General features: G+C 33.5%; 51 protein-coding genes (1 of these 51 running past the window's edge). 31 read left to right on the forward strand and 20 right to left on the reverse strand.

Annotation, left to right across the window (positions count from 1 at the left end):
• The 4 genes from GWR14_RS23765 to GWR14_RS22510 all read left to right on the forward strand — a co-directional run.
• Positions 1-630 (forward strand): phage baseplate assembly protein V (locus GWR14_RS23765; protein WP_223150995.1); only part of this gene is annotated, 630 nt, incomplete at its 5' end.
• Positions 631-640: 10 nt separating this feature from the next.
• On the forward strand, positions 641-811 hold the full coding sequence (locus tag GWR14_RS22500; protein ID WP_163411393.1) for a hypothetical protein: 171 nt from the start codon (positions 641-643) through the stop codon (positions 809-811).
• Between the two features lie 4 nt (positions 812-815).
• Positions 816-2,213 (forward strand): T6SS phospholipase effector Tle1-like catalytic domain-containing protein, encoded by a 1,398-nt coding sequence (locus tag GWR14_RS22505; protein WP_163411394.1) that lies wholly within the window; start codon positions 816-818, stop codon positions 2,211-2,213.
• A 76-nt stretch (positions 2,214-2,289) separates the two neighbouring features.
• Positions 2,290-3,309 (forward strand): DUF2931 family protein, encoded by a 1,020-nt coding sequence (locus tag GWR14_RS22510; protein WP_223150996.1) that lies wholly within the window; start codon positions 2,290-2,292, stop codon positions 3,307-3,309.
• Positions 3,310-3,446: 137 nt separating this feature from the next.
• Here GWR14_RS22510 and GWR14_RS22515 read toward each other — a convergent pair whose 3' ends face one another.
• From GWR14_RS22515 to GWR14_RS22530, 4 genes are all read right to left on the reverse strand, one after another.
• Positions 3,447-5,846: a glycoside hydrolase family 31 protein gene (locus GWR14_RS22515; RefSeq protein ID WP_163411396.1), complete on the reverse strand. Its 2,400-nt coding sequence runs from the start codon at positions 5,844-5,846 to the stop codon at positions 3,447-3,449.
• 196 nt (positions 5,847-6,042) lie between these two features.
• Positions 6,043-7,947, reverse strand: coding sequence for a 1,4-alpha-glucan branching protein GlgB (glgB, locus tag GWR14_RS22520; protein ID WP_163411397.1), 1,905 nt, complete (start codon positions 7,945-7,947; stop codon positions 6,043-6,045).
• Between the two features lie 175 nt (positions 7,948-8,122).
• Positions 8,123-9,403, reverse strand: coding sequence for a glucose-1-phosphate adenylyltransferase (locus GWR14_RS22525; RefSeq protein ID WP_163411398.1), 1,281 nt, complete (start codon positions 9,401-9,403; stop codon positions 8,123-8,125).
• Complete coding sequence (locus GWR14_RS22530) at positions 9,393-10,820, reverse strand: glycogen synthase (protein ID WP_163411399.1); 1,428 nt, start codon at positions 10,818-10,820, stop codon at positions 9,393-9,395. Before GWR14_RS22530 ends, GWR14_RS22525 begins: the two co-directional genes overlap by 11 nt.
• 133 nt (positions 10,821-10,953) lie before the next feature.
• Here GWR14_RS22530 and GWR14_RS22535 point away from each other — a divergent pair, with 133 nt between their 5' ends.
• The 6 genes from GWR14_RS22535 (at position 10,954) to GWR14_RS22560 (ending at position 18,502) form a co-directional block, all read left to right on the forward strand.
• The gene (locus GWR14_RS22535; RefSeq protein WP_163411400.1) at positions 10,954-11,823 is read left to right on the forward strand and encodes an alpha/beta hydrolase; all 870 of its coding nucleotides are present in this window, start codon (positions 10,954-10,956) and stop codon (positions 11,821-11,823) included.
• Between the two features lie 11 nt (positions 11,824-11,834).
• A complete protein-coding gene (locus tag GWR14_RS22540) occupies positions 11,835-12,482 on the forward strand; it encodes an endonuclease III domain-containing protein (protein ID WP_163411401.1) in 648 nt (215 codons plus the stop codon).
• A 404-nt stretch (positions 12,483-12,886) separates the two neighbouring features.
• The gene (locus GWR14_RS22545; RefSeq protein ID WP_163411402.1) at positions 12,887-15,412 is read left to right on the forward strand and encodes a PIG-L family deacetylase; all 2,526 of its coding nucleotides are present in this window, start codon (positions 12,887-12,889) and stop codon (positions 15,410-15,412) included.
• A 121-nt stretch (positions 15,413-15,533) separates the two neighbouring features.
• Positions 15,534-17,264, forward strand: a complete 1,731-nt coding sequence (locus GWR14_RS22550) for a sodium:solute symporter (RefSeq protein WP_163411403.1) — start codon at positions 15,534-15,536, stop codon at positions 17,262-17,264.
• 11 nt (positions 17,265-17,275) lie between these two features.
• Positions 17,276-17,824: a GNAT family N-acetyltransferase gene (locus GWR14_RS22555; protein ID WP_163411404.1), complete on the forward strand. Its 549-nt coding sequence runs from the start codon at positions 17,276-17,278 to the stop codon at positions 17,822-17,824.
• 114 nt (positions 17,825-17,938) lie between these two features.
• The gene (locus GWR14_RS22560; RefSeq protein WP_163411405.1) at positions 17,939-18,502 is read left to right on the forward strand and encodes a DUF3575 domain-containing protein; all 564 of its coding nucleotides are present in this window, start codon (positions 17,939-17,941) and stop codon (positions 18,500-18,502) included.
• Here the strand turns inward: GWR14_RS22560 and GWR14_RS22565 are convergent.
• Together GWR14_RS22565 and GWR14_RS22570 are read right to left on the reverse strand one after the other, a co-directional pair.
• Positions 18,499-18,729: a VF530 family protein gene (locus tag GWR14_RS22565; RefSeq protein ID WP_163411406.1), complete on the reverse strand. Its 231-nt coding sequence runs from the start codon at positions 18,727-18,729 to the stop codon at positions 18,499-18,501. The genes GWR14_RS22560 and GWR14_RS22565 overlap by 4 nt on opposite strands.
• Positions 18,730-18,829: 100 nt before the next feature.
• Positions 18,830-19,468, reverse strand: a complete 639-nt coding sequence (locus GWR14_RS22570; RefSeq protein WP_163411407.1) for an outer membrane beta-barrel protein — start codon at positions 19,466-19,468, stop codon at positions 18,830-18,832.
• Positions 19,469-19,605: 137 nt separating this feature from the next.
• Between GWR14_RS22570 and smpB the strand changes: the two genes are divergently transcribed.
• From smpB to GWR14_RS23960, 4 genes are all read left to right on the forward strand, one after another.
• Positions 19,606-20,064, forward strand: coding sequence for an SsrA-binding protein SmpB (smpB, locus tag GWR14_RS22575; protein WP_163411408.1), 459 nt, complete (start codon positions 19,606-19,608; stop codon positions 20,062-20,064).
• 73 nt (positions 20,065-20,137) lie between these two features.
• On the forward strand, positions 20,138-20,779 hold the full coding sequence (locus GWR14_RS22580; protein WP_163411409.1) for a hypothetical protein: 642 nt from the start codon (positions 20,138-20,140) through the stop codon (positions 20,777-20,779).
• An 88-nt stretch (positions 20,780-20,867) separates the two neighbouring features.
• Entirely contained in the window at positions 20,868-21,524 is a 657-nt protein-coding gene (locus tag GWR14_RS22585; RefSeq protein WP_246236372.1) for a helix-turn-helix domain-containing protein, read from the forward strand.
• Between the two features lie 17 nt (positions 21,525-21,541).
• Positions 21,542-21,877: a Fic family protein gene (locus tag GWR14_RS23960; RefSeq protein WP_246236376.1), complete on the forward strand. Its 336-nt coding sequence runs from the start codon at positions 21,542-21,544 to the stop codon at positions 21,875-21,877.
• A gap of 1 nt (position 21,878) precedes the next feature.
• On the opposite strand, the gene GWR14_RS22590 is transcribed toward GWR14_RS23960, so the two are convergent.
• Positions 21,879-22,727 (reverse strand): NAD(P)H-hydrate dehydratase, encoded by an 849-nt coding sequence (locus tag GWR14_RS22590; protein WP_163411410.1) that lies wholly within the window; start codon positions 22,725-22,727, stop codon positions 21,879-21,881.
• Between the two features lie 235 nt (positions 22,728-22,962).
• Here GWR14_RS22590 and gcvT point away from each other — a divergent pair, with 235 nt between their 5' ends.
• The 6 genes from gcvT (at position 22,963) to GWR14_RS22620 (ending at position 29,378) form a co-directional block, all read left to right on the forward strand.
• Positions 22,963-24,045 carry a glycine cleavage system aminomethyltransferase GcvT gene (gcvT, locus tag GWR14_RS22595; protein WP_163411411.1) on the forward strand — a complete coding sequence of 361 codons (1,083 nt, stop codon included), beginning with the start codon at positions 22,963-22,965 and terminating at the stop codon, positions 24,043-24,045.
• Between the two features lie 229 nt (positions 24,046-24,274).
• On the forward strand, positions 24,275-26,311 hold the full coding sequence (locus GWR14_RS22600) for a S41 family peptidase (RefSeq protein WP_246236373.1): 2,037 nt from the start codon (positions 24,275-24,277) through the stop codon (positions 26,309-26,311).
• A 129-nt stretch (positions 26,312-26,440) separates the two neighbouring features.
• Entirely contained in the window at positions 26,441-27,154 is a 714-nt protein-coding gene (locus tag GWR14_RS22605) for a YebC/PmpR family DNA-binding transcriptional regulator (protein WP_026729302.1), read from the forward strand.
• 133 nt (positions 27,155-27,287) lie between these two features.
• Complete coding sequence (locus GWR14_RS22610) at positions 27,288-27,485, forward strand: hypothetical protein (RefSeq protein ID WP_163411412.1); 198 nt, start codon at positions 27,288-27,290, stop codon at positions 27,483-27,485.
• Between the two features lie 190 nt (positions 27,486-27,675).
• Positions 27,676-28,494: a 3-deoxy-8-phosphooctulonate synthase gene (gene kdsA / locus GWR14_RS22615; protein WP_163411413.1), complete on the forward strand. Its 819-nt coding sequence runs from the start codon at positions 27,676-27,678 to the stop codon at positions 28,492-28,494.
• 56 nt (positions 28,495-28,550) lie between these two features.
• Positions 28,551-29,378, forward strand: coding sequence for a hypothetical protein (locus tag GWR14_RS22620; protein WP_163411478.1), 828 nt, complete (start codon positions 28,551-28,553; stop codon positions 29,376-29,378).
• A gap of 61 nt (positions 29,379-29,439) precedes the next feature.
• On the opposite strand, the gene GWR14_RS22625 is transcribed toward GWR14_RS22620, so the two are convergent.
• From GWR14_RS22625 to GWR14_RS22635, 3 genes are all read right to left on the reverse strand, one after another.
• A complete protein-coding gene (locus GWR14_RS22625) occupies positions 29,440-29,982 on the reverse strand; it encodes a DUF1697 domain-containing protein (RefSeq protein ID WP_163411414.1) in 543 nt (180 codons plus the stop codon).
• A gap of 30 nt (positions 29,983-30,012) precedes the next feature.
• Positions 30,013-31,776, reverse strand: coding sequence for a hypothetical protein (locus GWR14_RS22630; RefSeq protein WP_246236374.1), 1,764 nt, complete (start codon positions 31,774-31,776; stop codon positions 30,013-30,015).
• A gap of 132 nt (positions 31,777-31,908) precedes the next feature.
• Positions 31,909-32,325 carry a hypothetical protein gene (locus tag GWR14_RS22635; protein WP_163411415.1) on the reverse strand — a complete coding sequence of 139 codons (417 nt, stop codon included), beginning with the start codon at positions 32,323-32,325 and terminating at the stop codon, positions 31,909-31,911.
• A 193-nt stretch (positions 32,326-32,518) separates the two neighbouring features.
• On the opposite strand from GWR14_RS22635, the gene recG reads away from it, so the two are divergent.
• The 4 genes from recG to GWR14_RS22655 all read left to right on the forward strand — a co-directional run bounded on the left by recG (position 32,519) and on the right by GWR14_RS22655 (position 36,507).
• Complete coding sequence (gene recG / locus GWR14_RS22640; protein WP_163411416.1) at positions 32,519-34,627, forward strand: ATP-dependent DNA helicase RecG; 2,109 nt, start codon at positions 32,519-32,521, stop codon at positions 34,625-34,627.
• Positions 34,628-34,762: 135 nt separating this feature from the next.
• Positions 34,763-35,596 (forward strand): 50S ribosomal protein L11 methyltransferase, encoded by an 834-nt coding sequence (prmA, locus tag GWR14_RS22645; RefSeq protein WP_163411417.1) that lies wholly within the window; start codon positions 34,763-34,765, stop codon positions 35,594-35,596.
• A 33-nt stretch (positions 35,597-35,629) separates the two neighbouring features.
• Positions 35,630-35,905, forward strand: a complete 276-nt coding sequence (locus GWR14_RS22650) for an ATP-dependent Clp protease adaptor ClpS (protein WP_163411418.1) — start codon at positions 35,630-35,632, stop codon at positions 35,903-35,905.
• Between the two features lie 149 nt (positions 35,906-36,054).
• The gene (locus GWR14_RS22655; protein WP_163411419.1) at positions 36,055-36,507 is read left to right on the forward strand and encodes a 2-dehydro-3-deoxyphosphooctonate aldolase; all 453 of its coding nucleotides are present in this window, start codon (positions 36,055-36,057) and stop codon (positions 36,505-36,507) included.
• Positions 36,508-36,576: 69 nt separating this feature from the next.
• On the opposite strand, the gene acs is transcribed toward GWR14_RS22655, so the two are convergent.
• From acs to GWR14_RS22690, 7 genes are all read right to left on the reverse strand, one after another.
• Positions 36,577-38,487: an acetate--CoA ligase gene (gene acs / locus GWR14_RS22660; protein ID WP_163411420.1), complete on the reverse strand. Its 1,911-nt coding sequence runs from the start codon at positions 38,485-38,487 to the stop codon at positions 36,577-36,579.
• A 499-nt stretch (positions 38,488-38,986) separates the two neighbouring features.
• Positions 38,987-40,456 (reverse strand): ketol-acid reductoisomerase, encoded by a 1,470-nt coding sequence (gene ilvC, locus GWR14_RS22665; protein ID WP_163411421.1) that lies wholly within the window; start codon positions 40,454-40,456, stop codon positions 38,987-38,989.
• A gap of 44 nt (positions 40,457-40,500) precedes the next feature.
• Positions 40,501-41,025: an acetolactate synthase small subunit gene (gene ilvN, locus GWR14_RS22670; RefSeq protein ID WP_163411422.1), complete on the reverse strand. Its 525-nt coding sequence runs from the start codon at positions 41,023-41,025 to the stop codon at positions 40,501-40,503.
• A 6-nt stretch (positions 41,026-41,031) separates the two neighbouring features.
• Positions 41,032-42,720, reverse strand: coding sequence for a biosynthetic-type acetolactate synthase large subunit (gene ilvB, locus GWR14_RS22675; protein WP_163411423.1), 1,689 nt, complete (start codon positions 42,718-42,720; stop codon positions 41,032-41,034).
• 61 nt (positions 42,721-42,781) lie between these two features.
• On the reverse strand, positions 42,782-44,455 hold the full coding sequence (ilvD, locus tag GWR14_RS22680) for a dihydroxy-acid dehydratase (protein ID WP_163411424.1): 1,674 nt from the start codon (positions 44,453-44,455) through the stop codon (positions 42,782-42,784).
• Between the two features lie 270 nt (positions 44,456-44,725).
• A complete protein-coding gene (leuB, locus tag GWR14_RS22685) occupies positions 44,726-45,844 on the reverse strand; it encodes a 3-isopropylmalate dehydrogenase (RefSeq protein WP_163411425.1) in 1,119 nt (372 codons plus the stop codon).
• Between the two features lie 45 nt (positions 45,845-45,889).
• Positions 45,890-47,065, reverse strand: a complete 1,176-nt coding sequence (locus GWR14_RS22690; RefSeq protein WP_163411426.1) for a 2-isopropylmalate synthase — start codon at positions 47,063-47,065, stop codon at positions 45,890-45,892.
• A gap of 154 nt (positions 47,066-47,219) precedes the next feature.
• On the opposite strand from GWR14_RS22690, the gene GWR14_RS22695 reads away from it, so the two are divergent.
• Positions 47,220-48,764, forward strand: coding sequence for a hypothetical protein (locus GWR14_RS22695; protein WP_163411427.1), 1,545 nt, complete (start codon positions 47,220-47,222; stop codon positions 48,762-48,764).
• Between the two features lie 261 nt (positions 48,765-49,025).
• Here the strand turns inward: GWR14_RS22695 and GWR14_RS22700 are convergent, their stop codons facing one another.
• The 3 genes from GWR14_RS22700 to GWR14_RS22710 form a co-directional block, all read right to left on the reverse strand.
• Positions 49,026-49,826, reverse strand: coding sequence for an ABC transporter substrate-binding protein (locus tag GWR14_RS22700; RefSeq protein ID WP_163411428.1), 801 nt, complete (start codon positions 49,824-49,826; stop codon positions 49,026-49,028).
• 79 nt (positions 49,827-49,905) lie between these two features.
• Positions 49,906-50,760 carry an orotidine-5'-phosphate decarboxylase gene (gene pyrF / locus GWR14_RS22705; RefSeq protein ID WP_163411429.1) on the reverse strand — a complete coding sequence of 285 codons (855 nt, stop codon included), beginning with the start codon at positions 50,758-50,760 and terminating at the stop codon, positions 49,906-49,908.
• 114 nt (positions 50,761-50,874) lie between these two features.
• On the reverse strand, positions 50,875-53,058 hold the full coding sequence (locus tag GWR14_RS22710; protein ID WP_163411430.1) for a DUF5723 family protein: 2,184 nt from the start codon (positions 53,056-53,058) through the stop codon (positions 50,875-50,877).
• Between the two features lie 267 nt (positions 53,059-53,325).
• Here GWR14_RS22710 and GWR14_RS22715 point away from each other — a divergent pair, with 267 nt between their 5' ends.
• The 6 genes from GWR14_RS22715 to GWR14_RS22740 form a co-directional block, all read left to right on the forward strand.
• A complete protein-coding gene (locus GWR14_RS22715; protein WP_163411431.1) occupies positions 53,326-53,511 on the forward strand; it encodes a CsbD family protein in 186 nt (61 codons plus the stop codon).
• A 144-nt stretch (positions 53,512-53,655) separates the two neighbouring features.
• Positions 53,656-54,207, forward strand: coding sequence for a helix-turn-helix domain-containing protein (locus GWR14_RS22720; RefSeq protein ID WP_163411432.1), 552 nt, complete (start codon positions 53,656-53,658; stop codon positions 54,205-54,207).
• A gap of 20 nt (positions 54,208-54,227) precedes the next feature.
• Entirely contained in the window at positions 54,228-54,677 is a 450-nt protein-coding gene (locus GWR14_RS22725) for a response regulator (protein WP_163411433.1), read from the forward strand.
• A 13-nt stretch (positions 54,678-54,690) separates the two neighbouring features.
• Entirely contained in the window at positions 54,691-56,475 is a 1,785-nt protein-coding gene (locus GWR14_RS22730) for a sensor histidine kinase (protein WP_163411434.1), read from the forward strand.
• 140 nt (positions 56,476-56,615) lie between these two features.
• Positions 56,616-57,200, forward strand: coding sequence for a DUF4142 domain-containing protein (locus tag GWR14_RS22735; protein WP_163411435.1), 585 nt, complete (start codon positions 56,616-56,618; stop codon positions 57,198-57,200).
• Positions 57,201-57,211: 11 nt separating this feature from the next.
• Positions 57,212-57,671, forward strand: partial view of a porin family protein gene (locus GWR14_RS22740; protein ID WP_163411436.1) — the 5' portion only. 182 nt of this gene lie beyond the right edge of the window; 460 of the gene's 642 nt are visible here — the first part of the coding sequence; its start codon is at positions 57,212-57,214; the stop codon falls past the right edge of the window.

Consider the following 57,671-nt stretch of genomic DNA (forward strand, 5'->3'; position numbering starts at 1 on the left):
AGAATGCTACAGCCACATTCAGGCTCAGGAAAAGGATTTTATTTTATTCCGGAAATCGATGAAGAGGTTTTGGTAGGCTTTGAAGGAAACAATGCACAGAATCCGTATATTTTAGGAACACAATATAATGGAAGCCAATCCAGCGGTTATGCAGACGGTCAAAATAATGTAAAGGCGATTCACACCCGTTCAGGAATCAAATTTATTTTGAATGACGGAGATGGAAGTATTTTGATTGAAGATCCAAGCGGGAATAAATATTTTATGGATGGGAATGGAAATACTAATGTAAGTGCGCCAAAGAATCTGACGTTTGATGCAGGGGAGAATATCAGTATTACAGCAGGTAAAAATGTTTCTGTAAGTGCAGGGGAGAATGTTGATGTCGATGCAAGTAAAGATATTTCACAAAGTGCAGGTAATGATGTAAATATTAATGCAGCAGGAGATTTTACTGAGAGTGCAAATAATAAAACAGAGATAATAGAAAAGGAATATATTAGACATTCATTAGAATCAACACAACATGCTGAAGAAGTTACCATTTTTAGTACCAAAGAAAATATGCTTTTAGAAAGCACTAATAAAACAGTAGAAATAAATAGTGTCGAAAAATCAAATTTCTTTTAATAAATAATTTATGCCAATTAATAAAACAGCAAAGAATTTAAAAATAAAAATAAAGAATACTCATACGAGTTTTTCCGGCACTATGCAAGAAACAGCTGAAAAAGTCGAAATAATCGCAACAAAAGAAAACCTGACCTTGATTTCAGGAAAAAAGATAAATATAAAAGGTAATAAATCGTAACAAAATGAGCAATATACTATTTGGCAAACCGCGATTTGTACCGCCTAAAGAAGATAACAAAGAAAGAAATGATGTTTATCTGGGCGTTTTCTTTGACGGTACCTCAAACAATAGAGAAAATATTGAAGGCAGGCGAAAGGATCCGGAATTGAAAAATACCTCTGTATCAAGCAATGATGGTTCAAACACCAGTTATGGAAACGATCATTCTAATGTAGACAGATTGGAAAAAGCATATCCTAAAAATAAAGGAAACCATTATTATTCAGTTTATGTAGAAGGAATTGGAACTAAAAATCCGGATAAAAATGAAGATGGGACACTTGATTATTACGGAGATTTTACCCGTGGTCAGGGATATGGCACAGGGGAAACAGGACTTTTTGAAAAAGTTGAAAAAGGATGTCAGGATATTGTAAAAAAACTACAAGAGAAAAAAGAACTAAATATAAGTACTTTATATGTTGATGTTTTTGGTTTTAGTCGCGGTGCGACAGCAGCCCGCATTTTTGTTAATGAATTGTATAAGGTAAAAAATCCCAAAGATAAAGACACTTATAATCTGGGAGATTTAGGCAAAGCATTTAAGGAACTGGGTTATAAAGTAAAACCCTATCGAATAAAAATACGATTTTTAGGACTATACGATACAGTCTCCTCTTACGGCAGTAATGTTTTTGATGATATTGATGCTGACAAAGTACCACTACAAATTCCTGCTGTTGGGTTTACAGTGCATCTTACCGCAGAAGATGAATACCGTGAGAATTTCCCGCTTACCAATATTGCCAGTGCGGGAGCTAACAGCGTTGAGCTTACACTTCCGGGATGTCACTCAGATATTGGCGGAGGATATAAAGATGGAGAAGAAATTGTAATACTTACAGAATCTGCTCCAATAATTGAAGCTGAGAAAAAACATGTGCTGGAGCAAGGATGGTTTCTGCCAGACCAGCTGAAAGAAAGACCTCCACTAGTTCCTTATTATTTAAAAGGTACAAGGACTCTGAGTAATAAATACAGTTTTGTAATTCTACACCTCATGGCAGAGTTTGGGAAACGCAAATATAAAATTCCATGGAAATATAAGATTCTCAATGAAGATTATAAGATTCCAAAAGAATTAAATAAAGTTAAAGAGCGAATAGATGCGTATGCTTTCGAAGGAAAACCTAAAATGAAATTTTACACAAAAAAACAAATAGAATCAAAACGAAAAAAAGAATGGAAAAACCAACAGGAGATTGATGATTTTAATACAATAGTCGCCGATTATTATTTGCTGCCAGGTTTACGTAACAAGTATTTGCACTGTTCTGCCAGTATGGACGGCATAGGTATGGAACCCCAGATGGACAATCTAAGTAACATCATTAGAAAACGAAAAAAAATCTCAGGATAATGTTATGAAAAAAACTTTTAAATTATTGATATTAACTGCGTTTTTAAATATAACGCTCATCTCATGCGAAGATAAAATGAAAGAAAAAAAATACAATTGGACAGCTGCAGTCTGTACACCTAAAAACTACCCTGCCGAGATTTTTTCAGGACATTTGTTATTAAGTGACGAACCCAAAAGCGGTTATGTTTATATGCCTTTTGATGACATCATAAATAGCTATGATCTTGGAGATAATGATGGTTCTTCGTCTGGAGAAGCGACAGGAATAGTTCCTAAGATACTGGATATAACATGGCTTTCTTATACAGAAAATAAAAGTTACTCGGGTATTTTTAAACTGGATTCTGAAAAAATAGAAGCATTAATGATAAATGGGAGTGAAAGACCCTATTGGGATGTTGAAATCAAAAAAGTTGGTGTTGTAAGAGACTATCATTTTGTTGTCAATGCAGGATTATTTCCCGGTGGGATGGTAGTTTTGTATGTATTTAGTCAATCGAATATGACTATTGTAGGAAGGTATCAGGCGCATGAAGATAAAAATGTAGATTGGGAAGTTGCACATCCTTCAATGAAAGATAAAGAAGGTATTACTAAATATGTCAATTATATGAATGAAGATCTACCACAAGAAATATTAGACCAGATTAAAAACGGAACAATTCCCTTTGGGTATTGGGAAACTCTTTTTAAAAAATATCCTATTACGCCAATTGTTAAAAAAGAAGATAAAGTAGAGACTATCGGAATTAATTACATTAATGGAGAGTTCGAATCGATTTTTTTGAGTTTAAACGGTAATGTAATGCCAATAAAAGAACGAGCAGTTCCCCGAAAAATAAATATTGTCTGGCATGATATTAATGACAGACGCATGGAAAGTGATATTTTCTTTGATGAAAAAAAGTCCAAAGCCATTTTTGAGACTATCAAAGCAGAAGAAAAAATCAAGTTTATAATTGAAATAGATCGAAATACAAAACCTCGGGAAACAAAAGGAATTTCGATAAAACTAAAAACAGCAACTGCAGAAATAGACATGAAAGATGCCATTATTTCGCAGGAATCATTTACTAAACCTACTCCTTATTGATGTTTTTTGAGTTAAAGTGAATAATAATTTGTTTTATTCCTGAAATCGATAAAGAGTTGAATACTGGAATTTCAGCATCAAAAAAAAAAGCGAAACTGTAATTTAAAAGTTTCGCTTTTTTTTTATTATAAACACAATTACTCGCCAACAATATGCAGCTCATTGAATCCTTTTTCAACAATTAAGAAATGATTCAATTCGAACTCAGTTGCATTAAATTCAATTCTTTCATTGTCAATTTCTACTTCAGTAACTTTAAAAGGTAATCCTACAAAATTAATCTTGTATTTACCATAAGGAGTTTCATATTTTCCTTCTTTATGTAATTGAATAATTAATTCTTTTTCTTTTCCAATCGTTCTAAAAGATAAAAAGCTAAATCGGCCTTTTTTATAATCATAACCATCCTGGGCATCTTCATAAACTTCTGATTTTTCCTTGCCGATTTTAAAATAATAATCGAGTACAAGTTCATCAAATTCTAATTCCCCAACATATTGCTGTACAGGATATTTCGGAATAATAGATCCTGCTTTTACGAAAACCGGAATTTCATCAAATTTAGAATCAACCCAAACCTCCCGGCCTCCAACTGCTAATTCATTTGTCCAGTAGTTATACCACTCGCCTCTTGGGATGTACATACGTCTTCCCACTGCATTAGGCTCCAGGATTGGACAAACTAGTATATGATTCCCGAAGATAAATTCGTCATTGCGATAATGTGTCTGAGTGTCATCCTGATCGTAATACACCAAGGGTTTCAGCATTGGGACTCCCTCTTCAATATACTGCCAGAACATCGTGTATAAATAAGGCAATAACTGATAACGAAGACTCACAAATTTACGTGTGATATTGATTACTTCTTCATCAAAAGCCCATGGTTCCTGGTTTCCGTGATCTCCTGAAGAATGCGTTCTGCAAAACGGATGAAAAACGCCTAGCTGAATCCAACGAGCATACAACTCACCTGTTGGCTGTTCGGCAAATCCTCCAATGTCAGAACCTGTAAAACCCATTCCGGAAATACTCATACGCTGCACCTGAATATTAGCAATCCATAAATGCTCCCAGGTTGCAACATTGTCGCCTGTCCACGAAGATGTATAACGCTGTGCTCCTGAATAAGCCGATCGGGTAATTACAAAAGGACGTTTTGGATACACAAATCGCTTTACACCATGATAAGTAGCTCTTGCCATTTGGGTGCCGTAAATGTTATGCGCTTTTCTGTGGCTGCAAGGATTTCCATCATAAAAGTGGCGGACATCCATTGGAAAAGTTTTATTCGGAACCTCCATAACAGCAGGCTCGTTCATATCATTCCACACTCCCTTTACTCCAATATCCGAGATTAATTCCTTAAACAATCCAGCCCACCATTCTCTTACTGCAGGATTGGTATAATCCGGAAAATTACATTCGCCCGGCCATACTTTCCCTTTCATATAAGGTCCGTCTGCTCTTTTACAGAAATAGCCTTTTTCCAGACCTTCTTGGTAAACCCAGTAATTTTTATCGATTTTAATACCCGGATCAATTATTACTATTGTTTTAAAGCCATCTTCAGCTAATTCAGCAACCATTTTCTTCGGGTCCGGAAAGTAATCTTTATTCCATGTAAAACATCGAAAACCATCCATATAATCGATATCCAGATAGATGGCATCACAAGGAATTTTAAGTTCTCTGAATTTTGAAGTGATTTCTTTTACTTTGCTCTCCGGATAATAACTCCATTTACACTGATGGTATCCTAAAACCCAAAGCGGCGGCAATTCCGGCTTACCTGTCAAATCGGTATAAGTCGTAACCACATCCTGCATTTGTGGGCCGTACACGAAATAATAATTCATTTCCCCACCTTCACTCCAAAAACTGGTTACGTTTCTTCTTTCCTGACAAAAATCAAAAAAAGTACGGAATGTATTATCAAAGAAAATACCGTAAGATTGTTTGTTATGCAGACCAATATAAAAAGGAACTACCTTATACAATGGCTCCTGATCTTTATGATAAGCATATTGATCGGTTGCGAAATTTTCAACCCTCTTCCCTTTTAAGTTCATCTGGGTTGCTTTATCGCCAAGACCGTAAAAACATTCACCATCTTTTGATGATTTACTCATTTTTACAATATTACCACCATATTCATAGCTTTCTTCCCAATGAAAACCAAGTTCGTCTTCGAGAATTAAAAAGTCATTTAAATCGTAAATCGACAAACGAAGATCTGCTTTTTTGATCTTACATTTTACTTTGCTGGTTCTGATTTCAAAATGATTTTCTTCTTCGGTAACATTCAAAAAATTATAACCATGCAGCTGACTTTTATCAATTGCATACGAAAAGTCATTACTAAAATAGCCTTTTGTTGTAAAACGAAAACGAATTAAACTGTCCCTAAGAATGGTAACTTTTAAAATTACATTATTGTCAGTGTAAAAAGAAACAGAATCGCCTTCATGCTCATACGAAACGACTTTTGACGGGAATAAATTGCCTTTGTATTCTAGTGCGGTATTTGTAATCATATAACTAATGGATTAATTTTAATGATTCTTTCTTTAGTTTCAAACTTACAAAAAAACTTAGTAATCCCCTATGAATAAACGGTTTATTAACGAAAACGTTTTTTCTGACTGAGTGATAAATTACACATCAAAAAAAAGCTAATTCAGTAATTTATATCCTTAAAAATGACAAAATCACAGCGCGGTCAAAAATTCATCATACAAAAGAATAAACCGTAACACTTAAAGGAGGCAAAATTAATTCAACCGAAAAATCTCTTCCATCATAAGGAGAAGAATCTATTTTTACTATTCCTGAATTTGCGACTCCACTTCCTCCATAAAGTTTAGAATCACTATTAAAGATTTCTTTCAGGTTTCCTTTTTGTGAAATCCCGATTCTGTAATTATTACGTACAACCTGAGTAAGATTGCAAACAATTATTAAGTTTTCCTCAACTTTGTTTCCTTTTCGGATATAAGATATAACAGCATTTTGATGATCTGAATAATTAATCCATTCAAAACCTTCACCGCTAAATTGTTTTTCATACAAAGCAGGATACGTTTTATACAACTGATTCAAATCTGTGATTAAATCTTTTACTCCTGAATGAAAATCGTATTTCAATAAATGCCAGTCCAAACTGTTTTGAAAATTCCACTCAGCAGTTTGTCCAAATTCAGAACCCATAAATAACAATTTGGTTCCCGGATGCGTAAACATATAACCATAAAGCAGCCTTAAATTGGCAAATCTCTGCCATTCATCACCCGGCATTTTATACACAATGGATTGTTTACCATAAACTACTTCGTCATGTGAAAAAGGTAGCATGAAATTTTCGGTAAAAGCATAAGTCATCGAAAAAGTCAAGTCATTTTGGTGGTATTTTCTATAAACTGTTTCTTTTTGGAAATATTTTAAAGTATCATGCATCCATCCCATCATCCATTTCATTCCAAAACCTAAACCTCCAACGAATGTTGGCCTGGAAACCATAGAAAAAGAAGTACTTTCTTCTGCAATGGTTTGAACCCCGCTAAAATTAGCATAAATCACTTCATTAAATTCTTTAAGAAAACTTATTGCTTCTAAATTTTCCCTTCCACCATATATATTAGGTTCCCACTCTCCTTCGTTTCTAGAATAATCCAGATACAACATCGAAGCTACAGCATCAACTCTTAAGCCGTCAACATGATAATTTTGAAGCCAAAAAACAGCATTACTAATTAAAAAAGCACGAACTTCATTACGCCCATAATTAAAAACAAGACTTTTCCAATCCGGATGATAGCCTTTTCTACGATCAGGATGCTCATATAAATGCGAGCCATCAAAGAATCCTAAACCGTGAGCGTCATCAGGAAAATGTGACGGAACCCAGTCCAGAATCACTCCAATACCTGCCTGATGCAGTTTATCAACCAAAACCATAAAATCCTGTGGCTTTCCAAAACGAGATGTTGGTGCAAAATAACCTACAAGCTGATAGCCCCATGAAGGATCATAAGGATACTCCATAACTGGCATAAACTCTACGTGTGTAAAACCTGTTTCTTTAACATAAGCTACCAAATCATCCGCAAGTTCCAAATACGTTAAAAACTTGTTGTCATTTCCACGTTTCCACGAACCTAAATGTACTTCGTAAACTGAATAAGGTTTGTCTAAAGCATTATGTTCCTGACGCGACTGCATCCACTTTTCGTCTTTCCAGTTATAATCTAAATCCCAGACTACAGAAGCCGTGTGAGGCGGTTTTTCGCAGTATAATGAAAAAGGATCTGCTTTTTCAGTTACAATTCCATCAATATGAGACTGGATTTTGTATTTATAAAGTGCTCCTTTATCTAAATTTGGAATAAAACCTTCCCAAATACCTGATGAATCCCAACGCACCTGCAGCAAATGCTCGCCCTGAGTCCAGTAATTAAAATCCCCTACAACTGAAACAGATTTGGCAGTTGGTGCCCAGACAGCAAAATAAACACCTTTTACGCCATCGACTTCAATTAAGTGTGCGCCCAGTTTTTCATATAACCTGAAGTGTTTTCCTGCTTTAAATAAATCGATATCAAAATCAGTAAATAGAGAATGCGTAATAACGTTGGACATATATTGAGCTCTTAGTTTTTTTAGTAACTAGTCCTTAGTGAATAGTAACTAGTTCTTAGTATTTAGTAATCAGTGTTTTTTATGTTACTTGATAATTAATAATCCGAGTTGTAGTAGTTAGTAAAAAGAATATTCTTTATTAATCACTAAGGACTAATTACTCTGGACTGGAAAACTAATCTATCCTAAAATTATCCGGAAGTACTACGCCTTTTTTGATAACCACAATACCATCTTTTATACTGTATAGTTCATTGGTGAAATTTTCTAAGTGTTTACCACCGTTGATATGAACGTTATTACCAATTCGTACATTTTTATCAATTAAAGCGTTTTTTATATAACAGTTTTCACCAATTCCGACATGTATTTTATTGTTTAACGTATCACGCTTCATTTCGTCGAGATCCTGATAAAAGTCATTCCCCATTACATAGGAGTGATGAATAACAGTTCCGTCACCAATTCTGGAACGTATACCAATTACCGAACATTTTATTTCATTAGCATTGATTATACAACCTTCTGAAATTAATGATTTATTAATGTTTGAATTCCTGAATTTTGATGGCGGCAGTAATCTTGGACGTGTAAAAATCTTATTGTCATCGTCAAACAAATTAAATTCAGGTATATCGGCAGTCAGACCAATGTTTGCTTCAAAAAAGGAATCTATATTTCCGATATCTGTCCAATATCCTTCGTATTGATAACTTAGAATTTTATGTTTTCCGACTGCTTGTGGAATTATTTCTTTTCCGAAATCTTTTGTTTCAGGATCAGCCATCAAATCTTCCAGTAATTGACGATTGAAAATATAAATTCCCATGGAAGCCAGATATTTTTTTCCTTTTTCCTGCATTTGTTCGCTTACTTCAGATTCCCATTCCGGTAAAAGAGAAGCGTGTGGTTTTTCAATAAAAGATTCAATAAAACTTTCATGGTTAGTTTTAAGAATCCCAAATTCAGGGGCATCTTTAGCATTTACCGGCAATGTTGCAATAGAAATAGCAGCGTCTGCTTTAATATGAGCTTCCAGCATTTCATTAAAATCCATTTGGTACAGCTGATCACCAGAAAGTATCAGTGCATATTCAAAATCATGCTTTAAGAAATGTGACATACACTGACGGACAGCGTCTGCTGTTCCCTGAAACCAGGTTGGGTTATCCGGAGTTTGCTCTGCAGCCAGAATATCTACAAATGACTGACTGAAAATACTAAAGTTAAATGTGTTTTTAATGTGAGCGTTTAGAGAAGCCGAGTTAAATTGCGTCAGAACAAATATTTTAAAAATATCCGAATTGATGCAATTTGAAATAGGAATATCTACTAATCTGTATTTTCCACCAATTGGAACAGCCGGTTTTGATCTTGTTTCTGTTAACGGATACAAACGTGATCCCTGACCACCTCCTAAAATAATTGCAACTACTCCTTTTTTATTAACTTTCATTTTTCTGGATTATTTGGTTATACGTTTCGATATATTCTTGACAAACTCTTTCCCAGGAATGATCAATAGCCATTCCCTTTCTTATGACGGCATTAAAATGACCTTTATCATCAAAAAGGTCTACAGCCCGGTTGATAGAATGACAAATATCCCCAACCGAAGACTGATCGTGACAAATTCCGTTTCCATCATCACCATAATCGATTACCGTATCCCGTAACCCTCCCGTTCTTCTCACTATAGGAATTGTTCCGTAACGCAAAGCATACATCTGATTTAATCCGCAAGGTTCCACTCTTGAAGGCATCAAAATAAAATCTGAGCCAGCATAAATCAAATGAGCCAATTCTTCATTGTACCCAATAAAAACATTGTAATTTCCTTTATAATCATTTCGAAGTGCTGTTAACTGTGCTTCAATATCAGGATTTCCAGATCCTAAAATCAGAATGTTTATGTTTTCAAAATGTTCAGATAAAGCCAGTGCCGAAGCCTGAGGTAATAAATCGCCTCCTTTTTCATCAAATAAACGTCCAATAAAACTAAACAAAGGCTTTTCGGGATCTAAGTCAAATCGTTCACCCAACTTTTCTTTGTTTTTTTGCTTTCCTGTTTCAAAATCTTCAATACTGTAATGCTGTTCAAGCATTTTATCTTTTAAAGGATTCCAGACTTCAATGTCTATTCCGTTTAAGATTCCTTTTGATTTGCTCCTAACCGAATTAAATAAGGATTCCAGTCCATTTGCGGAAACATTAATTTCATCCAGATAACTTGGAGAAACAGTTGTAACCGCATGAGCACATTTGACTCCAACCGCTAATGAATTCAGAGAATTATTCCATTCTAAAAATCCGACATGCTTTAAGTCAAATTCTGGTATGTAATTCAATTTATCAAAGCCAAACCAACCCTGATACAAACCATTATGAATTGTGATTACAGTTCTGACTTTACTGAATACCTCATACTTGTAACTAAATTGAAGCATAAACGGAATCAGTCCTGTGTGATGATCGTGACAATTTATAACATTCGGAATTGTATTGCGGGCTGAAATCCAGTCTAAAGTCGCTATCTGAAAAGACAAAAAACGTTCTATATCATCTTCATAACCATAAATATTAGGACGGTCAAATAACTCTTTAATTTCTATAAGGTATAACTCGTAACCTAATTTATCTGTGCTCTCTTTTAACACACTAAACGGAAAATGAAAACTGCCTAATTTAACTGTTCCCCAGTGTACACATTCAAAATCATTTTCGCTTTTAAATTTAGTATCATAACAGGGAACTACTACCCTCACCTGATGTCCTGCATTCTGTTGGTATTTTGGCAATGCCCCTACAACATCGGCTAATCCGCCTACTTTTGCCATTGGGTAGCATTCAGCACTGATATGAAATATTTCCATTTAAGACTGCTATTTTTATAAAATTGGTACTAAATAAAATTAATACGTAAATTGTTATTATTCTGTAATTTTATGTTTTTTAAATTTAGGAAAAAACTAAGTAAAATTTAGCTCCGAAACAAAAATTATCATTATGCCAAAAAAATCAACTAATCCTGTAAAATCCTTAAAAATCCCCCTCCTTATTCAGCTTTCCAGTAAATTATGTGCTTTTATTTCTCCTAAACTTGCTACGATTTATGCTGCTAAACTTTTTACAACTCCTATAAAACATAAAGTTCCCAAAAGAGAATTAGAAATGGATGCTGGGAGCCTTCAAAAAACAATTCAAATTCCGGCAATTCATAAAAACATTACGGTTTATGAATATGGCAAAAGCGAAAAGAAAGTTCTACTCGTTCACGGTTGGTCAGGACGCGGAACCCAATTATTTAAAATTGCAGATGCTTTGTTAGAAAAAGGATATGCTGTTGTGAGTTTTGATGCTCCTGCTCACGGAAAATCAAAAGGGAATTCTACAATAATGTCTGAGTTTATCGAATCAATTTTAGAAATTGAAAAACTATACGGGACGTTCGAAATTGCCATTGGTCATTCGCTCGGGGGAATGTCTGTTTTAAATTCAGTTAAGAGTGGCTTGAACGTTAAAAAGGTCGTAGTGATTGGCAGTGGCGATATTGTACAGGATATTTTGGATGATTTTATTCTAAAATTGGGTCTAAAACCCGAAATTAGTATTCGTTTACGTGATTATTTTGAAAACAAATATCAGGTAAAAATGGATAACTTTTCGGCATATAAAGCAGCCGCTGAACTAGAAATTCCTGTTCTGGTAATTCATGATAAGGATGATCCTGAAGTTCCTGTAAAAGCCGGAATCCATATTCATCAAAACTTAAAAAAAGGAAGTTTGTTTTTAACCGAAGGTTTGGGACATCGTAAAGTTTTAGGAAACCACAGCGTAATCAAAAAAATTATGGAATTCATTCGGGAGAACGATTAATTGAAATTGATATGGATCTATTTGGAGAAACAAAGAATTGGGAAAACGATTTAAAACCCATTTTAAAGAAATACAAAGGAAAAAAGCATCCTTTGAATTATGAAAATACTTATCAATTATTGGTAATGGTCGTTTTATCAGCTCAGGATTCGGATGCAAATATCAATTCGATTTCACCTGCCCTTTTTGCTAAATTCCCTACTTTAAAAAGTCTATCAAAAGCTGACAAAGAAAGTTTCATTCCGTATGTCAGCAAAGTTCGTAATCATGCAACCAAGACAGAATGGCTTCTGGAAATTGCTAAAACCATTAAAGATGACGATAATATTCCGTTAACCCTGAACGGATTAACAGCTTTGAAAGGACTAGGAAGAAAATCTGCTAATGTAATTCTTAGAGAAACCTTTCAGCCGGCTGAGGGAATTATTACCGATTTACACGTAATTCGCGTAGCTCCAAGAATTGGAATTGCACAGGAGAACAAAGACGGGAATAAAATCGAAAAACAATTAATGGAAGCTTTACCAAAGAAAATCTGGTCAGAAATTGGTATGGCGATTTCTTTTTTAGGAAGAGAAACGTGCAGACCAAAACCCAAATGCGAAGAATGTCTTTTGAATGACTGCTGCGAATACTATTTAGATCTTAATAAAGGATAATACCGTTGTTGAGCCTTAATAAATTTATACAATTGACCTTATTTTAATTTCACTGGACAAAAACAAATAAATTTTTGAGAATCAAGACTACTGTTACTGACTAGTTATTAGTCTTCTTATTTTCCTGATCTGCTTTACAAATATAGTTGTTATTATCCTTCCTCTTTCAGGCAAATTACCTTCATAAATTATTTTTTGAGACTAATATTCTTATGAAACTTAAAGTCCTAGCCCAGATGGAAACGGCATCCTTTTGTGCCGGGGTTCGGCACAAAAGATATAGTGGACAGCTGGAAATAGCTCCTGATATAATTTATCTTAATTGAACATTAACATTTCATTTAAATACTGTTCAAGGATATAATTACTATTTTTGAGGCTCTTTCAAAAATTCGAATCACGCTATGCGAAAAACTCAGCTCTTTTTAATTTTTTTAATCGGTATTCAGATTTCTTTTGCACAACAGCCCCAAAAGCCTAATGCCGTTGAAATTTACAACCAAATTCAAAAGCTAAATTTTCTTGGTTCTGTCCTGTATCTGGCAGCACATCCCGATGATGAAAATACCCGTTTAATATCCTATTTATCAAATGAAGTAAATGCCAGAACTGCGTATTTATCATTAACCAGAGGTGATGGCGGACAAAATTTAATTGGTCCTCAATTGCGTGAATTATTAGGTGTTATCAGAACTCAGGAATTAATTGAAGCCCGAAAAATTGATGGTGGTGAACAGTTTTTTTCGCGTGCGAATGACTTTGGTTTTTCTAAAAATCCGGATGAAACTTTAAAAATCTGGGATAAAGATAAAGTTCTTGCTGATGTGATCTGGACTATCCGAAAATTTCAGCCGGATGTGATTATCAATCGTTTTGACCACCGTTCTCCTGGAACTACGCACGGTCATCATACTTCTTCTGCAATGCTTAGTGTGGAAAGCTTTAATTTAACTAATAATCCTAAAATATATCCTGAACAGTTGAAATATGTAACTCCATGGCAGGTGAAAAGACTGTTTTTTAATCCGTCATGGTGGTTTTTTGGAAGTCAGGAAAAATTTGACGCTGCAGACAAATCCAAATATACTGCACTGGAAACAGGTGTTTATTACGCCGGAATTGGAAAATCAAATCAGGAAATTGCTGCTTTGAGCCGCAGCCGCCATCAGTCACAGGGATTTGGAAGTACCGGTAGCCGTGGTGATGAAACTGAGTATCTGGAACTTATTAATGGCGAAAAACCTAAAAACCGTAATGATTTGTTTGATGGAATTGACACTAGCTGGAATCGTGTAAAAAACGGAAAACCAATTGGCGAATTAATTTCGCAGATTATTAAAAATTACAATTTCAGTAACCCTTCAGCCAGTATTCCTGATTTATTGAAGGCTTATGAAATGATTCAATCATTAGAAGATACGCATTGGAAGAATTTAAAATCAACTGCAATTAAAAACATTATCGCATCCAGTACCGGATTATACCTTGAAGCTGTTGCCGAAGAACAGGAAGCTACGCCCGGAAGTACTATCAAATTAAACCTTGAAGCCATCAACCGTAGTCCCATTGAAATGCAGCTGGTGAGCGTAATTTCATTACCGGATAACAAAACTACGGTTCAAAATAGTGTTTTAAAAAACAATAACGATCAGAGATCCAAACTTGAAATTCAGCTTCCTGATACAATTGAATATACACAGCCTTATTGGCTAAAAGAAAAAGCAAGCGTAGGAATGTACACGGTTTCCGATCAGGAAATCATAGGAATTCCGGATATTATCAGAGAAGTTAAAGTTATTTTTAATGTAAAAATTAATAATGTTGAGATTCCTTTTGAACGAACTGTTGTGCATAAATATAACGACAATGTAAAAGGCGAAATGTACAATTTTCTGGACATCGTACCTGAAGTAAGTACTTCTATTCAGCAAAAAGTTTTGATTTTTAAGGATACTAAAAGTAAAATGGTTCCCGTAAAAGTCCGTGCCGGTAAAAACGGAATTAAAGGAAATTTACAGCTGGAACTTCCTAAAAGCTGGGTAGTTTCTCCTGCGCAGATTCCGTTTACACTGGATAAGAAAGGCATGGAACAAACTTTTTATTTTGAAGTTATTCCACCCTCCAACCCTGAAGAAGCTTTTGCAAAAAGTGTAGCTATAGCGGACAACAAAAGTTTTGACAAAGATCAGACTATCCTCGATTTTAATCATATTACAAAGCAATTGGTCTTAAAATCAGCTGAATCAAAATGTATCAGAATAGATCTCAAAACGACTGGAGATGCAATTGGCTACATTATGGGTGCAGGTGACGAAGTTCCTGAAAGCCTTACACAAATGGGTTATAAAGTAACTATTTTGAAACCCGAAGAAATTACACCTGAAAGATTAGAATCTTTTAATGTAATTATTACAGGAGTTCGTGCTTACAATACAGTAAAAGCTTTGGCAAACAAACAATCAATACTTTTTGATTTTGTAAAAAATGGTAAAACAATGATTGTTCAATATAACACAAATGGCAGATTAATTACCGATAAAATTGCGCCTTATCCTCTTAAACTTTCTGATGACCGTGTTACTGAGGAAAATGCAAAAATTACTTTCCTTGCTCCAGAACACCCGGTTTTAAATACCCCGAACAAAATCAGTGCAAAAGATTTTGAAGGCTGGACACAGGAACAGGGACTCTATTATCCTAATCAGTTTGATCCTGCCTTCACTCCTATTATATCCTCCCATGACAAAGGTGAATCAGAGAAAAAAGGAGCTCTATTGGTCGCTCCATATGGGAAAGGATACTATATTTACACCGGTTTAAGCTTTTTTAGAGAATTGCCGGAAGGTGTGACCGGAGCTTACCGATTACTCTCGAATATTATTTCGCTAAAACAGCCTATAGAAGCTCCAAAAGCAGAATTAAAAAACTAAAAAAACTGAAATGGAAGCGAAAAAAGAAAAAAAATGGAAAAAAAGCTACACTTATGTATTGGTCGCTAATGTGATTTACATCGTTATTTTCTTCTTAATCATGCAATTATACTCTTAACATATGCAGCTATTTGATTGGTTGGTACTTATTATAACCCTTTTATTTATTGTAGGATATGGATCCTGGAAAACTAAAGGAAGCAAAAATGTCGAAGATTTTATTTTAGGGAACAATGAAACGCCATGGTATACCGTTGGACTTTCTGTAATGGCTACTCAGGCCAGTGCGATTACTTTTTTATCAACACCTGGTCAGGCCTACCATGACGGGATGGGTTTTGTGCAATTTTATTTTGGACTACCAATTGCCATGATTGTCATTTGTTTGACATTTATTCCACTATATCATAAATATAAAGTATTTACCGCTTATGAATTTCTCGAGAAACGATTTGATGTAAAAACACGATCCTTGGCCGCCATATTGTTTTTGGTGCAGAGAGGTCTTGGAACCGGTTTAACTATTTATGCACCAGCAATTATCTTATCTGCTCTTTTAGGGTGGAATTTAACTTTAATGAACATTATTATTGGTGTTCTGGTTATAATTTACACTTTTTCAGGAGGCACAAAAGCGGTTAATGTGACTCAAAAACAACAAATGTTTGTAATCATGACCGGAATGTTTATCACTTTCTTCCTGATTCTTCACTATTTGCCACAGGATATGACTTTTTCAAGTGCCATGCATATCGCCGGAGCAAATGACAAAATGAATATTGTAGATTTTTCTTTTGATCCAGAAGAAAAATATACTTTATGGAGCGGTATCACAGGTGGTTTTTTCCTGATGCTGGCTTATTTTGGAACGGATCAATCTCAGGTAGGACGCTATTTATCAGGAAAATCTGTAAAGGAAAGCCAAATGGGATTAATCATGAACGGATTGTTGAAAGTTCCTATGCAGTTTTTTATATTACTTACAGGAATTATGGTATTTGTATTTTTTCAATTCAATCCAGTTCCGCTAAATTTTAATCCGAATAATAAAACTGTTATTGAAAAGTCACAATATAAAGAGGAGTACCATGCTTTAGAACTAAAACTGAATAAACTTTCTGAAGATAAAAAAGTAATCAATCTTTTATATATCGAACAGCTGAATCAGGATTATGATAACCCGATACTACGAAAGGAACTGGTTACTTTATCCAATAAAGAAAAAGATTTACGCGACAAAGCAAAAGAAATTATTTCGAAAGCCGATAGTAATAGCGAAACAAATGATAAAGATTATGTGTTCTTCCATTTCATTTTACACTATCTTCCAAAAGGACTTATAGGATTATTATTGGCTGTAATTATCTCGGCTGCCATGTCTTCTACCGCTTCCGGCTTAAATGCACTGGCATCGACAACGGCAATCGATATTTACAAACGAAACCTAAAAGAAGATAAATCTGAAAAACATTATCTCCATGCTACCAAATTTTTTACGCTTTTCTGGGGATTAATTGCCATACTTTTTGCCTGTGTCGGAACCTTATTTGAAAATTTAATTCAACTGGTTAATATCATTGGTTCTATATTTTACGGAACAGTTTTGGGAATTTTCCTTGTTGGATTTTATTTGCACAAAGTTCAGGCGAAACCAATGTTTTATAGTGCTATCATTAGTCAGACAACCATTTTTATCATTTACTATTTTATGATATACATTTACCCGAGCGATCAGGAAAAACTTGGTTATTTATGGTTAAATTTTATAGGTGCGATTTTAACGATTCTTTTGTCTTTATTGATCCAACTTGTTTTTTTCAAGAGAAACAATCATCAATTAAATGAACTGTAAAAAATATTGAAATGCTGAATTTTAATTTCACCCCATTTCCTGTCATAGAAACAGAACGTTTGCTTTTAAGACGAATTACAAACAACGATGTAAAGGAAGTTTTTGAATTGCGATCCAATCCAGAAACAATGAAATATATTCCGCGACCTTTGGTAAAAACAACACAAGATGCCCTGGAACATATTGCCACGATTGAAGAAAAAATCATATCAAATGAAGGAATCAATTGGGGTATTACATTAAAAGGAAATTCTAAACTACTTGGTATTATTGGTTTTTACAGAATGCAGCCGGAAAATTATCGTGCTGAAATTGGCTATATCCTTCTCCCGGATTTTCATGGAAAAGGAATTGTTCCCGAAGCAGTAAAACGATTGATTAACTATGGCTTTAATGATTTAAAATTACACTCAATTGAAGCAGTCATTGATCCTGAAAATAAGGCTTCAGAAAAAGTTCTGCAAAAATGTGGCTTTGTCAAAGAAGCTCATTTACTAGAGTGTGATTTTTTTGAAGGTAAATTCCTTGACAAAGTAATTTATTCGCTACTCTCACATTAAAATCGTTATTCAGAATAATTACAATAAACTTCATCTTTTTATAATAGTAAAACACTAAGTTAAACTATATTTGCAGGCAAAAAACAAGAAAAAGTCTTGTTACACCCCAAAATCATGAAAAAAATACTTTTTGCAATTCTTTTTATCACTTCAATCAGTTTACATAGCCAAACTTATATTAAATTTAACGCCTTTACAGCATTAGCTCTTATGCCTAACGTAGGGGTTGAAACTAGTATTGGTGAGAAAACTACTTTTAGTTTTGATATTATGGCTTCCTTCTGGGAATCATTTGACGGGAAGAAACCTATGAAATTTGCTACATTTACCCCCGAAATACGATATAATTTCAAAGAAAAATATAACGGCTTTTATGCAGGAGGACATGTAGGATTTGATACATTTGAACTCCAAAAATGGAACTATTGGAATAGATTACCTACTTGGTACGAAACAGGAATGGGATACAGAATCGGAGCCACAATTGGTTACAATACAAAACTTAATAACAAATTTTTATTAGATATTTTCCTAAGAGGTGGCTGGCATCAGGGGTACTATAAAGGGCATTATAATGACGGAACACCTGGAAGCTACGAAAACGTAAAAAACTGGAACAAAAGCGGTGAATGGTTACCTTATGGTGGAGGAGTTATGATTTCGTATAAATTAAATTAATCCTTAGAGAATTTAGAAAGTGATTTAATATACAAATCTTCAACTTTTTTTCTTGCCCAGTCTGTTTTTCTCAAAAAAGTAAGGCTTGATTTTACACTCGGATTTGAAATAAAACATTTAATAGGAATTAATTCGGCCAAAGTGTCAAAACCATAATAATCAACAAGACTTTCAACAATTTTTTGAAGTGTTACTCCATTAAGCGGGTCTTTAGATTTACCTTCCATAATTTATATTTTAAGTGAATAATAAAAGACCGTACTTTAAAAGCACGGTCTTTTTGCAAAATTAACGAATTGACTTAAAACAACTCACTAAATTTTAGAATTAGAATAAAAACTTAAATCCAAAAGAAAGCGGTGATGTCAAATTTGGATTACTTCCTGCCAGAGCCGTATTGTAAAATGGGTCAACATTTGCAACGTGCGCTAATCCGAAATTTGTAACTGTGGTTTTTTCTCCATTTTTAGGTTCCAGAGTTGTAGTGGTAAAATTTGCCAGATCATAAGAAAACTCAACTGAGAAGTTTTTAGTTATAAAATAATCAAAACCTCCTGATACAGATAAGCCAAACTGATTTACTTTTAACCCGCTTTCTTTTTCTTTTCCAGTGATTACTGGTAATGCTGCTTGCCCAAAGAAATATAATGAACCGGCTATATTCCAATATTTTCTTGCTAAGGGCTGAATAACAATCAGATCAGTTTTAGCCGCAGTTCCAGCATCTGATTCGGCTTTAATATTGATATACCCAACTCCTGCTCCAACAACAACTGATGGAGTTACAAATGTTCCAACAATTGGCAGTACCGATAAACTTGTGTTTTTTTCATCTGCCGTTTTAGTCTGCTGAAAACCAAATTGCGAAGTTGCAAACCATGTTCCTTTTAGTCCCTGACTTCCTTCCTGAGCCTTAACGGTTAAACCTATTAATACCACACTCACTAATGTTACAATTTTTTTCATGTCAATATATTTATTAATTACATGACAAACTTATGGGGAAGCTTTTGTGACAGGGATGATTAAAATCATAGATTAAAAAAAATCTTTAATTATATTTAAGCACATCAAAGTTTTACAATTTTACTTATTTTTGCATCATGTTAAAATCAGTCAATATACTTAATAAAAGAGCCCGGTTTGATTACGAAATAATCGATACCTATACTGCCGGGATTGTTTTGGCAGGAACCGAAATTAAATCTATACGATTAGGAAAAGCCAATATAACAGAAAGCTTTTGCGAATTCAGCACTAATAATGAACTATTTGCTATTAATACCTATATTGAAGAATATTCTTTTGGCAATCAGTTTAATCATAATTCAAGAAGCGAAAGAAAACTACTACTGAACAGAAAAGAATTAAAAAATCTTCAAAAAAGTGTTCAGGCAAAAGGATTAACTATCGTTCCGTTAAAATTATTCACTAATGAAAAAGGATTGGCGAAACTTCAAATTGGTCTTTGCAAAGGGAAGAAAAATTACGATAAGCGAGAATCCCTGAAAGAACAGGATACAAAACGCGACCTCGATCGTATTAAGAAAGCATTTAATTAATTCACTAAAAATCAATTACTTTTCCATATTTTATACCTAAATTTACTACAACAACAAATTTAATTTATAAAATATGAAAAAGTACTTACCATTATTTATTGTCTTTGTTTTTATAAGTTGTGCTACCAGCAACACATCTATTGTAAACAGCTGGAGAGATCCTGATATAACCGTAGATCAGGAAAGTTTTAAAAAAGTTCTCGTTGTGGCTTTAGTAAAAGATGAAGCTTCACGAAGAACTGCTGAAAACAGAATCGCTTCCAGTAATCCCATATTCAGAACCTCTTATCAGGTGCTTAACAACACAAACTTACAGCTTACCCGGGAACAGAAATTAAAAATTTTAAAAGATGAAAATTTCGATGGTGTTGTAACAATGCGTCTGGTAAGTGCTGAAAAAGAAACCAACTATGTTCCCGGTACCAATACAGGCCTTTATTATGGTGGTTTTGACGGAATGTACGGAGGCATGTATGGCTATGGTTTTGGGAACTGGTACGGAATGTATTCTCCTGCATTTTATGATCCGGGCTATTACCAAGAAACAACAGCTTATATGGTAGAGACCAATATTTTTTCATTAAAAGACAACAAATTAATATGGACAGGGACAACTAAGTCTGAATATGCTACAGATTTAGGATTAACTGTAGATGCCATAATGCAGGCAGTAGTTAAAGAAATGCGAAAAGACGGCTCACTTCCGCCAAAATAATAAATCAATAAAAAAGCAATAGATACAATATTGCTTTTTTAATGCTAAACTTAATGACAAAATTAGTCAGGACATTTAATAAGCCTAAATGAAATCACTTCTTAAAAATGCCAGAGAAAAAAAAGGATTAAAAACCAGAGAGGTTGCACAAATATTAGGAATTGATCAGGCACTGATTAGCAAATTCGAAAACGGACTCAGAAGACCCACAAGGAGTCAGGTAACTCAATTGGCAAATCTTTTAGAAATTGATTACGAAATCCTGATTGTTGCGTGGCTAAAAGAAAAGATTTTAGCAGAAATAGAGCATGAAGAATTTTCTTTAAAAGCGCTTGCAGCTGTAGAAGAAGAACTTAAATATAAAAAATCTGTCTCTAAAATAAAACTCTCTGCTATTTTAGAAAAAACACTGAAAGAAGTTGATGTTTTAAAAGTTAAATTAGACACTTTACCTAAAAACAACTTTAACGAAATCTCCCAAAAAAACGAATTAGAATATACTTTTGAAAGTAACCGATTGGATGGAAATTCAATGACACTTCAGGAAACAGAAATGGTCATTAATCAAGGTTTAACGATTTCAGGCAAAAGCATGCGGGAGCATCTTGAAGCTGTCAATCATCAGGAGGCAGTTCGTTTTATAAAAGATCTCCAAAAAAACAATTCTTTTAATGAGCGTGATCTTTTATCCATCCATAATTTAATCCTGAAAATGCAGGAAGCTACAGGAAAACAAAGATTGTAAACAACGCAAATTTTACTATCGGAGCAGAACCTTCAGCGATTCCACAAGAAATGGAAAACTATTTTTTTTGGTATGAAGTCAACAAACACAAACTCCATCCTATTATCTTGGCAGCTGAAATGTATATTCGTCTTGTAAAAATCTGTCCCTTTGCTGAAGCAAACGAAAAAGCAGCGAGATTAGCAATGAACCTCATTTTATCTCAACAAGGATATCCAATTGCAATTATAAAAGAAGACAACAAAATACAATATGAAGAATCGATAGCAAACGCCAATACAGAAGATTTTATATTTTTTATTGTTGAGACACAAAAAGAAAGCTTAGAAAAATATATGAGGATAAGTAATTAAATCAATTCTCTATGTTTAAAAAAGCTTTTCCAAGATTTTCAATAATATTGGATGCTATAAAAGACTGATAACCGTTTTGAGGCAATGCAATATCTGCGGTCAGTCCATGGAGGAAAACACCCAGTTTTGCAGCCTCACAAGGCTCGTGACCCTGTGCCAGAAGTCCTGTAATAATTCCAGTAAGTATATCTCCGCTTCCGGCAGTTGCCAAAGCCGCATTTCCTGTCGTATTTTGATAAACTTTCGTTTGATTGATAATAAAAGTCGGTGCTCCTTTCATCACAATAATCACTTTATATTGTTCTGAAAAAGCAATTGCTTTTTGAAACTTTTCAGATTCAGAATCCCATTGTCCTATCAGCCTTTCCAGTTCTTTATGGTGCGGGGTCAAAATTGTATTTTCAGGAACTAATTCCAGCCATGATTTATTTTCTGAAAGAATGTTTAAAGCATCTGCGTCAAGTACCAAAGCAGATGCATTAGTTCTCAAAAATTCGAATAAAGCTTTTTGTGTCCCAAGCTCCTGTCCTATCCCGGGACCTATTCCGATTGCTTTTGGAATTAATGGCATGTGAATATGTGTAATGAAATTTGCATTTTCATCTGTAATGACCATAACTTCAGGAATTGAAACCTGTAAAATCTGATAGCCACATTTTGGGGTAAAAGTAGTTACAAGACCAGTGCCTGCTTTAAGACAGGATTTTGAAGCCAAAACGGCCGCTCCTATTTTACCATAACTTCCGGCAATAATCACCGCATGTCCCTGAAGTCCTTTGTGTGTCAATGGATTCACGGATTTATAGAATTTTAAAATTTCTTCTTTAGTGATAAGATATGGAGACTTCATTGAAATACTTTTATATACTAAAATTACATAAAAAATCGAAAAACCGAATCATTCCTTCAAAACGATTGCTCTTAGCCCTGATAGCAGCGGCATCCTTTTGCTTTTTTCTTTAAAAAGCAAAAGATATAGCGGATAGCAGGAAATAGCTCCTAATTATTGCGAAATTTATAATTTAAGCTATCCAAATTCGATATTTTTTGAATAAATTTGTGGCTCAATTTTATAAAACAATACAATGAAAAATACTGCGCTTACGCACATACATGAAGGCTTAGGAGCAAAAATGCTTCCTTTTGCAGGTTATAATATGCCAATTACGTACGAAGGTGTGAATGCTGAGCATGAAACGGTTCGTAATGGTGTGGGCGTTTTTGACGTTTCACATATGGGAGAATTTTTATTAACAGGCCCGAATGCATTGGCTTTAATTCAAAAAGTGACTTCAAATGATGCTTCGACTTTGACAATTGGAAGAGCGCAATATTCTTGTCTTCCAAACAATGAAGGCGGAATTGTTGATGATTTGATTGTGTATAAAATGAAAGAAGAACAATATTTGTTAGTTGTAAATGCTTCAAATATTGAAAAAGACTGGAACTGGATTTCATCTCACAATGATTTAGGTGTTGAAATGAAAAACCTTTCTGATGATTATTCACTATTGGCAATTCAGGGTCCTAAAGCGGTTGAGGCTATGCAGACATTGACTTCTGTCGATTTATCTGCAATTGCTTATTATCATTTTGAAGTAGGTGATTTTGCAGGAATTGAGCATGTAATCATTTCGGCTACAGGATATACTGGTTCTGGTGGATTTGAAATTTACTGTAAAAATGAGGAAGTAGAACAGGTTTGGAAAAAAGTTTTTGAAGCCGGTGCTGCTTTCGATATTAAACCAATTGGTTTAGCAGCACGTGATACTTTACGTCTTGAAATGGGATTCTGTTTGTATGGAAACGATATTAACGATACTACTTCTCCTCTTGAAGCAGGTTTAGGATGGATTACCAAATTCACTAAAGAATTTACAAATTCTGAGGCTCTTAAAAAACAAAAAGAAGCAGGTGTTACCAGAAAACTGGTTGGATTTGAGATGCAGGAGCGTGCCGTGCCAAGACACGATTATGAAATTGTAGATGCTTCCGGAATAGTAATCGGGGTTGTAACTTCGGGAACAATGTCTCCAACTCTGGGCAAAGGAATTGGTTTAGGATATGTTACGGTTTCAAACAGTGCGATTGACAGCGATATCTTTATCAGAATTAGAAAAAATGATGTTCCTGCAAAAGTGGTTAAACTGCCTTTTTACAAAAAATAATCTCTTCCTTTAATAAAACAGATGCATTACAATTGAAAAGTTGTAATGCATTTTTTTTTACCTCAATCCAAGCTTTTAATCTCTAAGAACTTTAAATGTGAAAAGTAACTAGTGATTGTAGTAATGAAAAGTGCAATTCACAGACAAAATATCTTAATCATCGATATTTTGAAGAAAATACTGTCTTTATAAAAAAATAAACGTAACTTTAATCTAATCGATGATTCTTATGTTTATGAATAAAATCCGATTAATATTATTATTGTTTACTAGTTTTCTATTTGGTCAAAATAGTGACGAAACGTGCCTGATTGTAAACAAAATAAATAAACTTATTCAGTCAGAACATATCAGACCAAAACCTGTTGATGACAGTTTATCGGTTTTTGTTTTTGACAATCTAATCAACGAATTAGACCCATCCAGAAATATATTTTACAAAAGCGAATATGATGATATAGCAAAACGTTACCGTTTAAATTTAGACGACCTGATTTTAAAAGGTGATTGTTCGTTTTTATCTGATATTATTAACCAATACACCAACGGACTTATCCGAACCAAAACTGTTTTAGAAAAAATTCAGGCAGAAACTATTGACTATACCAAAAAAGATACTATTCGTTTTTACAAAAAAGCCTTTTCTTTTTATCTCAAAAAAGAAAATTTAGAAAAAGTATGGATAAAAAAACTGCGTTATCAAATTTTGGATGATATCTCAGAAATGAGTAATAACCTGGATTCTCTTAAAACCAATTTTAAAACCTTAGAATTAAAATCGAAAAAACTTATTGTTTCAAACGAAATCTGCAGAATTAATACCCTTTTAGAAAGAAAAGACTCCCAACAGGAAAAACTGTATAACTATTTTTGCAGCTATTTTGACCCACATACGGCTTACTTTAGCGACGATTCCAAATCGAGTTTTGTTGCTTCCTTATCAAAAGAGCATCTTTCATTGGGGATGAGCATCAAATTAAACGAGAAAAACGAAATTATCATAGAAGAACTGGATCCTAATGGCCCTGCTTTTCAAACGGGGCTAATAAAAAAAGGAGACCAGATTGTTTCTATTTCCAATCAGAAAGAAACGTTACAGGTTTCATGTGCCTCGCTTGAGTTGATTTCGACCATGATTATGTCTGAATCAAACAAAAATATCACTTTGACATTAAAAAGAAATTCAGGCCAAAATTTTGACGTTTATATTGAAAAACAACTGATGAAAGACGAAGAAAATTCGGTTTACAGTTTTATAGTCGGGAAAGAAAACAAAATCGGCTATATCAAAATACCAAGTTTTTATGCCGATTTAGAATCGAATAGTCAGAAAGGATGTGCCGATGATGTTGCCCGTGAAGTCATGAAATTAGAAAGAGACAACATAAAAGGTCTTGTAATTGATTTAATTGACAACGGCGGTGGCTCGATGGAAGAAGCTATCAGAATGGCCGGAATGTTTATTGATTACGGGCCGATTTCTATAGTTGTAGACAACAAACAGGAAAAATCTGTAATAAATGACCCTTACAGAGGGCTTATTTACAAAGGCCCTGTCGTAGTTTTGGTAAACAGTAATACAGCATCGGCCAGTGAATTTTTCGCCTCTATTTTACAGGATTATAATCGTGCATTGATATTAGGCAGCAGTACATTAGGAAAAGCAACAATGCAGACTTTCCTTCCGCTGGACGAAAACACAACTACTGATTTTCTAAAAATCACAATTAATAAGTTTTACAGAGTTACAGGGAAAAGCCACCAAAATACCGGAGTTATACCAGATGTAATCCTTCCGGAGTTTTACGAAAATGTGTATCAGAAAGAAAGCAATTTCCCTACGGCAATACAAAACGACAGCATTTCTTCTTTATTAAAATACAAACCCTATGTAAAGAGAACCCTTATCGATAAAATTGCAAAAAACAGCTCTGCCAGACTCACTGATAATATTTACTTCAACGAAATAAAAAAAATAAATTCTAAAATCGACGAACTTATAAACACTCCAAAAACAGAAATTCCAATGACTCTGGATGCTGTTTTTGAACAAAAGATAATACGAAGCGGAATATGGACAGAAATAAATCATTTTAATGATAAAAACAATCCGCTGGATGTCTATAATTCTACTGTAAACCAGTTTTTGTTGGGGGTTTATCCCGGTGAAAAAACAGTCAATCAATATCAGATAGACAATCTTAAAAACAATCCTTACCTGAATGAAGCTTTAAATATTATAAAAGAATTCAATACTTCGAAATAAACTCTTTTGAACCATCCAAAAGCAAAAAAATCGCAATACTGACTCTTTTTTTAATTAAAAAGAATATAATTTGATTTTGGAAAAATAAGGAATAACCGTATTTTTGCATCACAAAACTAAAAATCAGAAATGGGAAGAGCGTTCGAATTTAGAAAAGGAAGAAAAATGAAACGTTGGTCAGCAATGGCCAAAACATTTACCCGAATTGGTAAAGATATCGTTATGGCTGTTAAGGAAGGTGGTCCAAACCCGGATGCGAATTCCAGACTAAGAGCTGTAATACAAAATGCAAAAGCAGCCAACATGCCTAAGGACAATGTAGAGCGCGCTATAAAAAATGCAAGTAATAAAGATACTGCCAACTATAAAGAAATTCTTTTTGAAGGATATGCTCCTCATGGAATTGCTATTCTGATTGAAACAGCTTCTGATAATAATAACAGAACAGTTGCTAATATTCGTAGTTACTTCAACAAATGCAACGGAACAATGGGAACTCAGGGGTCAGTTGAATTCATGTTTGACCATACCTGTAATTTCAGGATTGCAAACAATGGACTTGATGCTGAAGAATTAGAATTAGAATTAATCGATTTTGGTGCAGAAGAAGTTTTTGAAGACGAAGACGGAATCTTAATCTACGCTCCTTTTGGAAGTTTTGGGGCTTTACAAAAAGAATTAGAAAACAGAGGTTTAGAAATTTTATCTTCCGGTTTTGAGCGTATCCCGCAAATTACTAAAGAATTAACAGAAGCTCAAATTGCTGATGTTGAAAAACTAATTGAAAAAATCGAAGAAGACGATGACGTAATGAACGTTTATCACACGATGAAAGAAGAATAATTTTTTCTCTATAAAATATCAAAGCTCTGGAATTCCAGGGCTTTTTTGTTTATAACGACTTTAAACAAACCCTGAATCCTATAATTATACTTTGAACTATTATATTTGCAGTTCCAAATTTAAAAATAACCTTATGAAAAATTCCAAGTACACTAAAATTGCCGTAATCATTATGGTAATATTGTTTGTAATTGTAAGCATGTTAGGCTGCACAGTACAGCACAATCACACACATTCTCATCATAAATCAAAAAAAATGCCTCCTGGACAGGCTAAAAAAATATCCGGACAAAAAAGTGCTAAATCACATGCTCCCGGACAACAAAAATAATTCACTTCAAAAAGCCTTTTAGTCTATATCTAAAAGGCTTTTTTATTTTCAATATCATTGATTTCATTAACAGTTATTTTCAAAAATGCAGTATTATCCAAAAATTCAGATAACATCTTAAAATAATCACAAATCTTAATCTGTAAATCGCAAATCCTAATTACCTTTGCACTGTCAAAAAATCACAGATATGAACTTACAGCATATTCCACAAATTAAGCATACTGATAGTGGAAATTTCTTTTTGTTGGCGGGACCTTGCGCTATCGAAGGAGAAGAAATGGCTCTCAGAATTGCTGAAAAATTAGTTGGTATTACCGACAAACTTCAGATTCCTTATGTTTTTAAAGGATCATTTAAAAAAGCTAACCGTTCCAGAATTGACAGTTTCTCAGGAATTGGTAACGAAAAAGCATTAAAAATTTTACGAAAAGTTTCTGAAACTTTCCATATCCCAACTGTTACAGATATCCACACTAATGAAGATGCTGATATGGCTGCTCAATACGTGGACGTTCTACAAATTCCAGCCTTTTTAGTTCGTCAGACTGATTTGGTTGTAGCTGCTGCTAATACCGGAAAAACAGTTAACCTGAAAAAAGGACAATTTATGAGCCCGGAAAGCATGAAACATGCCGTACAAAAAGTATTGGACTGTAATAATGAAAATGTTATGGTTACAGACCGTGGTACCATGTTTGGCTATCAGGACATGATTGTTGATTACCGTGGAATCCCTACTATGCAGCAATATGCTACAACTGTTTTGGATGTAACACACTCTTTGCAACAGCCTAACCAGACTGCAGGCGTTACAGGCGGAAGACCAGATATGATTGAAACTGTTGCCAAAGCGGGGATTGCAGTTGGTGTTGACGGTATTTTTATCGAAACCCATTTTGATCCTGCAAACGCTAAAAGTGACGGTGCCAATATGCTTCATTTAGACTATTTTGAAGGCTTAATGAACAAATTGGTAGCAATCAGAAAAACAGTTAATTCATTCTAATATTATTACATTTTATTTCGTTGAAAAATAAATTTTTATTCTTGCCTTTTTTCCTAATGTGTTTTGCTGTGAATACATTTGCTCAGGAAGAAATTGCAATACAAGACAAATACACAGCACACAATAAAGGAAAGTTCTTTGTTTCATGGGGAGGTAACAGAGAGAGTTACTCAAAATCTGACGTAACCTTTAGAGGAAAAGATTATGAATTCACCGTTCATAACATGAGCGCACATGACAAACCAAAAGGATGGCACGTTGATTATGTTAATCCTTCGCGAATGACAATTCCGCAAACTAATTTGAGATTGGGCTACTTTTTTAGTGATCATTACAGTGTAACCATTGGTGTTGATCATATGAAATATGTAATGACACAAAATCAAACGGCTGATGTAACAGGTTATGTAAATTTACCTGCAGATCAAGTTGGTTCAGTACATAATGGTGTTTATAATAATACAGCTGTAAATTTTACCGATGAGACGTTTTTAACTTACGAACATACTGATGGTTTAAATTACGTAAATACAGAAGTTTCACGATTTGATGACGTTTCTAAATGGTTTAGACTTCCAAATACCGATAAAGTTCAGATTAACTTAACAGAAGGTCTTGGCGCAGGTCTTTTATACCCAAAAACCAATACTATGCTTTTAGGAAAAGAGCGTCATGATGATTTTCATGTTTCGGGTTATGGAGTATCTGCAAAAGCTGGAATCAATGTTACTTTTTTCAAGCATTTTTATATTCAGGGAGAGCTAAAAGGCGGCTACATTAACATGCAGGACATTAAAACTACAGCAAGCAATGATGACAGTGCTTTTCAGGACTTTTTCTTCTTTCAGCGAATTATTGCCTTTGGAGGAATTTTTAGAATCTAAAAATCATTATACCTAATAAAAAAGCAGGTTTCATGTTAATATTGAAACCTGCTTTTTTATTTTACTCTGCATACATATTCAGCAGATTAGTAACTGTATTCCAGTTTCTGATAGTTGCTGTAACATTAAGTTTTTTCTCGATATATTTTTGGTCAAATCTTGTTTTTCCGGCACCAACAGCATATTTTATAAAAACCCTGTTTCCATCAATACTTGCTTCATCAGGTTTAAACTGACTTATTTTTAAATCATTTATGCTTTCTTTCTTCAAAGGAATTGAAACAAAAGCAACATACAACTTTTTGGTATCGAAATCTTTTTCTTTTAAAAAAGGATTGTTTTTAAAACACGATTCCAAATCTTCTTTTGTAATTACTACTACAGGAACTTCATGTCCGAAAACCTTAAAAATTTCCTGCCTAATCATAAATCCTACTTTTGAAGCACTTTCTTCTTCCGTATCTACAAAAACATTCCCGGATTGCAGATAAGTCCGTACGTTTTGAAAGCCAATATTTTCCAGCATTGTTTTCAAAGCCTCCATTTTTATCATGTTATGGCCGGAAACATTAATTCCTCGTAAAAGTGCTAAGTGCGTTATCATTCTTTATAATTTAAATTCAAAGATAAAAAACTATTCAGCTTCTTCTTCACTAATTTCGATGTCAAACTTCACTAAAAAATCATTAAATTTTTGCTTATACTTTCTTTGCGCCTGCTCTACAATTTCATCTGCTTCTTCGTTAGTTTCTATTGCATCGAAATCAAACCCTTTTTCAACCCATTCCTTAAACTCTTTTTTATTTTCACTTTCTTCGTAATATTCCTCATCTTTATAGAAATATGCTTTATCAAAATCGACTGAGATTTCGGTATCTAAAGTCAGAAGTTGAATCAGTTTTTGAATATTCTCTGCCACAATGTGAACTCCGCCTTCATCACCAAAAACAACAATCGGACAATTATCTAAATCTTTATCAATAAGCCAATACGCATACGAGCTTCCTGAACCGTTTGCGCCTGCAAATTCTATAAAACTATTATAAAATTCTTCTTCTTCAGACCAGGTTTTTATTCCTGTCTTATCTTCGGTAATAGTAAGTCCAAAACATTCTGAATAAGATTCTACTCCATATTCCTGTTCAAATTCATATAGTTTTACTAAATCTTGCGGCACTTTGCAATCACCAAATTGAATTGCAAATTCTTCCAATGAAAAACTATTGTCATAATCTACATATTCTCTTTCGTCATCATCTTCTTCAATAACTTCAGCTATCAATATTTCAAAAGTTTCTATAGCAGCATTTTTCACACAGAAAAGCTCAATTCCTGAAGCATTTTCATCATTCATCCATTGATATTTCGGATTTCCTTCTTCATCAAGATATTCCAGAATAAGCGTGATTTCTTGATCTTCATGACACCATAAAGCTCTCATTCTAATGCTAAAACTATTCGAAATTTCTTTAGATATCTGACTGTATTTCTTTCCTTCATAATCAAAAGGAATAAACAAATAGGTTATTCCGGAAATATGTCTAACGATTTTTCCATTTTCTTTTAACTCTTCATTTTCAGATAAAACTTCAATCATATTGATAAACTGATTACGAAAATCAGCATACAAATACTTTTCTTTTTTATCATAATTTAAAATTGAAAGTCCTTCTTTAAAAACTTCTAGATAATTATTTCCTAATATTTCATTACCGTAACTTGATTTCTCTATGAAAACATCTTCTACAATATCAGACAGTTTATGAGTTGAAGGCAAATAATTCTCTACATTAATAACAGAGCCGTCAGTATCCTGAACATTGCTGCAAATTAGAATATCAGGTCTGCCTGTACTGATGATTGCCTTAACATCTGTAAAATGTTCAAAATGAAGCAGCATATCATCTGTATAAATCAACCATGCTATAAGATCGCCTTTTACAAAAAGTTCCCCATGATTATATTCACCAACAAGTGTATCACATTGCAAACCTCCACCCAAATAATGAACATTTCCAAACAAATTAATATTAACTGTCGTTGTTTTTCCTAAAACGATTAAAGCCGGAGAATTATCAGTATCATATGAACTAATAAGTTTTGTGACTCTTAGATTTTTCTTAAAAATAAATCCTAAAATAAAAATATCCGGATGCTCTTCGGTACTGAAATCCATCTCGAATAAATCCATTTCTACATCGTCTTCTGCTAATAAAAAAAATGGATTTTCTTCGTAATCAGGAAAACGCCAGGTATCTTCAAAAACATTATAGATTTTATTATTATTTAAATCGGTAAGATCCCCAAGAATAGTGTGGGCTTGGTGCCGGTTAATTACTTTGAATGTAATACCAGAAAACATCATTATTTCAAAAGGAACTTTTTCTTCTTTAATCATAATTAAGGCTTATAAGTTGAATCTTTAACAAATCTAGCAATTATCTTTTTTTGTTAAAATTATAACTGAATGAAAATTAAAAACTCCATTAGAAAACTAACGGAGTTTTAGAACTTAAAAATAATATTCTTTTTAATATATTCTTTTAAACACATATGAACGATCACATGCACGGGCATCATCAACTAAGTATCCTGATTCCAATGTGAAACTTTCTATCAAACTGTTTGTACAATTTGAAATCAATGAATTGTATTCTTTATAAGTTAATACAAACTGTGTTACATTATCTTTTTTTATAATCTCAAAAGTTCCTGTTAAAGTCGTATGGGTGTTTTCATATAATCTAAATTTCGAAAATGTATTATCTTTTTTAAATTCATAAGAAAACTGATTTGAAGAGGGATCACTTGCAAATCTAGGTTCGGTATACTGCACCCATGTCCCATAATAACCTGCAGCAACTGCCTGCTTCTTATTATCTGAATCATCGTTAGAACAAGACAATAAAGACAAAAGCAACACAATTAAAAGTCCATTTTTTTTCATTTGATTTATATTTTTTTTAAGGTTACTTATTACTAAGATTTTACTTTATTAAAATGGTTGCGCGGTAATATTCAATTTAATGATTGCTTAATATTGAAATAGTTAATCAATAAAATTCATTTTAAAATTTAGTAATTAAAATTTATCTTCGCTTTTTAATAAAAATTTCAACTCCCTAAATCTAAAAAATTAAATGTCCAATAATCTCCTCGAAACCCAAATTGAATACTTAAAAGGTGTTGGCCCGAGTCGTGGCCAGTTGCTTCGAAAGGAATTGGGCATTCATAAATACGGAGATTTAGTCAATCTTTTTCCAAATCGCTATATTGACAGAACTCGTTATTATAAGATTAACGAACTACAAAATACAGCTTCCGAGGTTCAGATTATTGGCAAAATCATTCATATCAAAACAGTTGAATTTGCCAAAAACAAAAAGCGCCTTGTTGCAACTTTTGTGGATGAAACAGGTCAAATTGACTTAAACTGGTTTCAAGGCCATAAATGGATTCGTGAAAGTTTAAAACTAAATGAACAGCTTGTTATTTTTGGAAAATGTTCTCTTTATGGCAACCAATTTAGTATGGCGCATCCTGAAATTGAATTATTAAGCGAACATGAAAGAAGTTTACGCTCGGCTATGCAGCCTGTTTATCCTTCGACAGAAGCATTGGCTAATAAAGGAATTTCGAACCGTACGATTAATAAATTGATGGAACAGCTTTTTCTGGAAACACAAGCATTGTTTACAGAAACTTTTCCTCCTTATTTAATTGAAGAATTAAAACTCATTCCGAAACGAGCAGCTCTATTCAATATCCATTTTCCCAAAAGTGCTGAAATTTTAGCGAAAGCACAATTCAGACTAAAATTTGAGGAATTATTCTTTATTCAGCTACAATTAATTACAAAGAATCTCATTCGAAAACATAAAATAAAAGGCCATCCCTTTACTAAAGTGGGTGAGCTTTTTAATGAATTCTACCAAAATCATCTGCCTTTTGATTTAACAAATGCTCAAAAAAGAGTAATTAAAGAGATCAGAACCGATATGGGAAGCAATGCCCAAATGAATCGTCTGCTTCAGGGTGATGTTGGGTCCGGAAAAACGATTGTCGCTTTTATGAGTATGCTTCTCGCGATTGACAACGGGTTTCAGGCTTGTCTAATGGCGCCAACTGAAATTTTGGCCAATCAACATTTTCTTGGTTTATCTGAATTTGCCAAAACATTAAATATCAACATCCGAATATTAACCGGTTCCACAAAAACTTCTGAAAGAAAGATTATTCATGAAGAATTGGAAAATGGTGAGCTTAAAATTTTAATTGGAACTCACGCTTTATTGGAAGACAAAGTGCAATTTCAGAATTTAGGTCTTGCTGTAATTGATGAACAGCATCGCTTTGGTGTTGAACAACGTTCTAAATTGTGGAAGAAAAATGATATTCCGCCGCACGTTTTAGTCATGACCGCTACTCCTATCCCGAGAACATTAGCAATGAGTTTATATGGTGATTTGGATATTTCTGTAATTGACGAATTACCTCCAGGAAGAAAACCGATTCAAACCGTACATCGTTATGATACTAATCGACTGAAAGTATGGAAATTTCTTCGGGACGAAATTGCAAAAGGAAGACAGATTTATATTGTTTATCCGCTGATTCAGGAATCTGAAAAAATGGATTATAAAGATTTAATGGATGGTTACGAAAGTATTTCCAGAGACTTTCCTTTACCACAATATTCCATTTCGATTTTACACGGAAAAATGAAACCTGCAGATAAAGATGCCGAAATGAAACGTTTCTCTGAAGGAAAAACCAATATAATGGTGGCTACAACGGTAATTGAAGTCGGTGTAAACGTTCCAAATGCGAGTGTTATGATTATTGAAAGTGCCGAACGTTTTGGATTATCTCAGCTTCATCAATTACGAGGGCGTGTTGGGCGTGGTGCAGAACAAAGTTATTGTATTTTAATGACAGGACATAAATTGAGTTCTGACAGTAAAACCCGAATGGAAACCATGGTTCAGACAAATGACGGTTTTGAAATTGCAGAAGTTGACCTGAAACTCCGTGGCCCGGGCGATATGATGGGAACACAGCAAAGCGGGGTACTCAATCTGCAAATAGCTGACATTGTACGTGACCGCGATATTTTAAGTTTAGCCCGAAACTACGCTATGAAAATCTTAAAAGAAGACGGACCTTTACAAAAACCGGAACATGCGATATTAAAAGCTGTTTTTATTGAATTAACAAAGAAAAAAAGCATCTGGAATTATATTAGCTAACAACTTAAACCATTAAAAATATTCAAAAAGCTGATGTAAAATTTTACTTTTCTCTCGTTTCCCAATTAAAATAATTACAAATTATTTATAAAAAAGTCTGCTTTCGATTCTTACCTTTGCAAAAAAAAATTATCTATGTCAAATATATATTTAGGGTATCATTTTTCAATTGAGCCCAAAGAACTTGGATCAGAAATATTGATTGCCGAATTAGGCGAAAAAGCTTTTGAAAGTTTTACAGAAACTGAGAAAGGAATTTCGGCTTTTGTTAAAAAAGATTTATGGGATGAAAATATTTTAGATGACATTTACATTTTACAATCTGATGAATTTAAAATTGAATATAACATTGAAGAAATTGATCAGGTAAACTGGAATGAGGAATGGGAGAAGAATTTTGAAGCCATTGATGTAGACGGAAAATGCCATGTTCGTGCCCCTTTTCATGAGAAAACGAATGCAGAATTTGATATTGTAATTGAGCCAAAAATGAGTTTCGGAACAGGTCATCACGAAACTACACACATGATGATTCAGCATTTATTAGAAATAGATGTTACGAATTTAAAGACTTTGGATATGGGCTGTGGAACTGCAATACTGGCTATATTGGCAGAAATGAAAGGTGCACAACCTATTGACGCTATTGATATTGACAACTGGTGTTATTTAAATTCTATTGAAAATGCAGAACGCAATAATTGCCAGCATATTACCGTTTACGAAGGTGATGCTACTTTATTGTCTGGTAAAAAATATGATTTAATTATAGCAAACATCAACCGAAACATTTTACTAAACGATATGCAATCATATGTTGATTGTTTAAATCCAAAAGGAATTATACTTTTAAGCGGTTTTTACGAAGAAGACATTCCTTACATTGATGCTTCATGCATAGAGAAAGGACTTATATATGTTAAAAAGTTTCAGAGAAACAACTGGGTTTCATTAAAATACGTAAATTAGAAAGTAAATAACTAAGTACAAAAATCTAAAAATATGAGTACTAAAGAAAAAGTAAAAGAAAGAGTTCGTGAAAGGGAAGCCATAGGCTTCAATAACGAAATTATTGTTTATAATGACGATGTAAACACTTTTGATCACGTAATTGATACTTTAGTCCGTGTTTGCAATCACACCCCTGAACAGGCAGAACAATGCTCTTTAATTGTTCATTACAACGGAAAATGTACTGTAAAAACCGGTCCGATAGATAAATTAAAACCTCAATGCACACAACTTTTAGAAGCCGGACTTAGCGCTGAAATTGTTTAATTAAATTACACTAAAAAACATTCTATTTTTTCTATCCATGATCAAATAGAATGTTTTTTTATTTGTAAAAGCTGAAGGCACAATATTTGTTTGTAGTGTCTACAAAGCAAAAAATCTTTTACATTTGTATTAAAAACAACGCCAAACTGATGAAAAAAATAACCTTTCTTATCGCTTTATTAATTTCTGTTACTTCATGTGTAAGCACAAAATCCACATTAAAAAATGTTGACGACAATGCTCCTGATTTAGTTTTAAGTAAAAACAATACGTTTATCATTAAAGAGTTCAGTAAGGATAAAAAATATGGCTACAATCCTGATTATCCCATCAATATTTTCTACAGAAACACCAAAGATGAAGCTCTGAATGAGGTTCGTTTCTTAAATGCCTTAGCGGGACCTAATGGTGAAAAAATCACGTATACCAGATTAGAAACATGCTGTCCATTTCCAACCAAACGAAGCGATATGGGAGCCGGATTTCTTAATGTTTATGAATTGAAGTGGGAAGGCCAAAAAAAACCGGTAAAACTCTACCTGAATATCTATGAAAAAGGTATTTTAATGGTTCCAATGGGGTTAAGTTTAAAAAAAGAATAGCTATTATTATAGAAAAAAGAAAGCCGTTTCAATTTATGAAACGGCTTTTTATAATTTAATTTTTTTCGATTACGAAATTCTTTCATTCATAATCCCTTCTACAACTTCAGGATTTAATAAAGTTGAAGTATCTCCAAAATTAGAAAAATCTCCTTCTGCTATTTTACGCAAAATTCTACGCATAATTTTACCTGAACGTGTTTTTGGTAATCCGGACACAAACTGAATTTTATCCAATTTAGCAATTGGTCCAATATGATCAGCAATATACTGATTAATCTCTTTAGCCAGGTTTTCTTTATTTCTAACTTCTCCTGTTTCTTTTAAGATTACATAACCGTACAAAGCATTGCCTTTTATTTCATGTGGAAAACCTACAATAGCTGATTCAGCGACAGCCGGATGCTCATTTATCGCATCTTCAATAGGCGCAGTTCCTAAATTATGTCCTGAAACAATTACAACATCATCTACTCTACCTGTGATTCTATAGTAACCAACTTCATCTCTTAAAGCACCATCTCCTGTAAAATATTTACCTGGGAAAGATGAGAAATATGTTTTCTTATAACGTTCATGATCACCCCAAATAGTTCTGGCAATTCCAGGCCATGGGAATTTAATACACAAACTTCCTACTACCTGATTACCTTCAATTTCGTTGCGTTTTTCATCCATCAGAACAGGCTGAATTCCAGGCAAAGGCAAGGTTGCATAAGTTGGTTTAGTTGGTGTTACAAAAGCAATTGGCGAAATCATAATACCACCCGTTTCTGTTTGCCACCAAGTATCCACAACCGGACATCTTTTATCCCCAACGTGGTCATTAAACCAGTGCCATGCCTCTTCATTTATTGGTTCTCCAACTGAACCAATAACTTTAAGCGATTTTAAAGGATATTTCTGAATATAATCAAGACTTTCTTTTGCAAGGGAACGAATTGCTGTTGGAGCAGTATAAAATTGTGTAATTTTATGCTTTTCGATGATATCCCAAAAACGGCTAAAATCAGGATAAGATGGAACTCCCTCAAAAATTACGGTTGTACCACCGTTTAATAATGGTCCATATAAAATGTATGAATGACCAGTAATCCATCCGATATCTGCAGTACACCAAAAAATATCATTTTCTTCGTGACTGAAAACGTTTTTAAAAGTATAAGCTGTATATACCATGTATCCGGCTGTTGTATGTACCATTCCTTTTGGTTTACCAGTAGATCCTGAAGTATATAATATAAATAAAGGATCTTCTGCGTCCATAATTTCAGCTACATTATAATCAAGAGCAGCATCTAATAATGGCTGTAGCCAAAGATCTCTGCCTTCCTTCATTTTTATTTCAGTCTCAGTTCTTTTTACAACCAAAACTTTAGAAACTGAAGAACAGCTTTCTAAAGCTTCATCTACAATTCCTTTTAGGTCAATAGTTTTATTTCCTCTGTAACCTCCATCAGATGTAATAACCATTTTACATTCACTATCATTAATTCTGGCAGAAACAGCAGAAGCTGAAAAACCGGCAAAAATTACTGAATGTATAGCCCCAATTCTGGCACAGGCCAAAACTGCTACAGCTAATTCGGGAATCATCGGAAGATAAATACATACTCTGTCTCCTTTCCCTACTCCTTGTTCACGCAGGACATTTGCCATTTTGGAAACCCTTTCATATAACTCATTATAAGAAATATGCAAAGCACTTTCTGAAGGATTATTCGGCTCAAAAATAATAGCAGTTTTTTCCCCCCTTTTGCTTAAATGTCTGTCAATGCAATTTTTTGTAATATTAACTTTAGCTTCAGTGAACCATTTTACTTCTGCTTCAGCCATGTTAAAATCAACAACTTTTTCCCACTGTTGGTACCAAGTGAAATTTTCTTCAGCTATTTTTCCCCAAAATTTTCTTGGCTCTCTAATTGACTTATTGTAATGTTTAAAATATTGTTCTAAATTTTCAATTTTATAATAACTCATAGTTGTTGTAATTTTTTTATAAATGTATTAAATAACAACGTATTCTTAAAATTATTTAATTCATAAATTTCATTAAAAAAAAGCATTTCTTTAAAAAAACAAACGTTTTTAATGTGTTTTACACAAATTATTGAATTTTAATTAAATATTAGCAACATAAAAAAGGCATGATATTCAAAAATACCATGCCTTTTAAATCTAACAATTTCAATAACAATTAATTTTTAATCCTGCCGCCTTTAGTCTTCTATTTTGAAAATAGCAGCAACATTATTAATTATAACAGAAATCTCTACAAGTATATTCATAACTTAAACATACCCACGATAATTTAGGGATTACTTCACTTAACCTGATACTATTCAGAGTTAAGTGAATGTAACATGCGCCATATCTGTTATTATCTTAATAAGTGCTTACTAATTCAAAATATTACATAAAACTAAGATACAGTGCAAAATCCCAACACACTTTGTATGTGTGTAATTCCTAATTTATATTATCCAATTTTTTTCATTGCTGTCATAGACTCTCTCAACCAAGCTCCTACTTCTTCGATAGGATGCTGACGAATCTCTTTGTTTACAGCAATTAAAACAGTATTATCTACACCATTAGAAGTTGAAAACGGTTTCCCTATAATGTTTGTCTCAACTTTCTTCATGAATTCAGTCAATAATGGTTTACATGCATGATCAAATAAGTAACATCCGTACTCAGCAGTATCAGAAATTACACGGTTCATTTCGAATAATTTTTTTCTTGCGATAGTATTTGCAATTAATGGTAATTCGTGTAATGACTCGTAGTAAGCAGACTCTTCGATGATACCCGCTTCGGTCATTGTTTCGAAAGCTAACTCAACACCAGCTTTCACCATTGCAATCATTAATACTCCGTTATCAAAATATTCCTGCTCTGAAATTGGAGCTTCTTGCGGAGCTGTTTTTTCGAAGTTAGTTTCTCCTGTTGCAGCTCTCCATTTCAACAAGTTAACATCATCATTAGCCCAGTCAATCATCATAGTTCTTGAGAACTCTCCAGAAATGATATCATCCTGATGTTTTTGGAATAATGGACGCATGATATCTTTCAATTCTTCAGCTAATTCATAAGCCTCAATTTTTGAAGGATTGTTCAAACGATCCATCATATTAGTGATACCTCCGTGTTTCAATGCTTCCGTAATAGTTTCCCATCCGTACTGAATTAATTTTGAAGCATAAGCAGCATCGATTCCTTTTTCAACCATTTTATCAAAACATAAAATAGATCCAGTCTGTAACAATCCGCAAAGAATTGTTTGCTCACCCATTAAATCTGATTTTACTTCAGCTACGAAAGATGATCTTAAAACTCCTGCTCTGTGACCTCCTGTTGCAACAGCATAAGCTTTTGCCTGATCTAAACCTAATCCGTTTGGATCGTTTTCAGGGTGAACAGCGATAAGAGTCGGAACTCCAAATCCTCTTTTGTACTCTTCACGTACTTCAGAACCTGGACATTTAGGAGCACACATAATAACAGTAATATCTTTACGAATCTGCATTCCTTCTTCTACAATATTGAATCCATGAGAATAAGCCAAAGTAGAACCTTGTTTCATTAACGGCATAATGGCAGTAACTACAGCAGTATGTTGCTTATCCGGAGTTAAGTTACAAACTAAATCAGCAGTTGGAATTAATTCTTCATAAGTACCTACTTTGAATCCGTTTTCAGTAGCATTTTTAAAAGAAGCTCTTTTTTCAGCAATTGCATCTGCACGCAAAGCATAAGAAATATCTAAACCTGAATCTCTCATATTCAACCCCTGGTTTAAACCTTGCGCTCCGCATCCTACGATTACGACTTTTTTTCCTGCTAATGCATCTATCCCGTTTGCAAATTCTGATTGATCCATAAATTCGCAAACCCCTAACTGTTCTAATTGTAATCTAAGTGGTAATGTGTTGAAATAATTCGCCATTTTTTTAATATTTAATAAGTATGATGTTTAATTTAAATTGATAATTATTTTAATTCTTCTAATAATAATGATGATATTTCCATCTTCTCTTTTGATACGGAAATTCTTCCTGAACGTACAAACTGCATAATACCGTACGGTTTAAACTTCGCATATAATTCTTCTATTTCAGAACGTCTTCCAGATTTTGAAATCACAAAGAAATCACGTGAAACAGTTACAATTGTCGCCTGACTTTCTTTGATTATATTCTGGATTTGTTTTTCATCAAACAATAAACTAGAAGCTATTTTAAACAATGCATTTTCCAGATAAATTGTTTCTTCATCTGTATGATAAAATGCTTTTATAACCTCAATTTGTTTTTCAATTTGCCCAACGATATTTTTAACCCATTTCTCTGTAGTTTCAACTACAATGATAAATCTCGAAACATTTTCTATTTCTGACTCTGAAACGTTTAAACTTAATATATTGATGTGACGTTTTAAGAATATTCCTGATATCCTATTAAGCAAACCCACATTGTTTTCTGAATATACCGATATGGTAAATGTTTTTTCTTCCATTGTTTTTTAACTTAATCTGATTTCTGAAACACAAGCTCCCGTTGGAATCATTGGAAACACATTATTTTCTTTTTCTACCATAACTTCCAGGAAATACGATTCTTTTGAAGCTAGCATTTCTGCAACAGCTTCATCAAGATCTTCTCTCTTTGTTACTTTTCGTGATTTGATGTAATACCCTTCTGCAATAGCACAGAAATTTGGATTAATCATTACTGTAGAAGCATATCTATAGTCAAAAAACAATTCCTGCCACTGACGTACCATTCCAAGAAACTCATTATTCAGTACAACAATTTTTACCGGAACTTTTGTCTGGTGAATTGTACCCAACTCCTGAATATTCATTTGAAAGCCTCCATCACCAATAATCGCAACAACCTCACGGTCAGGTCTTCCCATTTTTGCACCAATAGCGGCTGGTAAAGCAAACCCCATTGTTCCTAATCCACCTGAAGTAACGTTGCTCTTAGTTGTATTGAATTTAGTATAACGGCAGGCAAACATTTGGTGCTGACCTACATCAGAAACCATTATAGCATCTCCTTTTGAATGTTTGTTAATCATTTCAATAGTTTCTCCCATTGAAATTCCTTTTCCATTCGTTGGAGCTAACTCCTCATTAATAACGGCATCACATTCAATTTTATATTTTTCCTTGAATTCATTATGCCATTCTGTATGTGATTTTTTATCAATTAACGGAATTAAAGCCGTTAATGCTTCTTTCACATCAGCTAAAACCGCCACTTCAGTTTTTACGTTTTTATCTATTTCTGCCGGGTCAATTTCAAAATGAATTACTTTTGCCTGTTTAGCATAAGTAGCTAATTTTCCAGTAACACGGTCATCAAAACGCATTCCTAATGCAATTAAAACATCACATTCATTAGTTAACAGATTAGGACCATAATTACCATGCATACCTACCATTCCTACATTTAAAGGATGATCCGTTGGCAATGCCGAAAGACCTAAAATAGTCCATGCAGCAGGGATACCTGATTTTTCAATTAATCTTTTTAACTGTTCTTCTGCTTCACTTAATATTATGCCCTGACCAAAAACAATAAATGGTTTTTTTGCATTATTGATTAAATCTGCAGCTTCCTGTACTTTCTGAAGATTCAATATCGGCTTTGGATGATAACTTCTAATTCCGGTACATTTTTCATAACTAAATTCAAACTCATCAAATTGAGCATTTTTTGTAATATCTATTAAAACCGGACCCGGACGCCCTGATCTTGCAATATAAAAAGCTTTAGCTATGATTTCCGGTATTTCAGAAGCTTCAGTAATCTGGTAATTCCATTTAGTTACCGGAGTTGAAATTCCGATAATATCTGTTTCCTGAAAAGCATCCGACCCAAGTAAATGTTTTCCAACCTGACCTGTAATACAAACCATAGGTGTAGAATCAATTTGAGCATCTGCAATACCTGTAACTAAGTTTGTAGCTCCTGGTCCTGAAGTAGCAATTGCCACCCCTACTTTTCCTGTTGCTCTTGCAAACCCCTGCGCTGCATGAGCTGCACCTTGTTCGTGGCGTACCAAAACATGATGCAATTGATCCTGAAATTTATATAATTCGTCATAAACCGGCATTATGGCTCCTCCCGGATATCCATAAACCAAGTCTACTCCTTCTGCTAATAAACATCTAATAACGGCTTCTGCCCCTGATATTTTCATTTTGTTTTATTTTTTTACCTGCAAATCTTTATTATCAAGATTATAGGCGGTTTTTATTAAATTATTTGTCGGTAACACATCCATGAGAGGCACTGGAGACCGAACGCATATATTTAAGTAAAACTCCTTGTTTAATTCCATTTTCCGGTTTCTTCCAATTAGCTTTTCGTTTTGCTAATTCTTCATCAGAAACTTTCATATTTATAGTGTTATTTACAGCATCGATTGTAATAACATCTCCATTTTCAATTAATGCAATTCCTCCGCCTTCATAAGCTTCCGGAGTTACGTGACCAACTACAAAACCGTGTGAACCTCCGGAAAAACGTCCATCAGTAATCAAAGCTACAGAACTTCCTAAACCAGCTCCCATAATCGCAGATGTTGGTTTTAACATTTCCGACATTCCAGGACCACCTTTTGGGCCGCAGTAACGAATAATTACTACATTTCCTGGCTTAACCTCACCTGCCTGAATTCCTCTGATTACATCTTTTTCGCCTTCAAAAACGACAGCTGTACCTTCAAAAAATTCACCTTCTTTACCACTGATTTTAGCCACACAACCTTCTGTTGCTATATTTCCGTATAAAATCTGAATATTTCCGGTAGCTTTTAATGCTTTTTCAACTTCAAAAACTACTTGTTGTCCATCATGTAAATCAGGAACCAAAGCTAAATTTTCAGCTAGTGTTTTTCCTGTTACAGTTAAACAATCACCATGTAAGAAGCCTTCTTTCAATAAATATTTCATTACACCAGGAACACCTCCAACATTATGCAAGTCTTCCATTAAGTATTTACCACTTGGCTTCAAATCAGCTAACAACGGTGTTTTATCACTGATATCCTGAAAATCTTTTAATGTCAATTCAATACCTACAGAATGAGCCATTGCAATTAAATGCATAACAGCATTTGTAGAACCTCCTAAAACAGCTACCATCGTAATTGCATTTTCAAATGCTTTACGGGTCATGATGTCTCTAGGCTTAATATCTTTTTCTAATAATATTCTAATCGCTTTACCTGCATCAACACATTCTTGTTTCTTTTCAGGACTTAAAGCAGGGTTTGAAGAACTATAAGGCAAACTCATTCCTAATGCTTCAATAGCTGACGACATCGTATTAGCCGTGTACATTCCACCGCATGCACCTGCACCTGGACAAGCATTTTGAATTACTCCTTTGAAGTCTTCCGGTGTAATTGTATTCTTAATTTTTTTTCCTAAAGCTTCAAAAGCAGAAACAATATTCAAATCTTCGCCTTTCCATTTTCCAGGATGAATTGATCCCCCATAAACCATAATAGAAGGGCGATTTACTCTACCCATTGCCATTAAAGCGCCAGGCATATTTTTATCACAACCCGGAACAGCAATCATACCATCGTACCATTGTGCTCCCATAACAGTTTCAATAGAATCGGCAATCACATCACGGGAAACCAGAGAAAAACGCATCCCGTCATTACCATTAGAAATACCATCACTTACACCAATAGTATTAAAAATCAAACCGACCAAATCAGCATCCCAGACCCCTTTCTTAATATCTTTAGCCAGGTCATTTAAGTGCATGTTACATGGATTTCCGTCGTAACCCATACTCACAATTCCCACCTGCGCTTTTTTAAGATCCTCTTCTGTCAAACCAATTCCGTAGAACATTGCCTGTGAAGCTGGTTGAGTTTCATCTTGCGTGATTGTTTTGCTGTACTTGTTTAATTCCATTATGTATTATTTGTAATTAATTTTATTCCTAAAAAAAACCTCCCAACTATGTGGGAGGTTATAATATATCTTTTTCAATTATATTTATACCATTCCCGCTGCAGATGTGTTAATCACACTGACAACAATAATAGAAGTAATAATAATTGAGATTTGCATTTCCTTATTTTTTTGGTGTCACAAAAGTACAAAAACTAATAGGACTAAAAAAATAAAATCTCAACATTTTAAACACTTCTTGTTAATTAGTTTAATATTTAACAAAAAAACTTAAACAATCGTAGATTGTCCAATATGAACGTTATCATTATTAAAATACAATAAATCATCTTTGCTGAAAATGAAATTTGAAACAAACTCGCCTACTTCATTCGTTCCAAATTTTGAATCCGCTTTTAAATCCATAGTAACCACCTTGAATTCAATTGCTTTTTCAATTGCTTTATAGATCACATTTGCTTCTTTAAACAATCCAAAATGCTCTAACAGCATCGCTGCCGATAAAATAGAAGCAATTGGATTGGCTATATTTTTACCTTTTGCCTGAGGATAAGAACCGTGGATAGGCTCAAAAAGTGCATTTTTCTCTCCCAACGAAGCAGAAGCCAATAGACCGATAGAACCCGTAATCACACTTGCTTCATCAGATAAAATGTCTCCAAATAAATTTTCTGTCAAAATCACATCAAATTGTTTCGGATTTAAAATCAATTGCATTGCTGCGTTATCTACAAACAAAAAGTCTAATACTACATCAGGGTAACTTTCACCAACTTTCTGAACAACTTTTCTCCACAGTCTTGAGGTTTCCAAAACATTTGCTTTATCAACCATCGTAAGCTTTTTGCGTCGACTTTGAGCTGATTTAAAAGCTAAATGTGCGATTCTTGTAATTTCTTCTTCTGAATATTCACATAAATCCGAAGCATGCGTTCCCTCTTCATTGAGAGTTTTTTCTCCAAAATAAGCACCTCCTGTTAATTCCCTGAAAATAGTAAAATCTGCTCCTTCAATGATTTCTCGTTTTAAAGGAGAAACTTCAATCAATGCTTTATAAGGTTTAATCGGACGTATATTTGCAAACAAACCCAATTCTTTACGCAATTTCAATAATCCCTGTTCCGGACGAACTTTTGCATTTGGATTATTATCATATTTTGGATCGCCAATTGCACCAAACAAAACTGCGTCTGTATTCAGACACAGATTCAGGGTTTGTTCAGGAAGCGGCTTCCCTGTCTTATCAATAGCAATTGCTCCCATGAGAGCTTCTTCAAATACAAATTCATGATTATAGACTTCACCAATTGCATACAAAGCTTTTTTGGCTTGTGCAATCACCTCTGGTCCAATTCCGTCTCCTGGTAAAACTGCTATTTTCAAATTCATAATGTCTCGTCCTTTATGTATTTAAAACTGATGTTATCTAATAAACTAATTCCTTATTAAATCTCCCTGAATTTTGGAAGCTTCAATAATTTGATGAATATCTTCGTCTAAAACTTCTTTTTTAATATCTGCGAATTTCAAAAACTCAATATAAACGATATCCAATTGTGTTTTTGTCAATTCGTAACCTACTTTCTTTGCACGATATGCCAATGCAGCTCTACCGCTTCTTGCTGTTAAAATGATTGAAGATTCATTAACACCCACATCAAGCGGATCCATAATTTCGTAAGTCGCTCTGTTCTTAATTACACCATCCTGATGAATTCCTGAACTGTGCGCAAAAGCATTTGCTCCTACAATTGCTTTGTTAGGCTGTACTATCATACCCATACTTTCAGAAACTAAACGACTCATTTCGTTTAATTCTCTTGTATTGATATTTGTATCTAAATTTAAATAAGGATGCTGCTTGAAAATCATCACTACCTCTTCAAGTGCTGTATTTCCTGCTCTTTCACCAATACCATTAATAGTACATTCGATTTGTCTTGCTCCGTTGATAGCTCCCGCAATTGAGTTTGCAGTTGCCATTCCTAAATCGTTATGGCAGTGGCATGAAAGAGTAACATTCTCTATACCTTTTACGTTTTCTTTTAAGTATTTAATTTTCGCTCCATACTCTTCAGGAAGACAATATCCTGTTGTATCAGGAATATTCAATACTGTTGCACCAGATTTAATTACCTCTTCACAAACTTTTGCAAGGAAAGCATTATCTGTTCTACCAGCATCTTCGGCATAAAACTCAACGTCTTCTACATAAGATTTTGCGTGCGCAACAGCAAATTTTGCTCTGGCAATAATATCTTCTGGTGTAGTATTTAATTTATGGAGTATATGAGATTCTGAAGTTCCGATTCCGGTATGGATTCTAGGTCTTTTAGCATGCTTTAGGGCAGCTGCAGCAACATCAATGTCGTTTTTCACAGCTCTTGTAAGCCCACAGACCGTTGCATTTTCTACAATTTTACAAATCTCAGAGACCGATAAAAAATCGCCCGGACTTGACACAGGAAAACCTGCCTCGATGATATCAACTCCCATTTTGTCTAGTCGTTCTGCGATAACCAATTTCTGATTGGTATCTAACTTACATCCTGGAACCTGTTCACCATCACGCAAAGTGGTGTCAAAAATTTGAACTTTCTCTCTATTCATATTCATTTATTTAATGTAATTTCACATCCTGAAACAAATATATATTGTACTTCTTCAGTACGAAATTCATTTTAATGAAATTATACTGTTCATAAAACAATTTATAAGTAGTTAAGTATTTAAAAATCAATAAGTTACATTATTATATTTTACAATGGCTAACCATCAAAAAGATTTTTTATTTGTACTGATAAAATCACTTTCTAAGTCAGAAAAAAGACAATTTAAAATTTTTGCAAGTCGTCTGGAAACGAGTTCCAACACAAAATTCATTGAGTTGTTTAATATTTTAGATAAGTCTGAAACTTATGACGAAAAGCTTATTTTAAAAAGTGGAAGTATTAAAAAAGTTCAGTTATCTAATTTAAAATCATATCTATACAAACAAATTTTAGTTAGTATCCGCCTTAATATCCCGAGCCAGAATATTCGCTATCAATTGCGGGAACAAATAGATTTTGCTGTTATCTTATACAACAAAGGGTTATACAAACAAAGCTTAAAAATTCTGGATAAAACCAAAATGATAGCTCTTGAAAATGATGAAAAATACATGGCATATGAAATTGTTGAATTCGAAAAACTAATCGAATCACAATACATTACCCGAAGTATCCAGGGACGCGCTGATGAATTGGTTATTCAGGCCAAAGAATTGAATTACCGAAATACGATTTCGAGCAAGTTGTCCAATTTGTCTCTCCAGTTATATGGAATCATGTTGAAAACCGGCTATGTAAAAAACGACGAAGAATACAAATATATTGATGACTATTTCAATAAACACATATCAAAATTAGACGAAAGCAAATTTGGCTTCCGCGAAAAATATTGGTTTTACAATGCAAATTTATGGCGTAGTTTCCTTGTTCAGGATTTCTTAGCCAGTTATAAATACGCTTATAAGTGGGTTCGTTTGTTTTATGACAATCCGAATATGATTTACCAGAATCCGGTATTTTTTCTAAAAGGGAATCATTACTTTTTAGAATCGCTTTACATGCTGAAATACAAATCGAATTTCAAAAAATATTTAACGCTTTTAGAAGAAACTATTCAGGATCCCAGATTTCCGGTTAATGATAACATTGCATCACTATCATTTTTATACATATATAATAACAAGCTGAATTATCATATCCTCGAAGGAACTTTTACCGAAAGCGAATATTTGATTCCTGAGATTTTAGAAAAGATAAAAATTCATAGCGAACATCTTGATGAACATCACGAGATGTTGTTTTATTACAAAATTGCTTCTATCTATTTTGGAAGTGAAAAATACAATGAGTCTATTTATTATCTCGATAAAATCATCAATAACAAAAACCTTACGATGCGCGAAGATTTAATGTGTTTTGCAAGGCTTTTATCACTTATTGCACATTATGAGCTAGGAAAAGATTACTATCTGGAAAATCATCTTAAAAACACCTATAAGTTTTTATTGAAAATGAATGATTTACATGAAGTTCAGAAGGAAATTATCAAATTTATGAGAAACCTGAATAATTTTTATCCAGCCGATATTAAAAAGGAATTTATCAAAATGCGTGAACGTTTTATCGAATTAGAAAAAAATACATACGAGAAAAGAGCCTTCCTATACCTGGATATTATTTCATGGCTTGAAAGTAAAATCGAAAACCGTAAAATCGCTGATATAATAAAGGAAAAGGCCAAACTGAGCAGCCGTTAATTGTATCCTTAAGATATATTAAAAATCTTAACTTATGTCCAACAAAGTAATAACAAAACCTTAACAGCAAAAGATAGATATAAGTCGGACATTTGTAATGTAATAAACTGGTTATTTATTATTTTGGTTTTGGTTAGTTAAATGATGCCGGCGTCTTAGTGATGCCGGCATTCTTTTTTTAATAAAAATTCAAATAAAAAAATCCAAATTCCATTTTTTTTTGAGTTGAAATTTGGATTTTGATATCTTAAATATTGAAATTTAATTCTTAAGTCTTTCGTGAAGCAATTTAAAATACGAAAAAGCCTTTAACAAGCGGCTTCCGTGCCAGGAAAACATTTCACCATCTACGAAAATTGTTTTAGCATGATGAGTAAATCTCCCAATTTCAAAAGCATCTTCTTCTTTGAAAGGGTAAGGCTCTGAAGAAAGGAAAACCAAATCCGGATCGCCTTCCAGACGCATTTTTTTAAGTTCAATTTCAGGATAACGGCCTTTATCTTCGTATATGTTTTTAAAATGATTCAACTTTAATAATTCATTAATATAAGTTTCATTACCAGCCACCATGTACGGATTTTTCCAAATAAAATAGGCTACTTTTTTTACCTCAATATCCTGAACGTATTTTTTAAAATCGATTAAAGCGAAAGTTAACTTATCATTCCACTTTTGAGCTTCTGTTCGACAATTAAAAAGCTGCCCGAAATCTGAAATCATTTGAAAATTATCTTCAACAGAAACAATATTCGTAACCCAAACCGGACAGATTTCATTTAATTGATTTACGATTTCCGGAGTATTTTCTTCTTTATTACAAATGATAATATCTGGCTGTAGTAATTTTATCTTTTCGAAATGAATCTTTTTGGTTCCGCCAACAATTTTCTTTGTTGATTTCAAATGATATGGGTGCACACAAAACTTCGTAATTCCGATGATTTTATCTTCCAAACCCAAATCATACAGCAATTCGGTTTGAGAAGGCACCAACGAAATAATACGTTTTGGAGTAGATTCAAAAGAATGTAAAGTACCGAGCTGATCTCTTAATTGTTTCATTTTTAAGGTTGTTTTTTGTTTCAAGTTTGTTAGATTGTGAGTTTTAATAAAGCGTCACAAAACCTGAAACTTTTTAAACTTAAAACTTTAAACTAAGAATTTCTTTCATCTCCTGCTGTACTTTCAAAGCCTCTTCTCTAGCCTTGTCAGCAAAATCAGGTCCGTTTGAAGCATAAATAATAGCTCTGGCTGAATTTACCAGTAAACCTACTTTATCGTTCATTCCGTATTTGCAAACCTCAGACAAGCTTCCACCCTGAGCACCAATTCCTGGAACCAGTAAGAAACTATCCGGAACAATTTTTCTGATTTCTGTAAAATACTCCGCTTTGGTAGCGCCAACTACGTACATTAAATTATGACTGTTTTTCCATGTTTTAGAGGTTTCTAAAACTTGTTTATACAATTCTTTAGCTCCGCTCAATTGTTTGGCTTCACCTCGTTTTCCATTTGTTGTTAAGGTTTGAAAATCGAAAGCTCCTTCATTTGAAGTTAACGCCAGCATTATAGTATGTTTATTTTCAAAAGCCAGAAAAGGTTCTACAGAGTCTTTACCCATATAAGGAGCAACTGTTACACTGTCAAAATTTAAATCTTCAAAAAAAGCTTTGGCATACATACTTGACGTATTTCCGATATCGCCACGTTTTGCATCCGCAATTGTGAAAATTTCCGGAAACTTTTCGTTTATATAGTTGATTGTTTTCTGTAGAGAAATCCATCCTTTTATACCATACGCTTCAAAAAAAGCAGTATTTGGTTTATATCCTACAGTCAAATCATGAGTAGCATCAATTATAGCTTTATTGAATTCGAAAATAGGATCTTCGGTTTCTAATAAATGCTCAGAGATTTTATTTAAATCGGGATCAAGCCCAACACATAAAAATGATTTTTTTTGCAGAATTTGTTCGTGTAGTTGTTGTGTAGTCATTCGTGAATTTTTAGTTTTTCCAATTCAAAGAAATGCTTCTTTTTTAGAAAGTATGCAAAAATAAAAAAAGCCATTCAATTAAGAATGGCTTTTTGATTTTATATTCAGAAAGGCTTATAAATTACCTAAATAAACAATTTCAGTTCTTCTGTTTTCTGCTCTACCTGCTGCCGTTTTATTAGACTTAACAGGTTTTGTTGATCCGTAGCCATTAGAAGTTAAATTTGCCGGATTCACACCTTTTTCAATCAAAGCATCCATAACAGCTTTTGCTCTTTGTTCAGATAATTTTTGATTTGCCTTAGCATTTCCTACATTATCAGTATGACCGTTAATCGCAAATTTAGCATTTGGGTAATTTTTCAAAATTTCTTTGATAGCATCCAATCTTCCTGAGTTCTGACCTTTATCAGCAACATCTAAAGTAGATTTACCTGTTGGGAAGAAAATAGATTTTGCTTCTACTCTCAATTGTTCCAATGTGCTTTTATTAACTTCAGGACAACCTTTGTTTTCTTTTGGACCTGCAAGTAACGGACAATTATCTTCACTATCAGGAATACCGTCTTTATCAGCATCTAAAACCGGGCAACCTTTGTTTTCAACTAAACCGGCAACATCCGGACAGGCATCGTCTTTATCCAAAACACTATCCCCATCTGTATCCGGCCATGGACATCCTTTGTTTTCTACAGGCCCCGCAACAGTTGGACATGCATCAACATTATCCAACAATGTATCTCTGTCACTATCTTTCCATGGACAGCCTTTGTTTTCAACCGGTCCCGCAACATCAGGACAAGCATCATCTTTATCCAAAACTTTATCACCATCCGTATCCGGCCAAGGACAGCCTTTGTTTTCTATTGCTCCAGCTACTTTTTTACAATCATCTTGTTTATCTATTACTCCATCCTGATCTCTGTCTTTAAATTTCTTTTGATAAACCGGAATTTTAACTCCAATATAAAAATCAGCTGCTTTAGATTCTTTAGATACTAAATTAGTAAGAACTGAGCCCGAGCCAACGAAGAAAGTACCTACACGTAATCCTGAACCCACCTGCATTCCGCTGTATTGCATCCATGTAACAGGAACAAAAAAGCTAAACCATCTACTTTCATAACGAGGAGTCAAACTTACTCTGTCGGCAATACTGGTTGCGTTTAATTTTGTATTTGAAACCATGCTGATATCTCCATTAAGGTTCAAATAGAATTTATTATGAATATTCCAATCAACATCAGCATGAAGTGCAGTGGGCAAATTTGTTTTCACCCCTTTCGCAGTTGATACTTTTGTATAATGATCATTTAAGAAATCATATAAATTATCCGCATTATCAATCATACCTTGCGTTACGGCACCAGTAATATCGTAAGTATCCTGTTTTGCTTTTTTGTAATTGATTGACCCGATATCAGTAACAGATAATCCGAAACGTAGTTTATATTTATTTAAATCCCTAAAATTATTATCAGCAGGTTTTGCGTTGCTTAAATCATACTTTTCATAGTCAGGTCTCCATTCGTAAACTAATCCAAAATCGGCACCAAAACCACTTGAATTGATATCAAACTCATAGTCTTCATTGTTTTCCCAGTCCTGGCTTCCACCAACAGTAAGCTTACCTTCTGTAATTAAAACACTATTTTCAGGGTTAGCTGTATTTTCTATAAATGCTGCTCTACCATTTTTTCCCTGAATATAACCATTAGCAACTCCTTGTAAATATTTTGCTGTAACACCACCTTTTAAGAAATGCTGTCCGTTTTGATACAAAACTGCTGCGTAAGAAAGTCCTATCTCTCCCCATCCATGAGAAGCTCCATTTGGACTTCCTGCATCAAAATTGAAATTAGAAGCATTATCCAGACCATCTTTAACCTGATCGACAAGATTTCCGTTAACATCTCTTAAATTAGTTATAGCACGCGCTCTTGTGAAGAATGCCAAACTATGTTTTGGCGCAATATTAAACATAAACGACGGCCCCATGAAATCAACATTTATGATTCCGTTGTTCTTATCTGAAGGTGTCATTTTGGACTGACTGTCAAAATCATAACCATCTTTAAAAACATCCAAAAGTTTTACACCGTACAAATCATTTCCGACAGAACTGCTGACAGAAAATAAATTAATGTCTGTTTTAAAACGAGAATCAGCTATTGAGGCAGGGTTGAAAAGTACACTTTGCACTCCGGCATAATTGTCATGAAAATAGCCTAAATAAGATTGCGCCCTGGTCGCAAATGAAGTCACTAAAATTAATAAAACAAGTATTCTTTTTTTCATTAAAAATGGGGTTTTTAGGTTTAAATTTTGAGGGCAAAACTACAATATTAGATTTAAAAGAATTCTATCAAAACATTAAATTGATGTAACAACTATTACAAATTATGTAGAAAAAAGCCAGTTATATTCTTAATTAAATCATTAACAACAAGTTAACTTAAAAACTAAAAATGTGAATTATACAACAGTTTGAAAAATTTATATAACACAAAACTTCTTATTAATTCACAACTTTACAATATAATTAATACCCAAATTAATGTAGTTATGAATAGTACCGAAATAAAAGGAAACTGGAATGAGTTGAAAGGGAAATTGAAACAAAAATATGCTACTCTGACTGATGATGATTTGATGTTTGCCGAAGGAAAAGAAGACGAAATGTACGGAAAACTTCAGCAAAAATTAGGTAAAACAAAAGAAGAACTGCATCAAATTTTGTCAGAATTGTAAATCCTTTCAAAAATACCAGTGTACCGCCTAACTCAAATTAGGCGGTATTTTTTTGATTTTCAAACTTTAACGTTAGACAATTCCTAAGCCCAAATTAATACAAAAAATAAATAAATTAGTTATCTTTAACCATATCTTTACAATATGAAATTATTTATAAAATTTGATATCAATACAATTTGCACACTTTTTCTAAAAGAAAAACTGGATGAGCAGAATTTAAATTTTGCTTCATTAGGTTTTGGAGAGATTGAACTTGAAGAAAACCTGAACGTTGAGGCTTTAGAGGAATTAAAAAACAAATTAAGCCCTTTCGGTTTTGAAGTAGTGGAAAACCAAAAAAGCGTTTTGGTTCAGAAAATAAAGGATGCCATAATAGAACTGGTTTATACGGACGACAATAACAACTATAAAAGTTCGGCATATCTGGCTGATAAATTGAACCACAGCTACGGATATTTATCCAATGTTTTTTCTGAGGTAACCTATTCATCAATTGAGAATTTTATAATTATTCAAAAAATTGAAAGAGCAAAACAATTAATGATTGTAAACGAAATGAGTCTGACTGAAATTGCTTTTTTACTGAATTACTCTAGTGTTGCACATTTAAGTACTCAGTTTAAAAACACGACCGGAATCACTCCTTCTGCCTTTCTGAGAATCATAAAAAAACGAAGAGAAAATTTAAAATAAAACCCAAATACCTATAATCAATGCAAAAAAACGCATTACACATTTTACTTGCTGACGACGACGACGACGACAGACTTTTTTTTAAAGATGCTTTTGAAGAAGTAAAAGTACAAACCAAAGTTGAATTTGTTTTTGACGGATTACAGTTAATGGAACATTTAAACAATCCGGACAATAAATTACCGGATATTTTATTTCTGGATTTGAACATGCCTAAAAAAACAGGTAAAGAATGTCTGATAGAAATTAAAAAAACAGAGCGCCTGAAAAACCTGATTATCGCCATTTATTCGACATCTTCATCTGATGAGGATATTGAAGATACTTTTATTGAAGGAGCCAATATTTATATCAAAAAGCCGAGTGATTTTAATGCACTTAAAAAAATTATCAATGAAGTTGTAACGCTAAACTGGCACTATCACACTTCCGGACTTAATAGAGACAACTTCTTATTAAGCCTTAAATAATATTGTAATACCAATGAAATGGATACCTAAGTTTAATTCCTCAAATTCTTTGAGAGTTATTTTTATAATAGCTATTTTCATTTTACTTTTTCTTTCGTCAATAGCTTATAAACATAACCGGGATTTAAACGAATCCAGTAAATTAGTGATACACACTTATGAAATTAACGTACAGCTGGAACGATTAATTTCTGCCATAAAAGATGCCGAAACTGGTCAGCGTGGTTACATTATTACCAGCAATCCTAAATTCCTTACTCCTTATATTTATTCAAGGGACAAGGTAAACAGATCGTTCATTACTCTTAAAAAACTTACTTCGGATAATCCTAAGCAAAAGCAAAATCTGGAAAACCTTTTTTCTCTTATTATACAGGAATTCAAAACTTTTGAAAACTGCCTTAAATACAGCAATCCAAAAACTTACGACAAAAGAAAACTGGATAATTACTTATTCAGCGGACGTATCCTGATGGAAAACATTCGTTTTCAGGTTGAAAAAATGAAAGATATTGAAAAGAAATTTTTAGAAAAGAGACTTAAGAAATACGATGAGGAAATTTCTTTGGGACCTATATTTTCAATTTCTCTTTTTTCAACAGCACTTACTTTCATATTATTAGCTTACCGACAAATCAGCAGAGATCTTATCCGGTTGAAAATTTACAATAAAAAGCTTTTAATTTCAAGCGGACTGATGTCTGAATCAGAAAAAATAGGGCAATTCAGTACCTGGCAATGGGATCTGAATACAGACAAAATGGACTATTCTGACAATCAGTTTCGTATTCTTGGTTTTCAGCCAAATGCTTTTGTACCCAATAAAGATACTTTTCTTGATTTTGTACATCCCGAAGACAAGGAAGCGATTGCTGCTTCTATGGAAAATATCATCAATAATAAAGAGCTCCCTTTTAGCTATTATAAAATTATCAAGTCAGATAATGAAATCAGGCATTTTAAATCTACAGGTAAATTACTTACCGACCAGAACGGAAACAATATTTTACTGGGAATAAATTTTGACATCACTGATGAACATTTATTAAACATTGAACTTCAGGAGCGTAATAATGAGCTTGAAAAAAGTAATAAAGAACTCGCTTCGTTTAATCATGTTGCCAGTCACGATTTACAGGAACCTTTACGTAAAATTCAGACTTTTATTTCAAGAATTTCTGAAACTGACAGGGCTGCCATTTCTGATAATGCCAAAGAATATCTTTTAAAAATTGAAACATCCGCCAAAAGAATGCGTGTCTTAATTGATGATTTATTATTGTTTTCAAGAACCAATACCACTAAAAAGGAATTTATTAAATCTGATTTAAATGGATTATTAGAAAATGCCAAATCAGAACTTGCAGTAATAATTGATGAAAAAAAGGGCTCTCTCAAAGTTGGTAAACTTCCAAAACTTTATGTAATACCTTATCAGATCGAACAGCTTTTCATCAATCTGATTGGAAATTCATTAAAATACAGCAAGCCAGAAATTGCTCCGCAGATTATTATTCACTGCGAAAAGATTTTATCTAATGAAATTCCGGAATTGATTGACCAGCCTTTTAAGAAATTCTATAAAATCACTTTTACGGATAACGGAATGGGATTTGACCCTCAGTTTAAAGACAACATTTTTGTATTGTTTCAGCGCCTGCATTCTAAAACCGATTATCCCGGCACCGGAATAGGTCTGGCCATCTGTAAAAAGATTGTAGAAAATCACAAAGGCTACATTAAAGCTGACAGTAAACCGAGCGAAGGCTCTGTGTTTACAGTATTTCTGCCTGAATAACTTATCTTATTAAACCATATTAAAACGTTATATAAACCCTGCTATGGGAATTATATAACGTTTCTTTTTTATGCTGTAAAGCAATCCTTACTATTCGTTTGCATCTTTGTAATGTAGATAATGAATAACAAATTAGCAAGATGCTCTCATCAAAAACATCATTTTTAAAAATACTTTTTTCAGGAGTTACACTTCTATCAATTAACGCTTGTGAAAAGAAAGACAAAATTGAAAAAGAAGGCATCAAAAACGTTCTTACAGCACAAAATAATGACGAAACAGAAATTTATTTTTTTACAGCAATCGCTAATTCAACACAAGCTATTATTGCAAAAAGTCAATTGGCGCAATATAAAAGTTTAGAACAAAAAACAAGAGACATAAGTTCTAAAATAGAAAACAATCAGGTGATGCTGCTTCAGGAAATAAATAAAATTTCGCTAAAAAAACTGATTGTTATTACCGATATAAATGTTCCTGCGAATGATGATTTATATAAATTAATTGACACTTCTTACACAAGTTTTGATGAAGTCTATATTCATTCGATGACACGTTTATTATATGAACAAATTCAGTTATTAGAAATTATTTCTAAAAAAACAAATGATAGCGCAATTTCAAAATTAGCGTTTCATTATTTGCCTTTACAATACAGACTTTTACTTGAAACCGAAAAATCAAATGAACTCAATACAATTCAAAATACCACAATTATTAACTAAAATTTTAAATTATGAAAATGCAATCAAATATTATATGCGCCTTAACCCTTTTTTTAACAGCTTCATTTGGAATGCTGCATGCTCAGGACAATAATGTAAATACCGAATTTGGTATAAAAGGAGGTTTTAATATGTCGAATTTATATACAGACGACGCTGATGACGAAAACATCTTATACGGATTCAATGCCGGTGTTTATGCGACATTACCAATCTCAGATTTTGTCGCCATTCAGCCAGAATTATTATTTACTACAAAAGGTTCCGAATTGGAATATGATAACACTTTAGCGAGTGGAAGCAGTAAATTCAAGTTAAATTATATAGAACTTCCTTTATTGGTAAGAATAAATATTACCAAAAATTTTAATATTCATGCCGGTGGTTATGCTTCATATCTGGTAAGTGCCAAAGTAAGTGGTGACGGAGACATCAATTTTGATGAAGAAATTAATGCTGATGACCTTGAAA

This window comes from Flavobacterium ajazii (assembly GCF_010614725.1).
Lineage (GTDB): Bacteria > Bacteroidota > Bacteroidia > Flavobacteriales > Flavobacteriaceae > Flavobacterium > Flavobacterium ajazii.

What these genes read in the sequence shown, in the direction of transcription:
- GWR14_RS22500 (WP_163411393.1), top strand. Translation starts at nt 641, where the DNA reads ATGCCAATTAATAAAACAGCAAAGAATTTAAAAATAAAAATAAAGAAT.
- GWR14_RS22505 (WP_163411394.1), top strand. Translation starts at nt 816, where the DNA reads ATGAGCAATATACTATTTGGCAAACCGCGATTTGTACCGCCTAAAGAA.
- GWR14_RS22510 (WP_223150996.1), top strand. Translation starts at nt 2,290, where the DNA reads ATGAAAGAAAAAAAATACAATTGGACAGCTGCAGTCTGTACACCTAAA.
- GWR14_RS22515 (WP_163411396.1), bottom strand. Translation starts at nt 5,846, where the DNA reads ATGATTACAAATACCGCACTAGAATACAAAGGCAATTTATTCCCGTCA.
- glgB (WP_163411397.1), bottom strand. Translation starts at nt 7,947, where the DNA reads ATGTCCAACGTTATTACGCATTCTCTATTTACTGATTTTGATATCGAT.
- GWR14_RS22525 (WP_163411398.1), bottom strand. Translation starts at nt 9,403, where the DNA reads ATGAAAGTTAATAAAAAAGGAGTAGTTGCAATTATTTTAGGAGGTGGT.
- GWR14_RS22530 (WP_163411399.1), bottom strand. Translation starts at nt 10,820, where the DNA reads ATGGAAATATTTCATATCAGTGCTGAATGCTACCCAATGGCAAAAGTA.
- GWR14_RS22535 (WP_163411400.1), top strand. Translation starts at nt 10,954, where the DNA reads ATGCCAAAAAAATCAACTAATCCTGTAAAATCCTTAAAAATCCCCCTC.
- GWR14_RS22540 (WP_163411401.1), top strand. Translation starts at nt 11,835, where the DNA reads ATGGATCTATTTGGAGAAACAAAGAATTGGGAAAACGATTTAAAACCC.
- GWR14_RS22545 (WP_163411402.1), top strand. Translation starts at nt 12,887, where the DNA reads ATGCGAAAAACTCAGCTCTTTTTAATTTTTTTAATCGGTATTCAGATT.
- GWR14_RS22550 (WP_163411403.1), top strand. Translation starts at nt 15,534, where the DNA reads ATGCAGCTATTTGATTGGTTGGTACTTATTATAACCCTTTTATTTATT.
- GWR14_RS22555 (WP_163411404.1), top strand. Translation starts at nt 17,276, where the DNA reads ATGCTGAATTTTAATTTCACCCCATTTCCTGTCATAGAAACAGAACGT.
- GWR14_RS22560 (WP_163411405.1), top strand. Translation starts at nt 17,939, where the DNA reads ATGAAAAAAATACTTTTTGCAATTCTTTTTATCACTTCAATCAGTTTA.
- GWR14_RS22565 (WP_163411406.1), bottom strand. Translation starts at nt 18,729, where the DNA reads ATGGAAGGTAAATCTAAAGACCCGCTTAATGGAGTAACACTTCAAAAA.
- GWR14_RS22570 (WP_163411407.1), bottom strand. Translation starts at nt 19,468, where the DNA reads ATGAAAAAAATTGTAACATTAGTGAGTGTGGTATTAATAGGTTTAACC.
- smpB (WP_163411408.1), top strand. Translation starts at nt 19,606, where the DNA reads ATGTTAAAATCAGTCAATATACTTAATAAAAGAGCCCGGTTTGATTAC.
- GWR14_RS22580 (WP_163411409.1), top strand. Translation starts at nt 20,138, where the DNA reads ATGAAAAAGTACTTACCATTATTTATTGTCTTTGTTTTTATAAGTTGT.
- GWR14_RS22585 (WP_246236372.1), top strand. Translation starts at nt 20,868, where the DNA reads ATGAAATCACTTCTTAAAAATGCCAGAGAAAAAAAAGGATTAAAAACC.
- GWR14_RS22590 (WP_163411410.1), bottom strand. Translation starts at nt 22,727, where the DNA reads ATGAAGTCTCCATATCTTATCACTAAAGAAGAAATTTTAAAATTCTAT.
- gcvT (WP_163411411.1), top strand. Translation starts at nt 22,963, where the DNA reads ATGAAAAATACTGCGCTTACGCACATACATGAAGGCTTAGGAGCAAAA.
- GWR14_RS22600 (WP_246236373.1), top strand. Translation starts at nt 24,275, where the DNA reads ATGTTTATGAATAAAATCCGATTAATATTATTATTGTTTACTAGTTTT.
- GWR14_RS22605 (WP_026729302.1), top strand. Translation starts at nt 26,441, where the DNA reads ATGGGAAGAGCGTTCGAATTTAGAAAAGGAAGAAAAATGAAACGTTGG.
- GWR14_RS22610 (WP_163411412.1), top strand. Translation starts at nt 27,288, where the DNA reads ATGAAAAATTCCAAGTACACTAAAATTGCCGTAATCATTATGGTAATA.
- kdsA (WP_163411413.1), top strand. Translation starts at nt 27,676, where the DNA reads ATGAACTTACAGCATATTCCACAAATTAAGCATACTGATAGTGGAAAT.
- GWR14_RS22620 (WP_163411478.1), top strand. Translation starts at nt 28,551, where the DNA reads ATGTGTTTTGCTGTGAATACATTTGCTCAGGAAGAAATTGCAATACAA.
- GWR14_RS22625 (WP_163411414.1), bottom strand. Translation starts at nt 29,982, where the DNA reads ATGATAACGCACTTAGCACTTTTACGAGGAATTAATGTTTCCGGCCAT.
- GWR14_RS22630 (WP_246236374.1), bottom strand. Translation starts at nt 31,776, where the DNA reads ATGATTAAAGAAGAAAAAGTTCCTTTTGAAATAATGATGTTTTCTGGT.
- GWR14_RS22635 (WP_163411415.1), bottom strand. Translation starts at nt 32,325, where the DNA reads ATGAAAAAAAATGGACTTTTAATTGTGTTGCTTTTGTCTTTATTGTCT.
- recG (WP_163411416.1), top strand. Translation starts at nt 32,519, where the DNA reads ATGTCCAATAATCTCCTCGAAACCCAAATTGAATACTTAAAAGGTGTT.
- prmA (WP_163411417.1), top strand. Translation starts at nt 34,763, where the DNA reads ATGTCAAATATATATTTAGGGTATCATTTTTCAATTGAGCCCAAAGAA.
- GWR14_RS22650 (WP_163411418.1), top strand. Translation starts at nt 35,630, where the DNA reads ATGAGTACTAAAGAAAAAGTAAAAGAAAGAGTTCGTGAAAGGGAAGCC.
- GWR14_RS22655 (WP_163411419.1), top strand. Translation starts at nt 36,055, where the DNA reads ATGAAAAAAATAACCTTTCTTATCGCTTTATTAATTTCTGTTACTTCA.
- acs (WP_163411420.1), bottom strand. Translation starts at nt 38,487, where the DNA reads ATGAGTTATTATAAAATTGAAAATTTAGAACAATATTTTAAACATTAC.
- ilvC (WP_163411421.1), bottom strand. Translation starts at nt 40,456, where the DNA reads ATGGCGAATTATTTCAACACATTACCACTTAGATTACAATTAGAACAG.
- ilvN (WP_163411422.1), bottom strand. Translation starts at nt 41,025, where the DNA reads ATGGAAGAAAAAACATTTACCATATCGGTATATTCAGAAAACAATGTG.
- ilvB (WP_163411423.1), bottom strand. Translation starts at nt 42,720, where the DNA reads ATGAAAATATCAGGGGCAGAAGCCGTTATTAGATGTTTATTAGCAGAA.
- ilvD (WP_163411424.1), bottom strand. Translation starts at nt 44,455, where the DNA reads ATGGAATTAAACAAGTACAGCAAAACAATCACGCAAGATGAAACTCAA.
- leuB (WP_163411425.1), bottom strand. Translation starts at nt 45,844, where the DNA reads ATGAATTTGAAAATAGCAGTTTTACCAGGAGACGGAATTGGACCAGAG.
- GWR14_RS22690 (WP_163411426.1), bottom strand. Translation starts at nt 47,065, where the DNA reads ATGAATAGAGAGAAAGTTCAAATTTTTGACACCACTTTGCGTGATGGT.
- GWR14_RS22695 (WP_163411427.1), top strand. Translation starts at nt 47,220, where the DNA reads ATGGCTAACCATCAAAAAGATTTTTTATTTGTACTGATAAAATCACTT.
- GWR14_RS22700 (WP_163411428.1), bottom strand. Translation starts at nt 49,826, where the DNA reads ATGAAACAATTAAGAGATCAGCTCGGTACTTTACATTCTTTTGAATCT.
- pyrF (WP_163411429.1), bottom strand. Translation starts at nt 50,760, where the DNA reads ATGACTACACAACAACTACACGAACAAATTCTGCAAAAAAAATCATTT.
- GWR14_RS22710 (WP_163411430.1), bottom strand. Translation starts at nt 53,058, where the DNA reads ATGAAAAAAAGAATACTTGTTTTATTAATTTTAGTGACTTCATTTGCG.
- GWR14_RS22715 (WP_163411431.1), top strand. Translation starts at nt 53,326, where the DNA reads ATGAATAGTACCGAAATAAAAGGAAACTGGAATGAGTTGAAAGGGAAA.
- GWR14_RS22720 (WP_163411432.1), top strand. Translation starts at nt 53,656, where the DNA reads ATGAAATTATTTATAAAATTTGATATCAATACAATTTGCACACTTTTT.
- GWR14_RS22725 (WP_163411433.1), top strand. Translation starts at nt 54,228, where the DNA reads ATGCAAAAAAACGCATTACACATTTTACTTGCTGACGACGACGACGAC.
- GWR14_RS22730 (WP_163411434.1), top strand. Translation starts at nt 54,691, where the DNA reads ATGAAATGGATACCTAAGTTTAATTCCTCAAATTCTTTGAGAGTTATT.
- GWR14_RS22735 (WP_163411435.1), top strand. Translation starts at nt 56,616, where the DNA reads ATGCTCTCATCAAAAACATCATTTTTAAAAATACTTTTTTCAGGAGTT.